This window comes from Mycobacterium scrofulaceum (genome assembly GCF_001667885.1).
Lineage (GTDB): Bacteria > Actinomycetota > Actinomycetes > Mycobacteriales > Mycobacteriaceae > Mycobacterium > Mycobacterium scrofulaceum_C.
This window is the reverse complement of record NZ_LZJW01000005.1, coordinates 1-53,400: the sequence shown is the minus strand read 5'-3', so window position 1 is coordinate 53,400 and position 53,400 is coordinate 1. Positions and strand designations below refer to the sequence as shown.

Here is a 53,400-nt window from a genome sequence, read left to right as displayed (position 1 = left end):
TCACAACGAGCCTGAGCTGGTTCGACGAACACATCCGCTACGAGCGGCTGTTCATGGCCAGCCCCGACGGCTCGGTCGCCCGCCGCTTCGCCGTGCTGGCCCTGGTCCTGGCGCTCGCGATCACGGTCGCAATGTCGTTGCGCAAGGGCCGAATTCCGGGCACGGCCGCCGGACCGAGCCGTCGGGGCTGGCCATGAACAGCCGCTCGTAGCGGATGTGTTCGTCGAACCAGCTCAGGCTCGGGCCGACGGCCCGCTTGAGCATGCTGGCCTGGATCTCGCCCGCCAGCGTTTGGTCGCGGAAGATCAGGATCGCGGTGACGGTGACGGCCGCGAACAGGGGAGCCACCAGCGGCAGCGCGCCGAAGCGTTTGGACCTGCGGTGCAGGATGGTCCGCAACGGCCCGATGGCGACCAGCAGGGCACCGATCGACGCGATGCCGGTCGGCCCGGAGAACAGCGTCAGCGCGCCGATGATGCAGGCGACCGCCACCGGCAGCAGCCGGCTGGTGGCCACCGCGCGTTCCACCGAGCACCAGGTGAGCAGGATGCCCAGCGCGATGATCGGCTCGGGGCGCAGCCCGTTGTTGAGCGGCAGCCACACGGCCAGGAACATGCCGGCCGCGGTCCACGCCGCCGCGCGGTTCTGTTTGACGGCGTGCCCCAGGCGGGGCATCACCTCACGGCTGATCACCCACCAGCACGTGAGCGCCATGGCCAGGGTGGGCAACCGCATCCAAATGCTGGCGGTGCTGACGTGGGCCCACACCGCCAGCAGGTCGTAGTACCAGCCGAAGGGCGCCTCCGGCGTGCCGAACCAGCGGTAATAGTTGGCCATGTAGCCCGCATGCTCGGATACCCGGGCCATGGTCAAGATGTAGCCGTCGTCGGAGGTGTTGGCGCCGACGAACTGCCACGACACCAGCACGGCGATGACCAGGGCGTCGAGCCCGCCGATCGACCACCAGCGCGACGGCAGGAATCGGCGGTGCCGGGTGCCGTCCGCGGTGTCGAGCCGGTGCAACGCGGCCAGGGCGGCGGCCGTCAACACGACCCCGAGGATCATCGCCGCCATCTTCAGCTCGGTGGGGCTGCTGCTGTAGCGGGTATCGACGGTCGCCGAGAAGCTCAGCCCCGGCGGCGTCGGCCCGCTCAGGTCGGTGAAGACGCCGACGATCTGGGGCCGGAAGTCATAGCCGCTCTTCTCCCCGCGCAGCGGCGAGCCGGGGTGCTCGGCGTTGGGTCCCTGAGTCAGCCCGACGAATTCGGCGGTGACCTTCTCGGCGTGCGCGGTGAAGGTCAGCCGCTGGCAGGCCGGGCTGAGCACCTGGCTCAGCGGCGCGGTCACCACCGCGACGTTGCGCACCACCACCACCAGGTAGTCGTTGGCGCGCTGGATGAGCAGTCCGCGGTCGACAGCCTTGGGGGCCTGCTTGGGCACGGTGGACAACAGCACCGTCTTGCCGGCGTTCTGCGGTCCGGTCAGCCCGGCCGCGGCCTGGCACGGCACGGTGATGTTCAAGTCGGTGGCCACATAACCGATCAGGGGGGCGTCGACGCTTTCGAAGGTGCCGTTCTGCGGCCAGTTGAGCTGGGCGGTGGTCTGTTTGACCGGCAGCAGGGGGGTGGCGATGGCCAGCAAAGCCCCGAGCAGCCCGGCGACGATAGCAACCCACCGAGCGATCCGGTGGTTCGCTCCCGTGTCGGTCACGGTGGTAGATGCTAGTTCTTCGATGCTCGGCGGCCCGGTGTCGGTGCTCATCGGCGGCCCGGCTCCGGCTTGCGGATGGCCAGCACGAACGGGCCGGCGCTGTGGACGACGAACTGCGGGCTGTCGAAAAGCGCGGCCCGCAGGTCGACGGTGTAGCGACGGACGTTGGGCTGGTTGGGATACACGTCCTCGGCGAGCCGCAGCGTGTAATTGCCGTTGGCGCCGCGGCGCATCAAGAACACCGTGGGCGGCGGCCAGGGACAGCTGTCCAGCGCGTGCAGCAGCTCGTCGGCGGACTTGAGTTTGGACCACTTGTTGATCTGGGCGGCCCGCAGCTCGAACTGTGCCAGCGGGTTGGCGTAGTGCGACGTCAATCCCTGGAATCCCCAGTAGGGATAGAAGGACAGGAAGCTGTAGTCGGCGGTCATGACGACGGTCTGGTCGCGGGGTCGGCCGGTCACGGTCACGATGGCGTGGTCGATGTCGGGGTAGAACTTCTCCGAGCTGGGCGGTCGCCGGTCGCCGCGCTGGCCGTTGCCGTCGGTGTCGGTGTAGGCGACGGTGAGGTCCGGACGCAGCACGTCGGGGATGTCTTGGCTGAACGCGATCGCGGCGGCCAGGCCGACGGCGCCGGCGAGGGGCGGCGTCGCCCTTTCCCAGGCCCGGCCCCGCGCGGACAGCGCGCGCACCGCCTCGACGAAGCCGAACGCCCCGGCGGCGACCAGCAGCACGGTCAGGGTGGGTTGCAGCCGGAACGACAGCAGCGTGGTGCGCGCCAGCGTGGTCAGCATCGACAGCAGCGACCACAGGTAGATGGCCAGCACGCCGATGGCCAGGGCGCCGGCCCGCACCGACGACCGGGCCCGCACCACCAGCCACAGCGCGCCCAGCAGACAGACCGCGCCCAGCAGGGAGAACTGCAGCATCGGGAAGGTCAGCACGGCGCCGTCGGCCGGCAGGTAGTGCGCGGCGCTGCCGGAGTTGCTGATCGGGCTGCGGACCGCCCGCAACAGGAACGGCAGCCAGGTGGTGCAGCCGATGGCGGCGGCGATGACGGCGATGATTGCCAGCCGCCGCAGCGGGTCGAGCGCCGCCCGGAACCCTCCGTGCCGCCAGCGTGACCCGGCCAGGGCGAGGCCCATCACCGCGAACGTGAAGGCGCTGAAACCGAACAGCAGCGTGTACCAGGTGGCGGTGAACCCGAGGAAGAGCCCGGCGGCGATGACGGCGGCCCAGCCGCTTGCGTGCGGTCGCGGCTCCTCTTCGCCTGCGAGTGTGAAGCTAGTTTCACGCTCGGCCTCGAGTGTGCTGTTAACTTCACGCTCGTCGTCGGCTGTTCGGCCAGCCGGCGCCTCCTCGCCGCGGGCGCCGCCGCGCAGGCCCGACCACGTCAACACCAACACCGGCGGCAGCAGCACGGTGATCATCGCCGCGTACGGCTCGGGCGAGCCGTAGGCGAGCGTCGCCGCCGCCGTCGCGGTCGTGACGATCAGCGCGTACTCGAACCGGACCATCCGCCACCACAGCACCAGCGCGACGGCGACCGCGATGGTGATCGAGGTGACCGCCCACGGCTTGTAGATCTCCCACGCCGGCGTCCCGCTCAGCGCCGCGGCCCGCCCGCCGATCCAGAACCAACCGGGCGGGTAGAACGGCGGCAGCCCGAGGTACGTCATGTCGCGCAGGGCGGGACTGTCGGCGAGCCGGGTCAGGTACTCCGTGCGGAACTGCTGGTCGACGGAGATGCCGAACAGGTACAGCTTGGTCGCCCCCAGCGGCATGCCCAGCGTCACGACGGTGAACGCGGACACGAACACCAGCCCGCCCAGCCGAGCCGGCCACCGCCAACGTCGCGACGCCCAGCCGACGGTGACCAGGCCGGCCAGGCAGCCGACCTGGCCCACGGTGGTCAGGGCGTGCAGCTGATTCGACGACGGAAAGGCCGGCCACTGAACGCGAGAAATGGCGACCAGCGAGACCACCGCGACGACGACGGCTACCGCGGCCGCCACAGCCATCTGGCCGAGGGTGGCCAGCGCGTTACGCATGATCAGATTGGCAGCTTGCGGAAGACGCTCCGCGGGATGTGTCGCAACACCATCATCACGTAACGGAATGCTGCTGGCGCCCAAACCAATTCCTTACCTTTTGCGGCCGCGGTCACCGCGAGGTTGGCGACATACTCCTTGTCCACCGTCAGTGGGGCTTCCTTGACGTGCGCGCTCATCCGCGTGCGGACCTGACCCGGACGGATCACCAGCACGCGAACCCCGTACTCGCGCAGGGCTTCTCCGAGTCCAAGGTAAAACCCGTCCAGTCCCGCCTTGGTGGAGCCGTAGACGAAGTTGGATCGCCGCACCCGTTCCCCGGCGGCCGAGCTCATCGCGATGATCTGGCCGAAGCCCTGGGCGCGCATCTTCTCGCCCAGCAACACGCCCACCGAAACCGCTGCGGTGTAATTGATTTCGGCGGCCAGGACCGCTTTGCGCTGGTCCTGCCACAGCTCCTCGGCGTCCCCGAGGATGCCGAACGCGACGATGGCGACGTCGACGTCACCGTGGGCGAAGGCCGCCTCGATCGTCTTGGGATGGCTGTCGGCGTCGGTGGCCTCGAAGTCGATCAGCTCCACCGACCGCGCACCAGCCGCCTGCATCTGGGCGGCGGCGGCGTCGCGGCCCGGGTCGTCGGGCATGGCGGCCAACACGATACGGGCGTGTGCGTTCTGCAGATAGCGCTCGCAGATGGCCAGCCCGATCTCGGAGGTACCGCCGAGCAACAGGATGGTTTGCGGATTTCCCACGGCGTCCAGCACCATTTACAACAGCTCCAAACGTCGGGCCATGTCGGAGGCGAACACCCCGGCGGGATCCACCTTGCGGCGCACCGCGATCCACTCGTCGATGCGCGGGTACATGGCGTGGAAGGTCTCGGCGCTCGCGCGGGAATCCTTGGCGGTGTACACCCGGCCGCCGAATTCCAGCACGCGCCGGTCGAGCTCGTTGAGGAACTCGTTGATTCCCGGCTTGTTGGGGAAGTCCATCGCGACGTTCCACCCGGCCATCGGGAAACTCAGCGGCGCGCGGTTGCCCGGGCCGAAGAGTTTGAACACGTTCAGCGCCGAGTAATGTCCGCGGGTCTGGATCCAGCGGATGATGGCCTTGAACTCGTCCATCGCGTCCGGCGGGACCAGGAACTGGTGCTGCGCGAAACCCATTGGGCCGTAAGCATTGTTCCAGCCGCTGACCAGGTCGAGCATGTGGTAGAACTGCGACAGGTTCATGATCTTGCCGGTATAGGTTCCGCCCAACCGGTAGTACACCTCGCCGATGGCCATGAACGACAGCTTGTTCATCGCGCTGACCGGAAATATGTTCGGCACCGTCAACAGCTGGGGCGCATCAAATTTCAGCGGATTCTTGGCCAGCTTCTTCGGCAGCTGGTCCAGCTTGGCCAGGCTGCCGCGGCTGACCGCGGCCCGGCCGAGTTTGGGCGGCGGGCTGATCAAGTCGAACCAGGCGCTGGAATAGGTGTAGTTGGCCTCGCTGCCGTCGAGGTGAACGGCGACCGTCTCGTCGAGGTCCCTGGTGGCGACGCCGTCGGCGATGAAGTACGCCGTTTCCGTCGGCGTCATCTCGATGGTCGCGCGCAGCACGATCCCGGTCAGGCCGTTGCCGCCGACGGTGACCCAGAACAGTTCGGCGTCTGAAGCGTCCGGCGCGTCGGGGGTGAGGGTGCGGATGGTGCCGTCGGCCATCAGCAGGTCCATCGAGCGCACGTGGTTGCCGAAGCTGCCCGCGCTGTGATGGTTCTTGCCGTGGATGTCGCAGGCGATCGCGCCGCCGACGGTGACCTGGCGCGTGCCCGGCAGCACCGGCACCCACAGCCCGAACGGCAGTGCCGCCTTCATCAGCTGGTCCAGGCTGACGCCGGCGTCGACGTCGACCAGCCGGGTGTCGGCGCTGATCGAGTGGATGCGGTTGAGCGCGGTCATGTCGATCACCAGGCCGCCGCCGTTTTGGGCGTTGTCGCCGTAGGACCGGCCCAGGCCGCGCGCGATCACGCCACGCCCGTTCGGGCCGCCGGACTCCGCCACCCGGGCGACCGCTTTGGCGATCACCTCGGGATCGCGGGTCGAAAGCACCTCGGCCACCGACGGCGCGGTGCGGCCAAAGCCCGTGAGCCGGGTGGTGGTGGTCGGAACGTCGGTGCTCAACATCGTCAAAGAGGGTACCGCTTGCGCAAGTGGCTCAGCGGATGCGGAAGATAACGGCTCGCTGCACGATGAAGTTGATGACCGTCGCGGTGCCCTGCGCGATCACGAACGCGACGGGGATCGCCCACCCGCGGTAGTGCAAAAGCGCCAGGCACAGGTGGTTGAGCCCGACCTGCACGGCGAAGGTGACGCCGTAGAGGACCATGACCGCGACGAATCGGGCGGTGCTGGGCGCCGCCTGGAACGTCCACCGGCGGTTGATCAGGTAGGCGGTGATGGTGCCGACGACGAAGCTGGTGGCCTTGGCGAGGTCGACCTGCACGCCGACCGCCTTGTACAGGGCCAGGTACAGGCCGAAGTCCACGATCCCCGCCAGGCCGCCGGTGACGACGAAACGCATCACCTGTGTCGTCAGGCTCAACTGCGGGCTGGGCGGCGCGGCATCGGGCAGCGGGGCAACCATTGGGGGGAGTCTAACGGGGCCGGCGGGCCGCGCCCGCGACGCTACGGGACGCTTTAGCGGGGCAGCTTGACCGCTATCAGCTCGACCTGATCCTCGCCCTGCGGCGTGGAGTAGGTCACCGTGTCGCCCGCCTTGTGTCCGGCCAACGCCTGGGCCAGGGGGCTGCGCGCGGTCAGAGTCTCGCCTTCCCGGCCCACCGGCGTCTCCTCCACGATGGAGATCACGTGCATGGTGACCACTTCACCGTCGGAGAACCGCAGCGTCACCTCGGTGCCGCCGGGCAGCGTCTCGGACGCGTCGTCCTCCGACGGCCCGGTGCGCAGCCTGCGGTCCAGCTCGTTGATCCGGTCGCTGAGCCCCACCAGCTCCTCGGCGCGCTGGATCGCCTCGGCGGCGTCGCCGTGATCGCCCACCATGCCGCGGTCGTTGCGCACCTCGACCTCGAGGCGGTCCCGCCGCTGCCGCAGCCGCTCCAGCTCCGCGGCCAAGTTCTCCCGCGCCGCGTCCGCAGCTGATTGCGCCTTCTTGCTCAAGTCGGACCTTTCGCCCAGTTTGCTCACGTGGCGTTCCAGTGTCGCACCACGACGGGGCGCCCGCCACTATATTGAACAAGCGGCAAGTTTTACTTAGTGGCTGGTCGAGCCGGATTCCGAGTTGGTGGTGAGCGGCGGCGCGGCGGTCTCGTCGTCGTAGTAGTCGACGGTCCCCCGCAGCGCGTCGAAGATCGCCCTGCCCTGGGCGACCAGTCCGCTGGCCACCTCGGTGAGTCCCTCGGCGCCGTTCAGCACGGTCACGTTGGCGTTGGCCAGTCCCCGGGCCGCCTTCTCCACGATCTCGGGCAGCTGATCGATCAGCGCCTTGTCCAGGGCGACCCGGTTGTGCGAGGCCGCCGCCTCCGCCTGAATCTTCATCTTCTCCGCGTCGGCCACCGCCAGGATCCGCACGCGTTCGGCCTCCGCCTCGGCGGGCTTGACCACCTCGGCGACGAGCTCCTGCTGGCGCAGCTCGGCGGCGCGCTGGGCCAGCTCGGTGCGCATCTGCAGCACCTCGCGCTGGGCCTCGGCCTCGGCCAACGGGCCCGCCTGGGCCGCCTCCGCCTGCGCCTTGTCGACCTCGGCCTTGTATTGCGCCTTGACGATCGCGGTCTCGCGGGCGAACTCCGCCTGCTTGCGCTGCGACTCCTGCTCGGCTTCGGCGGCCGCCTGATTGGCCTGTGCCTGGGCGATCTGGGCTTGCTGCTGGATGGCCGCGTTGTGCGGCGCCGACATCGCGTTGATGTAGCCGAGCCCGTCGTCGTCGATGGACTGGATCTGCAGCGCGTCGACCGTCAGACCGATCCGGGCCATCTCCTCCTTGGAGCCGTCGAGGACCTCGGTCGCCAGCTTCTGGCGCTCCCGGATGATCTGCTCGACGGTCATCGACCCGATGATCGACCGCAGGTGGCCGGCGAAGATGCGCCCGGTCAGCACGGACATCTGATCCTGTTCGGACAGGAACCGCTGCGCCGCGCTGATGATGCTTTCGGTGTCGTTGCCGACCTTGAAGGCGATCACCGCACGGACGTTGAGCGTGATGCCCTGCTGCGTCACGCATTTCTCGGCGACCTCGGCCTCACACATCGCCAGCGTGAGAAAGCGCGCCTTGCGGAAGAACGGCATGATGAACGCGCCGTGGCCGGTCACGACGCGGAACGGGGCGTTGCTCTTGCTTCGGCCGCCCGAGACCAGCATCGCCTCGTCGGGGGCGGGCACCTTGTAACCGAGCATGGGAACTCCTTTCGGGTTTCGCTGTTGTATCCCGGGCGATCCGGGTCGTCACTTCAGATCAGGCGAGGCCGTGCCAGGGTTCGACGACCACCGTCCGGGCCCCCCTGACATCCACCACCAGCACCTGAGCGCCCTTGGGCAGCGGATCGTCGGACCACGCCAGGAAGGCCTCCTTGGCGCCCCGCACGGTCACCAGCACCTCGCCGGCGCCGCGGTCGCCGCGGGTCGCCACGGTCAACGTCCCAACGCAGCCGATTGCCGAGGCGTCGCTCACGAACGCATCGTCTCGCATCGGCATTGCGAACGTCGTGTTTCGTCTAAACGGGTCCCGCCGTGAGGGTGACGACGTTGTTGCGGCTCTCCCGCGCCTTGATCCGGGACACCCAGACGCGCCCACCGGTCGCCCGCGCCACGATGCTTTCCACCGTCTCGAACGTCCAGGCGGCCGTGCCGGCCATCCCGGTGTCGTCCATGATCCGCAGGTCGATGACGCCACGCTCGGCGAGCAACTCGAACAGGTCGCGTTGCGGATCATCGACGGCGATCAGCGTGGTGTGGTCGAACTGACCCCGCAGCGCGGCCTTGACCTCGTCCAGAGTGCCCTCGTCGATCACCGCGTCGGTGCCGGCTTCGGTTTCGGCGCAGGCGAACTCGATGTCGAAGGCCCGCTCGTAGCCGTGCAGGAAGAAGCGCTTGCCTTGGTTGGCCCACGAGCGGTGGCAGCAGGGCAGGTTGTCGAACAGCCTGCGCAGGTGGAACCTGGCGGTGCGGCCCAGCGGCGCGTCCGCGCGGTGGATCGTCGCCACCCGCGATCCATCGGCGAAAACGGTGTTATGCATGGCGTTCAGCGTCCGGCGCCGCCCTTGCGGGATTCTCAACGAATTCTTGGAGGGTGACCGCGGCCTATCGTGGTGGATATGAACGTCGGTGCCGGAACGAGGTCGACGATCGCCGCGGCCACGCTGGCCGTCGTCGCGCTGGTGGCCGCGGCCCCGGCGGCCGCCGACCCGTCCGACGACGCCTTCCTGGGCGCCCTGGCGGACAACGGAATCGTCATGAACGACCCCGACACTGCGATCTCGATGGCCCGCTCGGTCTGCGCCGGGCTGGACAACAACCAGGCGCCGGGCCTGCTCGCGATGAAGGCGATGAAGGGCACCACTTTGACGCCCAAACAGGCCGGATTCTTCGTCGGCCTTTCCGTGTCCGCCTACTGCCCGCAATACAAGGGGCAGATCGGCGATTCGCTGGACTGGCTGAACATGCCACCCCCGCTCATGTGAGCGCTAGACCCAGTACGGGACCCGGGCGCGGTATTGCCGCATCGCGAACGCCGCGAGCAACCAGCCGACGGCGGTCAGCGCCGCCACCACGGCCCAGTGCCGCAGCTCCTGGTGGGCGCCCAGCAGCGGGGCGCGGACGATGTCGAGATAGTGCAGCAGCGGGTTGAGTTCGACGATGCGCGACCAACGTCCGGCGCCCTGCTGCCGCAACGTGTCGTCGTTCCAGATGATCGGCGTCATGAAGAACAGCAACTGCACGACCGAGAACAGCAGCGGACCGATGTCCCGGTAGCGGGTGGCCAGGATGCCGAAACACAGTGACACCCAAATGCAATTGAGCACGATCAGCCCCAGCGCCGGGATGACGGACAGATCCGCCCACGACCACGGCTTGGGATAGATGATCGCGATCACGGCGTAGATGACGATGTTGTGCGCGAACAAGATCATCTGCCGCCACACCAGCCGGTAGACGTGGACGGACAGCGGGGTGGGGAGTTGCTTGATCAGTCCCTCGTTGGCGACGAAGACGTCGGCGCCCTCCAGGATGGCCGCGTTGATCAGGTTCCAGACGATCAGGCCCAGCGTGACGTAGGGCAGGTGCACGGCGAGCTCGAGGTGAAACAGCTTGGAGTACAGGCCGCCCATCGCGACGGCGGTGGTGCCGGTCGCGATGGTGATCCAGAACGGGCCAAGCACCGAGCGGCGGTAGCGCTGTTTGATGTCCTGCCAGCCCAGGTGCAGCCACAGCTCGTGCCTGCGGAAGCCGGCGATCAGGTCGCCGCGGGCGCGGGTGAAGGTCCGCGACTGTGCGGCCGCGTCCAGAAACGTCATCGCGATCCTCCAGGTTTACCGAACTGTTCGCGACGGCCCAAGCGCCGCAAGCGAATCCACTCGGCCAGGCCCTTCGGATCGCGGCGGGTCACCACGAAGTACCAACCGAACCGAACCCACTCCTGAAGCTGCAGCTTGCGCAGGCCGGGCTGCGACAGCAGGTAGCCGCGGTTGCGGTAGGTGTAGAACCGCTTGGTGGGGTCGTCGGGGTATTGGGTGTGCATGCGGCCGCCCAGGATCGGCCGGAATTCCGCCGAGCCGCAGGGGTGCAGGTAGACCGCGTCCAGGCACGTGCCGAACGGCAGGCCCGACCGCACCAGCCGCCGATGCATCTCGACTTCGTCGCCGCGGATGAACAGGCGCAGGTCGGGGACGCCGATCGCCTCGAGCGTGGAGGCCCGGAACAACGCGCCGTTGAACAGCGACGCGATCCCGGGCAGCAGGTCCTGCCCGGCCTCGGTGCGCAATTCGCTTGCCCGCCTGCGCCATACCAATCCGCGGCGCAGCGGAAAGGCCAGCCGCTCCGGCTCGTCGGAGTTGCACACCATGGGCGACACCTCGGCCAGGGCGTGCTTTTCGGCGCACGCCAGCAGGGTGGCCAGCACGTGCGAGTCCTGTGGTCGCCCGTCGTCGTCGGCCAGCCACACCCAGTCGGCTCCCTGCGCCAGCGCGTGCAGCATGCCCAACGCGAAACCGCCTGCGCCGCCGAGGTTTCGGCGAGAGGGCAGGTAGGTGGTCGGGATCGGCTGGCCGGCCACCAGGCCGCGGACCCGGCCGTCGCCGCACCCGTCGTTGTCGACGACGATGAGATGGTCGGGTAGCCGGGTCTGGCTGCTCAGGGTGCCCAGCGATTTGGCCAGCTCGTCGGGGCGCCGGTGGGTGACGACGACGGCGACGATGGAGTCACTCATCCCCGGATGCTCTTTGTGCCAGCGGATTGTCTGCGGCCGTCTCGGCGAGCACCTCGCGCACGTGCCGGGCCGCGTCCTCGCCCTCGTACGCGCGCACCACGTCTTCGATGCCGCCGGACATCCGGATCACGCCGTGGTCGATCCACATCGCCGTCTTGCACAGCCGGGCGAGGAATTCGTTGGAGTGGCTGGCGAACACCAGGATTCCGGACCGCTCCACCAGGCTCTGCAGCCTGGACTGGGCCTTCTTCATGAAGTCGGCGTCGACCGCGCCCAAACCCTCGTCGAGCAACAGGATTTCGGGGTCGATGCTGGTGACCACCCCCATGGCCAGCCGCACGCGCATCCCGGTGGAATACGTGCGCAGCGGCATCGACAGGTAGTCACCCAGTTCGGTGAACTCGGCGATCTCGTCCACCTTGGCCATCATCTGCTTGCGGGTCTGCCCCAGGAACAGGCCGCGGATGATGATGTTCTCGTAGCCGGAGATCTCGGGATCCATGCCGACGCCCAGATCGAAGATGGGCGCGACCCGGCCGGTGACCTTCGCCCAGCCGCGGGTGGGCTCGTAGATGCCCGAAAGTAGCCGCAGCAGAGTCGATTTGCCCGCGCCGTTGTGGCCGACCAGGCCGACGCGGTCGCCCAGCTCCAGCGACATGGTGATGTCGCGCAGCGCCTCGACGACGACGACGTTGGAACTGTTGCGGCCGATGGTGCCGCCCGCCTTGCCCAGGAAGGCTTTCTTCAGGGAGCGCGACTTCGCGTCGAAAATGGGGAATTCCACCCACGCGTTGTGCGTCTCGATGTGAGGACCCGCCACCGTGCTTCGCTTAGAGGTACTGACCGTGTCCGGACGCGCCCGGCTTGCCGACGCCCGGGGGCAGCGCGCCCTGGCGCATGTTCTCCAGCTGCGCGCGGGCGGCCATCTGCTGGGCGAACAGCGCGGTCTGGATGCCGTGGAACAGCCCCTCCAGCCAGCCGACCAACTGGGCCTGGGCGATTCGCAATTCGGCGTCGGACGGCGCCGTGTCCTCGTTGAACGGCAGGGTGAGGCGGTCGAGCTCCTCGCGCAGTTCCGGCGCCAGGCCCTCTTCCAGTTCGCGAATGCTTGTCGCGTGGATTTCGCGCAGCCGGTTGCGGCTGGCCTCGTCGAGCGGTGCGGCGCGCACCTCCTCGAGCAGTTGCTTGATCATCGTCCCGATGCGCATCACCTTGGCGGGCTGCTCAACCAGATCGGTCAGGGAGCGCTCGTCGGAGTCGTCCTCCGCCACCGCCGTGATCCGCGGGTCGACGCCGCCGATGATCTCGATGCCATCGTCGTCGTTGCGGGTACTCAATCCTTCACCATCCTTTGCGGACTAAGAGTGCGGCGCCGCGCCGATTCCGCGCCATTCGTAGATTCGGGCTCCACCGTTGTCGTAGATCAGCGCCCACGACTTCGATTTATCCAGTGAGACTAGTCCGTCGGGTACGGCGAAGCCCCGGACCGTCGGCGTGCTGGTGTAGATGTACCTGATATTGAGCGCTTTAATCGCCTCGACCACCCGCGGATCGGCGTCGCCCTTGCGGGCGCCGGCCCAGAAGATGTATCGGTTGGGCCCCGGGCCCATCTGCTGCGGGTAGTCGTAGTGGGTCCACAGCGGGTGCAGGTCGGCGACGGCGTACATCCACGCCGTGCCGTCGGTGTTGGCGTTGCCGATCACGGTGGTGTGCGCCCCGGGCAGCGTGGCGAGGTACGCCATGGCCATCAGGTCGCGTTGGTCGATTATCACCGAGTCGTACTTGTCGCCGAACAGGACCAAGTGCCGGTAGAAGTAGTGGCGCGCGGTGAACACCGTCGTGGCCAGCAGCAGGACCGCGGTGGCCGCGGTCCAGGCGGGCGCCGGGGCTGGTTTGAATCGGCGGTCGGCGACCCGCTTGGCCGCCGCAACCGCCGCCGTCACTACCAGGAATAGGGCGACCCCCGCCATCGGCATCAGCAGCAGGGTGATCGCGGCCGAAATCCGGCGCGGGTCCTTATAGAAGAACTCGCCGAAGGCGCCGGCCAGGGCGCCGAGTGGGCCGCCGAGCGGGGTGCCCGCGTCGAGATCGACGAGCACGAGCAACAGCCAGATCGCAAGCGGCCACCAGATCTTCTTGTAGGCGAAGAAACCGCCGCCGAAGATCGCCAGCGCCATGAGCCCGTACTGGTAGGGGAAGTCGTTGAGATGACGCGAGTGCTGGAAGACGGCGTCCCACAGTCCGCGCTTCTTGCTGAGGTGAGTCAGGAAGGAGTGCCCGGCGATGATGTCTTCCTGTTGGCGGACGCTGATGAACTGCGGCAGCAGGATCAGTCCGGTCGCCACCGTCACTCCCGCGAGGGTCACCACGTCGGGAATCCGGCCGCGCACCGGATGCCACAACACGTCGAGCAACCACCAGGCGACCAGGAACAGGACGACGATGAACCCGCCGGTCAGGTGGACCGACATCACCCCGACGAACGCCAGCACCGCCAGCGGGATGCGATCGCGGTGGCGCAGCGTCGAGGCGATCAGCACGAACGTCGGGACCGCGACCCCGTAGGCCGCGAGGTTGGGCATCGCGGCGACACCGAACTCGACGTAGGGCAGGGCGGTGAACGACACCGACAGCGCGGCGGCGGTGGCGGCCGCGCCGGCGGTGCGCCATTCCCCCCACAGGGGGCGCAGCAGCCGCCAGGTCAGCATCGCCGCGCTGGTCGGAAAGAGCCAGACCGAGGCGGCCACCGAACTCAGCGTGTAGCCGGTGGTCGGGGCGGCGCCGGTCAGTTGGCAGAACACCGCGGCCAGGGCGTGGAACACCGACGGGTAGTACAGCGTCTGATGTGTTTCGACGTTGCGCAGCTCACCCATGTGGGTGGATGACGCCTGCCCGGTGTCGAGGATGAACCGGATCTCGTTGGCGTGCCAGACGGCGTCCCAGGTGCTGGGGATGGTCTGCCAGTGCGCGGCCAGGCCGCGATAGGCCGCCCACATGATCAGCAGCGCCCCCAGCAGCACCCCGGCCGCCACCATGAGCGCCGGCCAGCGGCCGATCCCGCGGGCCTCGGCCTCGGTGTCGCGGTAGCGGCCGAGGAGCAGCTGCAGGACGACCATCACCAGGCACACGGCGACCAGCGTGGCCAGCGCGGTCCAACCGTTCCAAGGGATTCCGACGGCGCCGAACGGGATGATCGCCAACGCGACCGCGCCGTAGGTCAGCGCCGGGCCCACCGCGATCGCGATGGGCCAACTCAGCTGACTGATTCGGGCGATGATCGATCCGGGGGCTATCAGCAAGAACAATGCGATCAGCGTTCCGAACCAGAGGCCCACTCGACTAGTATGGCTGGCCGGGTGTCCTGCCTCGGGAAGCCACCGGTTGGCCGGAACGTCTGCAGCACCCGCTACGGTCACAGTTTCGCGGAAATGCGCAAGCTCTAAGGTGGCTGGCATGGCTTACGACGTCGCCCGGGTGCGCGGACTGCATCCGTCGCTGGGTGACGGGTGGGTGCACTTCGACGCGCCGACCGGCATGCTCATTCCCGATTCCGTCGCGACCACCGTTTCGACGGCCTTCCGGCGATCCAGCGCCACCACCGTGGGCGCGCACCCGTCCGCGCAGCGCAGCGCCGCCATCTTGGAGGCGGCGCGGGCGGCGGTGGCCGACCTGTTCAACGTGGACCCGGCGGGGGTGGTTCTCGGGGCCGACCGCGCGATCCTGCTCTCGGCGCTGGCCGAGGCGTCGTCGTCGCGGGCCGGGCTGGGCTACGAGGTGATCGTCAGCCGCCTGGACGACGAAGCGAACATCGCCCCGTGGCTGCGCGCGGCGCACCGCTATGGCGCCAAGGTGAAGTGGGCCGAGATCGACATCGAGACCGGCGAGCTGCCGACCTGGCAGTGGGAGGGCCTGATCGGGAAGTCGACCCGGCTGGTGGCGGTCGCCTCCGCGTCCGCCGCGCTGGGCACGGTCACCGACCTGCGGGCGATGACCAAGCTGGTGCACGACGTCGGCGGGCTGGTGGTGGTCGACCATTCCGCCGCGGCGCCGTACCGGTTGCTCGACGTGAAGGAGACCGACGCCGACGTGGTCGCGGTGAATGCCCTGGCGTGGGGCGGCCCGCCGATCGGCGCGGTGGTGTTCCGCGACCCGGCGCTGCTCAGTTCGTTCGGCTCCATCTCCACCGACCCCAAGGCCACCGGCGCGGCGCGGCTCGAGATCGGCGCGCACCAGTTCGGGCTGTTGGCCGGGGTGGTCGCCAGCATCGAGTATCTGGCGGCGCTCGACGAGTCCGCCCGCGGCAGCCGGCGCGAGCGCCTGTCGGTGTCGATGCAGTCGGCCGGCCTGTACATGAACCGGATCTTCGATTACCTGATGGTGGCGTTGCGTTCGCTGCCGCTGGTCATGGTGATCGGCCGCCCGGAGGTGCGGATACCCGTGGTCAGCTTCGCGCTGAACGGCGTGCCCGCTGAGCGGGTGGTGCAGCGGTTGGCGGACAACGGGATTCTGGCCGTCACGTGTGAGAACTCCCGCGCGCTCGACGTGTTGGGCGTCAACGACGTCGGCGGCGCCGTCACCATCGGGCTGGCGCATTACTCGACGACGGCCGAGGTCGACCAGTTGGTGCGCGCCCTGGCTTCCCTGGGCTGACCTACTGGCCCAGGATCTGCGAGCGTAATCCCACGGCGAAAATCTCGGGCGAAAATCGCAGCCCGCTTACGCTCGCGGAGTTTTCGTCAGACCGTCAGCACGATTTTCCCGGTCACCTTGCCAGCGGTCAGCAATCGATGGGCCTCACCGGCCTGCTGGATGGGCAGGCGGGCGCCGATGATGGGACGCACGCGGCCCTCGGCGATCATCGGCCACACCGACCCGATCACCGCCTGCACGATCTCGGTCTTGCTGTTGGGTCCGGTGACGGGCCGGGCGCGCAGCGTGGTGCCGATGACCCGGGCGCGTTTCATCAAGAGCTTGCCGATATTGAGCTCGCCCTTGATGCCGCCCTGCATGCCGATGATGACCAGCTGGCCGTCGGTGGCCAGGGCGTCGATATTGCGGTCCAGATAGGCGGCGCCCATGATGTCGAGGATCACGTCGGCGCCGCCCGCTTCTTGGCGCAGCCGCTCGACGAAGTCCTCGTCGCGATAGTTGATCGTGATTTCGGCGCCCAGCTCGCGGCAGAATTCCAGTTTCTCGGCCGAGCCGGCCGTGACGGCCACTCGTGCGCCCAGCGCCCGCGCGACCTGAATCGCGTGGCTCCCGATGCCGCTCGCCCCGCCGTGCACCAGCAGCAGCTGCCCCTTGCCCAAGTGGGCGGTCAGCACCAGGTTGGACCACACCGTGCAAGCGACTTCCGGCAGTCCCGCGGCATCCACCAGGTCGACCCCATCCGGAATCGGCATCACCTGACCGGCGGGAACGGCGACGTATTCGGCGTACCCGCCGCCGGCCAGCAGCGCGCAAACCTGTTGCCCCGCCGACCAATCCGCCACCCCGTCGCCGGTGTCGGCGACGACGGCGGACACCTCCATGCCGATGATCTCGCTCGCGCCCGGTGGCGGCGGGTACTTGCCCGCGGCCTGCAGAACGTCGGCCCGGTTCACGCCCGCGGCGGCGACCTTGATCAGCACCTCACCGGGGCCGGCCGACACGTCGGGTACCTCTTGCCAGGACAGTTGATCGGGGGATTCGGCGACGATCGCGCGCATGACCGCGACGTTACTAGCCACCGTTACCCTTATCAGCGGTGGCGTGGCAGAGCGGCCTAATGCACTCGCCTTGAAAGCGAGAGACGGCTAACACCGTCCGGGGGTTCAAATCCCTCCGCCACCGCAGATGTCAGCCGGCGGCCTAATGCAGCGTCGGCGCGTAGCGCAGCAGCGCACCGACACCATCCGCCGGGGCGATCCGCTCGTCGGTGCGCACCAGCGCCGCGCCGACGGAAATCGCGAACATCGGCAACGCCTCGTCGGCTCGCAGCGTCTTGTCCGGGGCCGCGCCCTGTTCCGACAGCACGTTCTCGTTGGGGGCCACCGTCGTCAGATCGGCATCGGCGACCACGGTGGCCTCGCCGATGTCACCGATGATCAACGTGTCCACCGCGCCCTGACGCAGGGCCGAGCACACCGCGTCCAGCCCCTCGGCGGCCAGCCCGGATTGCCGGCCCACCTCGGCGGTGAAACGCTCGGCGGCGGCGTCGATGACGCTCAGATGCCGGCGCAGGCAGCCGGCCACGATCGCGCGCTGCAACTCGTCGGCGTCGTATCCGCTGTGGCGCGCCCCGATGTTCAGCTGGTCCACCAGTTGGCTTATCCGCTCCGGCAGTTCGGCGAGGAGGTCCGAGCGGGAGCGGACCTCACCGACGACGAAGACGACGTCAATGTCGGCCGCGTCGACGAGCTCTGCGATCCGGTCGGCGACGGCGCGTATGTTCTTGCGCGCGGCTTCGTCGCTGCGCTGTTGCGGGTCGCCATAGCCGGCCGTTTCGGCGCCCGCGGCGTGGTGGACGGGGTACCCGCCACCGTCGACCGTCTCGGAGCGCCGGCCGCCACCGACCCGGCTGGTGATGTCCGCGCCCGTATGGTCGACCTCCACCACCAGGTAGTTGGGCCGGTGAAAGCCGTGCTCGACAATTGGGACGATGTAAGGCAATTCGGATACCCGCACGACCGGCTGCGCCGGCGGCCGCAACAGGTGTTCGTTCAGCAGCACGCCGTCGGCGCCGGCCACGACGGCGCGGCCGCTGCGCCCGATCGGCGGATGGGGGTCCATCACCGCGCGGCCGATATCCTCGATGATCTCGTCGGCGGCCCCCTGCGTTTCGAGGTCTTCCTTCAACGCCCGCCACTTGAGCTCGAGCTGAGCCTCGGCGTCGTGGGTGTCATGCGAGTCATCGAAGTAGATCGACGCGAACGGCCCTGAGGCGTCGAGCAACTTGCGGAAGCGGTCAGAGTCCATGCCTTTTTGGGTGCCCCGCCGATCGGGGCGCAAACACTAGTAGCTGCGGTCGCCTTCGCTGTCGTCGAAGAAGCGCCACTCGCCGTCGGCCTCGACTTCCATCCGCCAGCCCAGCTCGTTGCCCTCGACCGCCTCGTCGGCGAACCACGCGTGCGCTTTGTCGGCGCTCTCGATGTCCTTGGTCGCGACGACGTCGCCCTTCGGGTTGAGCACTCGGTAGGTAGCCATGCGGGCAGTGTTCCCACCCGGGGGCGGGCTCAATCGGTGGGGATCTCGGCGGTGATCGTGTCCATCAGGGCGGTGTAGCGCTTGGCTTCCGGGTCGCGGCCGGGTTTGCCGCTGCTGACGACGCCGGCCGCCAGGCCACGCGCGGGGTCGGCCCAGATCGCGATGTTGACCAGCCCGAGATTGCCGAAAGCGTTGGGGGCATTGCGCCCGAACGGCCCCCAGCGGTCGGTTCCGAGGATGAAGCCGGTGCCCCACCGGGCGGGTTGCAGCCCCACCGCGAAATCCGGTCGCAGTCGGCGGCATTGCTTGATCGCGCCGTACATGGTCTCCGGGCTCACCACCCGGACCCCGTCGAGATTGCCTCCGCGGCGCCAGATTTCGGCGAACCGGGACATCTCGTGCGCGGTCGAGACCGTGTTGGACGACGGGACGATGGTGGTGAGAAACAACGGCGTGTTGGTGATCGGGATCATCTCGTGCACGGTTCCGCCGATCGCCTTGCGGAAGATTTGAGCGACGACCGGCGGCAACGGACGCCCGGTCGCGTGGCTCGGCGCGACCAACGGCAGGTCTTCCTTGGCGACACCGAAGTTGGTCCAGCGAAAGCCGAGCGGGTCGAGAATCTCCGTGGCGAGGATCTCGCGAATCTCCTTGCCGGTGGCCGCATAAACGAGCTCGCGCACCAGCGGGCCCCAGGTCAGCGCGTGATAGATGTGCACCAGCCCCGGCCGGTAAAGCGGGCGCAGCTCGCTCAGCTTCTGCTGCGCGTACTCGTGGTCATCCGCGCGTTTGACGTCCGGCTTGGCGCCGGTCGGGAAGGGCAGTCCCGCGCTGTGCGTCATGACGTGCCGGATGGTGATGCGGTGCTTGCCGTGACTGGTGAACGTGGGGATGTAGTCGCACACCCGGTCGTCGAGTGAGAAGACACCGCGCTCGACGAGCATGTGAATCACGGTCGCCGCCATGCCCTTGGCCGCCGAGTACACGCAGAACGGCGTGCCGGTTGTGACGGGGATCTTCTCGGCGTCGGGCGGGTCGCTCGGCGCGTTGCCCCAGCCGTGGCCGATCGCGCGGTTGAGCACGACGCGCCCGTGCCGGCGGATGCAGAGCTGGATGGCGGGGTGGAAGCCGCCCTGGTACCAATGCCGTGCAGCCGCCCAGATGCGCTCGACGGCGGCGCTGTCGATTTCGGAGTGGTCTTCGTCGCCAATCGCCGTCACGGCGTCCAAGTCAGCCGGGAGGCGGATCCTGCCGTCTGGTGTCACTGGCGCCGCTCCTCTCCCTCGCAAGCGGGAGGTGCCCCCACTGCATCGTCGCCGCGTGTCGTCGTCACGTCAGCGAGGGTACGTGCCTCACTCGCCCGTGAACTGCGGCGGCCGTTTCTCGAACGTCGCCGCGATGCCCTCGGTCAGGTCCTTCGACGGCAGGAAGGCGGCGTTCCAGGCCGCGACGTAGCGCAGGCTCTCCGAGACGGCGGCGGTGCGCTGCTGGTCGAGAACGTCCTTGACGCCGTGGACGGTCAGCGGCGGGTTGGCGGCGATCTCGGCCGCGGTGGCGTGCGCGGCGGCCAGGGTGGCCTCGGCGTCGTCGTACACGTCGTTGACCAGGCCGATCTTCTCGGCCCGGGCCGCGTCGATGTCCTTGCCGGTCAGTGCGAGTTCGCGCAGGTGCCCGTCGCTGAGGATGTATGGGAGGCGGGCCAGGCTGCCGACGTCGGCGACGATCGCCAGCTTGACCTCGCGCACCGAGAACTTGGCGTCGGCGCTCGCGTAGCGGATGTCGACCGCCGAGATCAGGTCGACCCCGCCGCCGATGCACCAGCCGTGCACCGAGGCGATGGTCGGGGTGCGGCAATCCGCGACTGCGGTGATCGCGCCCTGCATGCGCTTGACCTCGCGATGGAATACCGCTCGCGGGCCGGCCAGGGCGTCCCCGGACAGCAGCGGGGTGAACGAGCCGCCCATCGCGGGCACGTCCAGGCCGTAGCTGAAGTTCTTGCCCGAACCGGTCAGCACGATGGCCCGCACGTCGGGGTCGGCGTCCAGCTCGGCGAACAGCTCGGGCATCTCGGACCAGAACGCCGGGCCCATCGCGTTGCCCTTGCCCGGTCCGATCAGCGTCACCTGCGCGACGTTGTCTTTCGTCTCCACCGTGACGGATTCGTATGCTTGCGCCATATCGAGACCGTAGCGTGGCAAATATGGCTCCTGATTTGCGGCCCGGCCCCGATTCCCCGCCCACCGACGAACTGCACAGCGCCGAGGACACGCTCGCCGTGCTGCAGCGGGTGCTGCACACGATCGCGGCCGACGACTTGACCCGGCAGACGCCGTGCACGGAGTACGACGTCGCGCGGTTGACCGGTCATCTGCTCGGCTCGATCACGGCGCTGGGCGGCATGGTCGGCGCGCAGATTCCCGAGCGCGACGAAGGCGATTCGGTGGAGGGCCAGGTTATTACCGCGGCCCGGCCCGCGCTCGATGCGTGGCATCGGCACGGCCTGGACGGGTCGGTGCCGTTCGGCAAGGGCGAGATGCCCGCCAAGAGCGCGTGCGCCGTCCTGTCGATCGAATTCCTGGTCCACGCGTGGGATTACGCCGTCGCGGTGGGACACCGGATCAACGCGCCCGAACCGCTGTCCGAGTACGTGTTGGGGTTGGCCCGTGAGGTGATCAGCCCGGAGTTTCGCGGTGGCGCCGGGTTCGACGACCCGGTCGAGGTGCCCGAGGATGCGGGCGCGCTCGAGCAGTTGGTCGCGTTCACCGGCCGCAACCCGGCCCGCTAGCTCCTCGCTGCTCGACGCCGTCTGCGCACACGGGTTGCGCGTGTGCGGCCAGCCGCACGCTCGCGAAGGCCCAGCCGCTAGACCCGTTCGAGGTAGAAGTAGTAATACCGCCCGTTGTCGCGGACGCCCTTGCCGTTCATGATGCCCATCACGGCGTCGTCGTCGATCTTCTTGAAGTGGTCGTGCACGGGCTGGCCGTCGTAGACCATCGTCGCGGTGACCTCGCCGCGGAACTCTTCGAGCCACAGGCTGGCCTCGCCCTTGCCCATCTGGACGTTCGAGAACTTGTTGCCGTCTGCGTCGAGGCAGACCAGCGGCTGCACGTCGCGGGGCGACTTGAACGTCTTGCCGAACCAGCCGGCCTTCTCGAGCTGGCCGTTCATCCGGTGGCCGGTGCGGAACTCGCCGCCCTTCCACTCGCCGAGCATTCCCTCGATCGTCGCCGGCTCAAGGCTGGCCCAGAAGTCGTCGAGCTCGGTGTCGGGAATCTCGCCGCTGCGCTCCTTGAACTCGGTGAACAGCTTGCGCGCCAAGTCCAATGGACCACTCCTTACGGTTCGGTGCGAGAAATCCAGTCGCAGGCGAAGTGCAACAGGGCGTCATTCTCCTCCACCGCACCGATCGTGACGCGCACCCCCTCGCCCGCGAACGGTCGCACCACCAGGCGTGCGTTGGCGGCCTGGTCGGTGAAGTCCTCGGTACGGGAGCCCAGCGGCAGCCAGACGAAGTTGGCCTGCGACGGCGGCAGGGTGAACCCGGCCTCGCGCAGCGCGGCGCTGACGCGGGTGCGCTCGACAACCAGCGCATCGGTGCGGGCCGCCAGTTCGTCGGACGCCTCCAGCGACGCGATCGCGGCCGCCTGCCCGACGTTCGTCACGGCGAACGGCATGACGACCTTGTCCAGCGCGGTGATCAGGTCGGGGTGGCCGACCGCGTAACCGACGCGCAGGCCCGCCAACCCGTAGGCCTTCGAAAATGTCCGCAGCACAACGACATTGCTGCGGGACAGGGCCAGCTCCAGGCTGTTGGGCAGCATGCCGTCGCGGATGTATTCGACGTAGGCCTCGTCGATGGCGATCAGGATCTGCGGCGGCACAGCCTCGACGAAGCGGGCCAGGTCGTCGGGGTCGACGACCGTGGAGGTCGGGTTGTTCGGGTTGCACACGAAGATCAACCGGGTGCGGTCGGAGATCGCCGCGAGCATCGCGTCGAGGTCGTGCGTGTGATCGGTCAACGGCACCTTGACCGCGGTCGCGCCGGACACCTGAACGATCGGCAGGTAGCACTCGAAGCTGCGCCAGCCCATCATCACCTCGTCGCCGGCCGCGGCGGTGATCTGCACGAGCTGCTGGCACAGGGTTACCGAACCGCTGCCGACCGCGATGTGCTCGGGGGCGACGTCGGATCCCAGGTGCATGGCCAACGCCGCCTTGAGGTCGACGCTGGCGTTGTCCGGGTAGCGGTTGACGACGGCGACCGCGCGTTCGATCGCCGCGTGCACGCTGGGCAGCGGGCCGTGCACGGTCTCATTGCTGGCCAGTTTGATGGAGCCGGGCACGTTCTTGCCGGGCACATAGACTGGCAGGCCGGCCAGTTCGGGACGCAGGCGAGCGGTCACTTCGACAGTTTATGTCGCGGATGTGTACGCTATGGCCGGTTCCGCGAGACCGGGAAGGGGTCGGGTACCCTCAAACAGTCCAAGGGAGGCGTGCCAGAGCGGCCGAATGGGGCTCACTGCTAATGAGTTGTCCCCCTCAAAGGGGACCGGAGGTTCAAATCCTCTCGCCTCCGCCAAGGAACACGACGCAAGACAATTGAAGACTGGCGCCCGTAGCTCAACGGATAGAGCATCTGACTACGGATCAGAAGGTTAGGGGTTCGAATCCCTTCGGGCGCGCTCACCAAACATCGGTTCGGCTGCCTCATCTGCTTAAGTCGACGCTGTGACGTCTTATGTGCGCCTTTTCCGCGACACCGTCGCGGTGCGGCTTTTTGTCGCGCTGCTGGCCGGAACGGCGGTGGCCGTCGCGGTCGGTGACGTCGTCGGCTGGAGATTCGCGCTCGTCGGCTGGGTCGTCGCCGCAGCGGTGTACGTCGCATGGAGTTGGCTGATCATCGCCCCGATGGATGCGGAACGCACCGCCCGGCATGCCACCCGTGAGGACGCGACCCGGTTGCTCGCCGACGTGGTCGTCGTCTCGGCGAGCCTGGGCAGTCTCGGCGGCGTCGGGTACGTCGTCGCCGCGGGCGCACATTCGGGCCGGGAATCCCTCGCGGCAGCCGGCGTCGGCGTGCTGGCCGTGGCGGCGTCGTGGTTCGCCGTGCATACGCTTTTCACCGCGCACTACGCGCGCCAGTACTACTCGGACGAGGTCGGGGGCATCGATTTCCACGACCCCCACCCGCCGCGCTACGTCGACTTCGCCTACTTAGCGTTCACCGTCGGGATGACCTTTCAGGTTTCCGACACCGAGATCAACGCCTCTCGGCTGCGGGCGACCGTCTTGCGTCATGCCCTGCTGTCGTACCTTTTCGGGGCCGTAATCCTGGCGGTCACGATCAACCTGGTCGCCGGGTTGAGCGCGAAACTGTGACGCGGGGCGGTCGCTAGCGTCCGCCGAACGGACCCCCGAACGGCCCGCGCCGCGGCGGCACGGTCACGGTTTGGGTGACGGTGCTGGTCTCGGTGCTCGGTGAAACCGTGACGGTGCTCGGTGGCTCCGTCGTGGTGGGGGTCGGCGTGTCGGTGCTCGGCGGCGGTGCGGTCTCCGTGACCGTCTCGGTCGGCACGCCGCCACCGCCGCCGCCACCGCCGTGGTGCCGGGGCGGCTCCGTCGTGGTGGTCGTGACGGTGGTGGACGGAATCGTCGTGGTGGTCGTCGTGGGCGTCGTCGCGGGGCTGTGCGCGGGTGAACCGGCGACCAGTTTGACGACGGCGAACGCCACCAGCGCCAGCAGGATCACTCCGATCGCGCCGGCCGCCACCAGCGCCGCCGGCCGGCGGTACCAGGGGGTCGGCGGCTCGGGCTCGGGCGGCGGCTCGTCGTAATACCCGCCGTACCCTGCGGCCTGCGTGGGCTCGGAGTAGTAGTCGGGTTCCTCGGGATAAGGCGGCACGAAGGGAGATGTTAGTGGATCAGCGCTCGCCCTCGATGAGGCCCAGCGCGCGCTCGAACAGGTGGACCGTGGCCGCGTGCAACTGGTCGCCGACCTCCTTTTCGGCCTTGCCCGCGCAGGCCCGGGCGAGCGTTCCCTCGATGACGATGCCCAGCTTGAAGCAGGCCAGCACGGTGTACCAGGTGATATGCGACAGGTCGCGGGAGGTGTTGGCCGCGTAGCGGTCGAACAGTTCGCCGGTGCTGGCCAGCCCGTCCTGGCCGCCGAGGGCGTGGCTGAAGACGCTGGATCCGTCGGGCTGGCGCCAGGTGGCCAGTAGCCAGCCCAGGTCCAGCAGCGGGTCGCCGATCGTGCACATCTCCCAGTCGACGATCGCAACCACATCCGGACCGGTCCGGGAGAACATCACGTTGGCGGCGTGGTAGTCGCCGTGCATGATGCCGGGGGTCCAGGCGGTCGGCCGGTGGCATTCCAGCCAGCCCGCCACTTCGTCGATGCCGGGGATGTCCGGCCCGGGGTAGCCGTCGTACTCGCTGTAGGAGTCCAGCTCGGAAAGCCAGCGCGGCACTTGGCGTTCCAGGAAGCCCTCCGGCTTGCCGAAATCGGCCAGACCCACCGCGACGTGATCGACGGCGCCCAGCTTGGCCAGCGCGTCGGCCATCGAGAGGCCCATGCCGTGCCGCACGCCGGAATCGCCCGCGTGCAAGGGCGGCAGTCCCTCGCCGGCGTTGAACCCGTCGACCGGGTCCATCAGGTAGAAGACGGCATCACCCAGCACGCCGGTGTCCTCGCAGGCGGCGATCAGATGCGGATGCGGCACATCGGAACCGGCCAGGGCGGCAAGCACTTTCGTCTCCCGCAGGATCACGCTGTTGCTCCGCGGACGCAAGTGGCGCGGCCCGCGCCGCAGCACGTAAGGGCGGCCGGCGCGGCTGAACCGCAGCATGACGTTCTGGGTGCCGCCGGTGACGGGGGAGATGTCCTCCAACGGGCCCTCGCCGAGCCCCTGTTCGGACATCCACGCCGCGACGGCATCCAGGTTCACGGCGTCCACGCGCGGCCCTTACCGATGCGGGCGACCACTTCCGTCATGCCAGCGCTCCTCTGCAACCCTGTGGGGCGTCTGGGAAAAAGCCTAGGCGACCGTTTGGAAGCAGCTTGGGGCGGCGGAGGCTGGAACAATAGTGTGCGCAACTAACTGACTTGCCCTCGGAAGGGACTGGCGATGCCGCGTACCGACAACGATTCCTGGGACATCACCCAAAGCGTGGGAGCCACCGCGCTGGGCGTGGCCGCGGCGCGGGCCGCCGAGACCGAGAGCGCCGACCCGCTCATCAACGACCCGTTCGCCCGCGTTTTCGTGGACGCGGCGGGTGAAGGCATGTGGAGCATCTACGCCGACCCCAAGCTGTTGGCCAAAGCCGTTGAACTGGAGCCGGACGTCCGCTCGCGGATCCAGCTGATGATCGACTTCATGGCCACCCGGACAGCGTTTTTCGACGAGTTCTTCCTGGGCGCGGCCGACTCCGGCGTGCGGCAGGTGGTGATTCTGGCCGCCGGCCTGGACGCCCGCACCTGGCGGCTGCCCTGGCCTGACGGAACGGTCGTCTACGAGCTGGATCAGCCCAAGGTTCTGGAATTCAAATCGAACACGCTGCACGAGCACGGGGCGGAGCCTAAGGCGCGACTGGTCAACGTGCCGATAGATCTGCGGCAGGACTGGCCGAAGGCGCTGCAGGACGCGGGCTTTGACCCGTCGAAACCGGCCGCATGGTCGGCCGAGGGCCTGGTGCGGTACCTGCCGGCGCAGGCCCAGGACCTGTTGTTCGAGCGCATCGACGCGCAGAGCGCGGACGGGAGCTGGCTGGCGTCGAACGTGCCGGCGGCCGGATTCACCGATCCCGAGATCGTCCGGCGTCAGCGGGAGGATATGCAGCGCATGCGGGCCGCGGCCGCCAAGCTGGTCGACTCCGAGATCACCGACTTCGATGACCTCTGGTACCCGGAAGAGCGCACCGCGGTCGACGGGTGGCTGCGTGAGCACGGCTGGGAGGTCACCACCGCGACGTTCGCCGAGTTGATGGCCCGCTACGGCCGCAGCATTCCCCAGGACGCCGAGGCCACGATGCCGCCCACCCTCTACGTCTCCGCGCAGCGGCGCGGCTGACCGCGGAAGCGGCTCAACGACCGGTTGATCAGCGCTCTCGACCGCTGAATCGCCCACGCCCGCAAGGCCGCTACGCTCGCCGGTGTGGTTGATCGACCCGCACGAGTCAGTGACGTGCACGAGATCGCCGGATCGATGCCGCACGTCCAACGCCTGGAGGGGCCGAAGGGCAATGCCATCTATCAGGTAGGTGGCAAGTCGTTCGTGTTCTTCCGGACGCCGCAGCCCGACGCCACCGATCCGGACACCGGCGAGCGGTATTCCGACGTGATCATGCTCTGGGTGGAGTCGGAGAGCGACAAGCTGGCGCTGACCCAGGATCCCGATTCGCCGTTCTTCACCACAAACCACTTCGACGGGCATCCATCGGTGCTGGTGCGGGCCGCCCGATTGCCGGAAATCGGCAGAACGGAACTGACCGAACTGATCCAGGACGCGTGGCTTTCCCGGGCGTCGAAGAGGCGGGCATCGGCGTGGCTCGCCGGCCGCCGTTAGTGCGCTGGGCTCCGCTGGCGCACCGCCGAATTCACCCGTGGCGCAATGTTTAGACACAAGTCGAATGGGTAACTATCGTCCACGAGAAATTTTTCTCGACCACATTGGAGGTCACCATGCGTGGCAGCGGAATCATCGGCACGATTGCCCTGGTATGGCTGCTCATCGGGGTATTTGCGGCATGGCAACGCGATTACTTCAAGGGTGACTCGACCAGTTGTGTCACGGCGGGAAACATCGCGTTGACCGTCATCGCGGGGCCTTTGAATTACGGGGGCGTCAACCCGAAAGTCAAGGACTGCCATGTTCCGCAGCCCAGTTCAATGCCTAGTGTCCTAGTGCCCCTTACCTAAAGGAGTCGTCATGATTGTCCTCGGCGTAATCCTGCTTATTCTCGGCTTTGTATTCAGCATCCCGTTGCTGTGGGAGATCGGCGTCGTCGTGCTCGTCATCGGCGCCGTGTTGTGGGTCATGGGCTCGATTGGCCGCCCGGTCGCCGGCCGGCGCTACTGGTATTAACCACTTCGCCGGGAAAACGGGATCGCGCGACTGCTGAGCAGTCGCGCGATCCCGTTCACAGGGCACACAAAGCTAGGCCATAGCGGCGGCTCAGCGCGGTGCGCATACTGGAACGTGTGACCCAGCCCCGATCCTCCGTCGAGCGGGTCGTCATGTGTCGAGCCGATGGCAATCCGATCAATGTGTTGGTCGTGGACGACGAGTCCGTTCTGGCCGAGATGGTGTCGATGGCGCTGCGGTACGAGGGCTGGAACATCGCGACCGCCAGCGACGGGGCTTCGGCCATTGCCGCCGCCCGCGCCCAGCGTCCGGACGTGGTCGTCCTCGATGTGATGCTTCCCGACATGAGCGGGCTGGACGTCCTGCACAAACTGCGCGAGGAAAACCCCCAGCTGCCGGTGCTGCTGTTGACGGCCAAGGATGCCGTCGAGGATCGCATCGCCGGGTTGACCGCCGGCGGCGACGACTATGTGACCAAACCGTTCAGCATCGAAGAGGTGGTGCTGCGCCTGCGGGCGCTGCTGCGCCGCACCGGGGTGACGACGCTGGACAGCGGCGCGCAACTGGTGGTCGGCGATCTGGTCCTGGACGAGGACAGTCACGAGGTCACCCGCGGCGGCGAGCCGATCTCGTTGACCTCCACCGAGTTCGAGTTGCTGCGCTTCATGATGCGCAACTCCAAGCGGGTGTTGAGCAAGGCCCAGATCCTCGACCGGGTGTGGAGCTATGACTTCGGCGGCCGGTCCAACATCGTGGAGCTCTACATCTCTTATCTGCGCAAGAAGATCGACAGCGGTCGCGACCCCATGATCCACACGCTGCGTGGCGCGGGTTATGTCCTCAAGCCGGCGCGCTAGCAGCGGGTCGCGACCGTCGGCCAGCACGCAGAGGGCCTGGTCGCTGCGGCTGCGGCTGCTGGTCGGGCAGATCGTCGTGTTGGCCATCGTGTGCGTCGGCATCACCGCAGTGACCGAGCTGGCGCTCAATCATCACCTGGTGAAGCAACTCGACGGCCAACTCGCGGGCACGTCGTTCCGCTCGGCGCTGATGTACCCCGAGCCCAACCACCCGCGGCGCGAGCACTCGTATTATCCCCGGCCCGGGCCGGGCCCGCGGTTCCTCGACGCCCCCGGCCAGCCGGCGGGCATGGTGGCCGCGGTGATCAATCACGGAAAGACGGTGGACGCCGGCTACCTCACCAGCAGTGGCACCCGGGCCGCGCTGACCCCGGCCGCGCAAGCGCAGCTCGAGCGAATCGCCGACAGCCGCGCGCCGGTCACCCTCGACCTGGACGGGCTCGGCCGGTATCGGGTGGTGGCCGCCCCGAGCCGCAATGGGGGCGACACCATCGTCACCGGCCTGTCGATGGCCAACGTCGACGCCACCCTGATCCGGATGCTGGTCATTTTCGCGATCGTCACCGCGGTCGCGCTGGCCGCAGCGACGATCGCCGGGGTCATCATCATCCGGCGGGCACTGGCTCCGCTGCGCCGCGTCGCGCAGACGGCCAGCAGGGTGGCCGACCTACCGCTGGATCGCGGTGAGGTCGAACTGCCGCTCCGGGTGCGCGAATCCGACGCGAACCCCTCCACCGAGGTGGGCCAGCTCGGATCGGCTCTCAACAGGATGCTCGATCACATCGCGGCCGCGCTGTCGGCCCGGCAGGCCAGCGAGACCCGTGTCCGCCAGTTCGTCGCCGACGCGAGCCACGAACTGCGCACGCCGCTTGCCGCGATCCGCGGCTACACCGAACTCACCCAGCGCATGGGGGACGACCGGGAAGCGGTGGCGCACGCGATGAGCCGGGTGGCCTCCGAGACCGAACGGATGACGCGCCTGGTGGAGGACCTGCTGCTGCTGGCCCGGCTGGACTCCGGCCGGCCGCTGGAACGCGAACCGGTAGATCTGTCGCGGGTCGCGGTCGACGCCGTCAACGACGCGCACGTCGCCGGGCCGGACCATCAGTGGGAACTCGACTTGCCGGAAGAACCCGTGATCATCACCGGCGATGCGGCCCGCCTGCACCAGGTGCTGGCCAACCTGCTCGCCAACGCCCGCCTGCACACCGCCGCGGGCACGGTCGTGACCACGCGGTTGAGCACCGAGAAGGCACACACCGTCCTGCAGGTCATCGACAACGGCCCCGGGATCCCGGCGCCGCTTCAATCCGAGGTCTTCGAGCGCTTCGCCCGCGGCGACACCTCGCGGTCCCGCAAGGGCGGTAGCACCGGGCTGGGGCTGGCGATCGCGTCCGCCGTGGTCAAGGCGCACAACGGGACGATCACCGTGGACAGCTCACCCGGCCATACCGAGTTCACGGTGCGGTTGCCACTAAACGGGTGGCAACCGCCCGCATCCTCGGCTAGCTAGAGCAGTTGACGTCGATTTCGAATGGCTTGTTCACCGGCTGCATCGGGTTGGCCATGTCGACGCCGGTGGCCGTGCCGGTGATCTTGTAGCTGTTGCCGTTCTTCTCGGCCGAGGCGTTACCCTGGCCGGTCCCGGAGGTATAGCCGAGCGTCACGCCGTTGACGTTGCCCAGTCCAACGGACTTCACCTGGGGCGGGCTGGCGTCGGTGAGCACGGCGGCGATCCCGGTCGCGGCACCACCGATGGCGATGTTGACGTTGCCGCCGGCGGTCGTGCACACCACCGAGCCGCTCACGTTCTGGTCCTTGCCGTCGATGATGACCTTGGTTCCGGTGGCAGCACCCGCCGAGGTGTTCACCGCGGAGCTCGTGCCCGAACCGCCTGAACTCGACTTATTGCTGGAACAGCCGGAAATGCCGGCGGCCAGAATTGCTGCTCCAGCCACCGCGACCATCAGTCCACGCTTCACGTGTTCTCCTTTGCCCGAAAGTTGCGACCCTCGGCATTGAGGGCCGTGTGGGCAGTATGAGGGTTAACTGGACCGAAGATCTAGAGTTCAAGGTAATTGTTTCTGTGTTCGTTAGTCAGTTGACAAGAACCCTGGAACGGAATGGCATGTCAATGGCAATGTATTGGCGTGCAGCGCAAACCCCCCACCGAAGTCATCGAGGCGGCGCACCGCGCACACGCGCTGCCATTCGATGACGACACGGACTTTCACGACGCCGATCGCGGATTCATCGCCGCCTTGTCCCCATGCGTCATCAAGGCGGCCGACGGGCGCGTGGTCTGGGACAACGACGCCTACTCCTTCCTCGGCGGCCCCGCGCCGGCCTCGGTGCATCCCAGCCTGTGGCGGCAGTCGACGCTGGCCGCCAAACAGGGCCTCTACGAGGTGGTTTCGGGGATTTACCAGGTCCGCGGCCTCGACCTGTCCAACGTCACGTTCGTCGAGACCGACACCGGGATCATCGTCATCGATCCGCTGGTGTCCACCGAGGTCGCGGGGGCCGCGTTGGGGCTGTATCGCACCCACCGCGGGGGTGACCGGCCCGTCGTCGCGGTGATCTACACCCATAGCCATGTCGATCACTTCGGCGGCGTGCTCGGCGTCACCTCGCAGGCGGACGTCGACGCCGGCGCCGTGGCCGTCTTGGCGCCGGACGGCTTCGTCGAGCATGCGGTCCAGGAGAACGTGTACGCCGGCCCGGCCATGACGCGGCGCGCGACGTACATGTACGGCAGCATGCTGCCCCGCGGCCCGCGTGACCAGGTGGGCTGCGGCCTGGGCCAGGCCACGTCGACCGGCGAGGTGGCGATCATCGTGCCGACCATCGACATCCGCGTGACCGGCGAGAAGCACACCATCGACGGGGTCGAGATCGAGTTCCAGATGGCGCCCGGCACCGAGGCGCCCGCCGAAATGCATTTCTACTTCCCGCGGTTTCGCGCGTTGTGCATGGCTGAGAACGCCACCCATAATCTGCACAACCTGCTGACGCTGCGTGGGGCGCTGGTGCGGGACCCGCGCGCGTGGTCCGGCTACCTCACGGAGGCGATCGACACCTTCGCCGACCGCGCCGACGTGGTGTTCGCCTCCCACCACTGGCCGACCTGGGGGCGGGAGAGCATCGTCGAGTTCCTGTCGCTGCAGCGCGACCTGTACGCCTATCTGCACGACCAGACGCTGCGGCTGCTCAACCAGGGCTACACCGGAATTGAGATCGCGGAGATGTTCCGGATGCCACCGGCGCTCGAGCGTGCGTGGCACACTCACGGGTACTACGGGTCGGTCAGCCACAACGTGAAGGCCGTCTATCAGCGCTACATGGGCTGGTTCGACGGCAACCCGGCGCGGTTATGGCCGCATCCCCCGGAGGCCATCGCGCCGCGCTACGTCGAGGCGATGGGCGGGATCGACAGCGTTGTCGGCCTGGCCCAAAAGGCCTTTGATACGGGCGATTTCCGTTGGGCGGCAACGCTACTGGATCATGCGATCTTCACCGACAGTGCACACCAGGGCGCCCGCACGCTGTACGCGGAGACGCTCGAGCAGCTGGCCTATGGGGCCGAGAACGCGACGTGGCGCAACTTCTTCCTCAGCGGCGCAACGGAATTGCGGGCCGGCAACTTCGGCACCGCCGCGCAGGTCGGCTCGCCCACCATGCTCTCGCAGCTGACGCCCGAGCAAATCTTCGACAGCCTCGCCATCCGGGTCGACGGCCCGCGCAGCTGGGATCTCGATCTCGCCATCGACGTGGCCTTCGCCGATCTCGCCACCAATTACCGTCTCACCCTGCGCAACGGGGTACTCGTCCACCGCAAGGTGGCGGCCGAGCCGGCGACGGCATCGGTCACGGTCCAGCTGGACAGCAAGTTTCGCCTCCTATCCGCGGCGATGGGTGACTTCTCCTCGCCCGGGTTGCAGATATCCGGCAATCAGGCCGCGCTGCAGGCCCTCCTCGGTGTGCTGGATCAACCCGACCCGAGCTTCGACATCGTCACGCCGTGACCTGTCAGATGTCGATGACGACCTTGCCCAACACCTTTCGGTCGGCCACGTGCCGCAACGCCGCCGCCGTTTCGGCCAGCGGGAACCGTGCCCCGATGTAGGGCCGGATCGCGCCGGCGGCGAACATCTCCGACAGCTCACGTAAGTCCCGGGCACATTCGTCGGGGTGGTCGGTCGCGAAGGTCCGGATCTCCATGCCGCGCACGCAGATGTCCTTGAGCAGAACGAGGTTGAGCGGTATCGCCGGGATCGTTCCCGCCGCGTAGCCCAGCGTGACGAAGGTGCCGCCGCGCGCCAAGCCGCGCAGCGCGGGCTCCGCATACGATCCGCCGACGGGATCAAGTACCACCCTGGCGCTGTCACCGGTCAACTCGCGGATCCGCGATTTCAGGTCCTCCCGGTCGTAGTCGACGGTCGCCTCGGCGCCGCGTTGCCGGCACAACTCGAGCTTCTCGGGGCTGGACGCCGCGGCCAGCACTTGCGCCTTCATGGCGACGGCCAGGTCGACCGCGGCCAGCCCGACGCCGCCCGCCGCGCCCAGCACGACGACCCAATCTCCTTCTGTCACTGCGGCCGTCGAGCGCAGCGCGTGGTATGCGGTGCGGTAGGTGACTCCGAAGGCGGCGGCCGACGCGAAGTCGACGTCGTCGGGCACCGGCACCGCCTGGTCCGCGTCCAGCAGCGCCTGCTCGGCGAACGCCCCAAACGTGGTGCCGGACACCCGCTGCCCCGGATCGAACCGAACGCCCTCACCGGCACCGATCACCTCGCCGGCGACCTCGTTGCCCGGTATGAACGGCGGCGGAATCTTGACCTGGTACTTGCCGGCGATGAACAGCACGTCGGGAAAGTTGACCGCCGCGGCGTGCACCCGCACCAGCAGCTGCCCGGGGCCCGGCACGGGCTCGTCAACGTCCTCGAGAACCAGATCTTCGGGACTGCCGTAAGAACGACAGACGACGGCGCGCATCAAACCCCCAGACCGCGTAGACAGAACTCGACCAGGTGTGCGATGTCCGCCGGCTCAGGCCGGTCGGCGGACCCCACGTAGCGGCGCATCATCGCTGCGGTGCAGCTGAATACGGCCTCGACATCGCGCTCGACATCCGAGCTGCCCAGCGCCGCAACGGGTGCGACCAGAAGAGTCCGCAGCGGCCGCATCATCTCGTGGTCCGCCGCACGCCAATTCGCACCGGCCGACATCTGGCCGGCGGCCGCACGGGTCATGCTGATCAGGTGCGGGTCGGCCACCTGCGCGAGCGTGCCTTCGATCCAGCGGGCGACCTGGTCGCGGGGCGCACTCTCCTTCGCCATCTGGTGCTCGAGGTAGGACGCGACGATGGCGACCCCGCGCTCCATGACGGCCAGGATGAGGTCGTCCTTGCCGGCGAAATAGCGGTAGAACGCCTTGTTCGACGAGCCGGCCTCGGTGACGATGTCGCTCACCCGCGGCGGTTCGGGCGCGACCCGTTCCATCACGCGAACCGCGGCGGCCAGGATCCGCTCCACCTCTTCGGTCGCCTCCCGCTGGCGCTCGTCGAGCGCGCGTTCGACGGCCGCCGTCACCCTGCTGCTCATGGCGAATCGGGCAGCGCCGGCACCCGGTCGATCAGGTCGCCGTACTTGGTGCGCGCTGCCTCCCGGCGGATGTCGAGCAGCTCGCTCGGCCATTCGGCGTCCTCGGCCTCGTATCCCTTGAGCAGCAGCCGGGCCAGGTTGACCTTGTGGGCTTCGGTCGGTCCGTCGGCAAGGCCCAGTGCCACGCCGCCGAGCAACACGTTGACCAGCGGCAGTTGATCGGTGGTGCCGAGTGCGCCGTGCACCTGGATCGCGCGCAGCCCAATCGATTTGAGCACCTGCGAGGCCAGGATCTTGCAGGCGCCGATCTCGGCGCGGGCCGCGTGCTCCCCGGCGGTGTCGATGAGCCATGCCGCGTGCAACACCGCCAGCCGAAACGGCATCAGCTCGGTGTAGGAGTCGGCGATGAACGCCTGCACCAATTGCTTGTCGGCCAGTGAACTACCCTGGGTGAAACGGCTTTTCGCGCGCCGCGCCATCATCTCCACCGCGCGCTGGGCCACCCCGATCGAGCGCATCGCGTGATGCAGCCGCCCGCCGGCCAGCCGGGTCTGCAGGATCATGAAGCCCTGGCCGGGTTCGCCCAACATCGCATCCGCCGGCACCCGGACGCCCTCGTAGTGGACCAGCGAGTGCCCGGGCTCGTGCGGTAGCGCGCCGACCAGGTGATGGGTGGCTTCGATGGTCAGGCCGTCGGTATCGGCGGGCACCAGGAACGTCGAGGCGCCGCGATGGACGGGCACGTCCGGGTCGGTGATCGCGACGACGATGAAGAAGGAGGCGACGGAGGCGTTGGAGGAGAAGTACTTTCGCCCGGTGATCACCCAGTCGTCGCCGTCGCGGAAGGCGCGCGTCCGGAAGACGCGCGGATCGGCGCCGCCCTGCGGCTCCGTCATCGAAAAACACGAGAAGATCTCCCCGGACAGCAGCCCAGCCAGGTAGCGGTCTTTCTGCTCCTGGGTCCCGAAGCGGGCGATGATCTCGGCGTTGCCGGTGTCGGGCGCCTGCGTGCCGAACACGATCGGCGCCCACGGGCTGCGGCCCAGAATCTCGTTGATCAAGGTCAGCTTCACCGCGCCGAAGCCCTGACCGCCCAGCTCGGGCCCCAGATGTGGTGCCCACAAGCCGCGCTCGCGGACCTGCTGCTTGAGCGGATCGACGATGCGGCGACGCTCGTCGTTGAGCGGCAGGAATTCGCAACCCGGGAACAGCACCTCGAGGGGTTCCACCTCCTGGTGCACGAAGTCGCGGACCCAGTCGATTTTCTCCTGGAAGTCCGGTTCGGTGGAGAAGTCCCAAGACATTCAAATCTCCTATCTTCTTAACGGCGGCGACCCACCGCGCCCGGCTCCGCCGCGCTTGTGATCGCCGCGTTCATCGGCGGCGACCCGTCACCCGGCCGGCGACCCGCCCCGTCAGGGAATTCCACCGTCGGCACGCAGAATCGAACCGGTGGTGAAACTCGAGGCGTCCGACGCGAGAAATAATGCGCCGCCGACGATTTCGGCCGGGTCGCCGGCGCGCTGCAACGCCAGGTGCCCGAACGGCTTGCCGGGGGCCGCGTCGAGGTTCCACGCCTTGCTCACGTCGGTCAGAAACGGTCCGGCCATCAGGGTGTTGACCCGAACAGACGGCCCGAACGCCTTCGCGAGCGCCTCGGTCATGGCGTTGAGCCCGGCCTTGGCGGCGGCGTAGGGAATGATGTCGGGCGTCGGACGCAACGAGCCGGCCGTGCTCACGTTGATGATCGATCCGCGGCCGGCCGCCACCATCCGCTCCCCGACCAAGGCCGACAACCGGAACGGGCCCTTGAGGTTCAGGTTGACCACCGCGTCGAACAGTTTCTCCGTAACGTCGGTCAGCTTGTCGTACAGCGGTGACATGCCGGCGTTGTTGATCAGCGTGTCGACCTTGCCGAACCGGTCGTAGGTCGCCTCGACCAATCCGTCGAGCTGATCCCAACGACCGACGTGCACCTGATGTGGCAGGGCGGAGCGCCCGGTTTCGGCCTCGATCTCCTTGGCGGTGGCCACGCAGTTGTCCATGTTGCGGCTGGCAATCACCACATCGGCTCCGCAGCGGGCCGCCGCGAAGGCCATCTCGCGGCCCAGCCCGCGGCTGCCACCGGTGACCAGCACCACCCGATCGGTGAGGTCGAAAAGCCGGTCGGCATAACCCATTTCAGCGACCTCCGGAAGGCAGTGACCGTGCGAGTTCGGCAGCGGTGGCGATCAGCTGTGGGATCATCGCTCCGAAGGCGTCCTGGATCTTGGAATCGACCTTTCCGGTACGCACCCCCGCAGCGTAGGTCTTTTCCAGCACGATGCCGAGTTTCCAGTTGGCCAGTACCAGGTAGTAGTCGATGTTTTCGGTGGACAGCCCGCTGACCGCCTCGTAGTGCGCCAGCAGTTCGCTGCGCGTGGGCATGCCGGCCATGTCCAGGTAGAACCCATCGGACCGGGGTTCTTCGCCGTCGTAGCCCAGCAGGCACCAAGCCAGATCGAGCAGCGGATCACCGACCGTGGTCATCTCCCAGTCCACGATCGCGGCCAGTCGCGCCGGTTCCCCGTGCGCGAACATCACGTTGGCGAACTGGTAGTCGCCGTGCATGATTCCCGGCCGGTACCGCACCGGCCGGTTGTTCCGCAGCCAGTCAGCGGCCTCGTCGAGCCCGGGAAGGTCGCGCACCTTATAGGCGTCTAAGAAGGTCAGCCAGCGATCGACCTGCCGCTCGTGAAAACCGTCCGGTCGGCCGAAGCCGTCGAGACCCTGGGCCCGCCAGTCCACCCGACCCAGCTTGGCGGCGCCCTCGACGAGTTGGAAGGCAAGCCCGCGCCGGGCCGTCAGGTCGGTGTCGAACGGCGGTTGCCACCCGCCGTCCATCGGGCTCCATCCGTCGATGGCCTGCATGACGTAGAACGGCATGCCCAGCACGGAGCCGGTGTCATCGGCGGCGATCAGCGCCGCATGCGGCACGTCGGTCCCCGACAGCGCTCGCACCAAGCGGATCTCGCGCAGCAACCCGTCGATACGCGCGGCGTCGGCGCGGGCGCCGGGCATCCGCAACACCATCCGCTCGCCGCCGCGGTCGAGCAGGTACAGCGTGTTCTGGGAACCGCCCTTCAGTTCCTCGACGCCCGGCTTTTCGCCGTTTCCCGGCGCGCCGTTCGCATCGAGCCAGCGCGCGAGCACGCTTGCATCCAGTCCGGACTGATTCACCGTCGTCATCCGCACACCCCAATCTCTGTGCGGAGAATAGCATTCTCCGGGGTGGGCGCCGGCGTAATGCTCAGTCCGGCTTGTGCGCGCTCACCAGGAATCCGGGGGCCAGGAAGTGGCCTTCGTCGTCGTGATCCAGGTGCGCCAGCGGGAATTCGGAAGACGCGTTGCCGTAGACGTGCGCCGGGCGCATGTCGTCGACCCGCCAGAGCGTCGAGACGGCCTCGCGCAACTCCTCCTCGGCGAACCCGCGCGGCGGGCCCCCGTGATCGGCATCGCCCAGGGCCCCGGCGGCGAAGGCCAGGATGTACAGCGCGGCTCCCGGGGCGGCCGCCCGGAGGATCGACTGCAGGTAGTCCTGGCGCTTCTCCGGCGGCAGCGCGTGAAGCAGGCCGCTGTCCAGGATGGTGGAGAAGCGGCCGTCATAGCCGCGGAAATTCGTGACATCGGCCTGCGCGAAGGTCGCGGTGGTCAGACCGCGTTCCGCTGCCGCCACCGACGCGGCCTCGATCGCGGTTGCGCTGCTGTCCAGGCCGACGACGGTGTAGCCGCGCTCGGCCAGGGCCAGCGACAGGGCGGCGTGGCCGCACCCGGCGTCCAGCACGTCGCTGCGAATCACGCCTTCGTCGATCAGCGCCGCCAGCTCGGGCTGCGGCCGGCCGATGCTCCACGGCGGTGGTGCTTCCTGCCGGTACGCGGCGTCCCAATCCATGCTCGGCTCGGTCATTCGTCCTCCTCGAGATCGGCCTTTCCCGAGGTCCATTTTGCGGGGGCGAGTCCGCATGCTTTGAATGAACACGTCGCGCGCAACCACAGACAGGAACAAACACATGCAATTGCTTCTGGTCCGGCACGCGCTGCCGCTGCGCAGCGAACACGGCGAGGGCTCCGACCCGAACCTGTCGGACCAGGGATTGGCACAGACCGAGCGACTGCCGCAGGCGCTGGACAGGTTTCCCATTTCCCGGGTGGTGAGCAGCCCGCAGCGGCGTGCCATCCAAACCGCCGAGCCGGTCGCGGCGGCGCGCGAGCTGACCGTCGAAATCGACGACAGATTCGCCGAATACGACCGCGACCTACCGCTGTACATCCCGGTCGAGCAGATCCGCGAGGAGATGCCCGAAGAGTGGGCGCGCCTGGCGCAGGGGCATCTGCCCAGCGCGGTCGACGAGGACGCGTTCCTCGCCCGGGTGCGCGCGGCCGTCGACGACCTCGTCGCCTCCGTCGATCCGGAGGCCACCGTCGCGGTGTTCAGCCACGGCGGGGTGATCAACGTGCTGCTGCACCAGATCCTGGGCACATCCCGGCTGTTGTCGTTCCCCGTCGACTACGCCTCGGTCACCCGGTTGCTGTTCTCGCGCTCCGGTCAGGCGACGGTCGCGGGGGTCAACGGCGTCGAGCACGTGTGGGACCTGCTGCCGCGAAATCAGAGGTGGTAAACAAGTCCGGTGACTTCAGCTGACCAACTCGAGGGGCTCGACCTGGCCTCGCTGGACGCCTACCTGCGTTCGCTGGGCATCGGACGCGACGGCGAGTTGCGCGCGGATTTCATCTCCGGTGGCCGCTCCAATCTGACGTTCCGCGTCTACGACGACGCGACCAGCTGGCTGGTGCGGCGCCCGCCGCTGCACGGGCTGACCCCGTCGGCGCATGACATGGCCCGCGAGTACCGGGTCGTCGCCGCGCTGCGCGACACACCGGTTCCGGTGGCGCGCGCGATCGCGCTCTGCGAGGACGAGTCGGTGCTGGGGGCGCCGTTCCAGATCGTCGAATTCGTCGCCGGCCAGGTGGTCCGCCGCCGCGCCCAGCTCGAAGCGTTCAGCCACACCGTCATCGAGGGCTGCGTCGACTCGCTGATCCGGGTCCTCGTCGACCTCCACTCCGTCGACCCGGCAGCCGTGGGCCTGGCCGACTTCGGCAAGCCCGACGGTTACCTGGAGCGCCAGGTGCGACGCTGGGGTTCACAGTGGGCACTGGTGCGGCTGCCCGACGACCGCCGCGACGCCGACGTCGAGCGGCTGCACTCCGGCCTACGGGAAGCCATCCCGCAGCAGAGCCGGACGTCGATCGTGCACGGCGATTACCGGATCGACAACACGATCCTGGACGCCGACGATCCGACGAAGGTGCGCGCCGTCGTCGACTGGGAGCTGTCCACCCTCGGGGACCCGCTGTCGGACGCGGCCCTGATGTGCGTGTACCGCGACCCCGCGCTCGACCTGATCGTCAACGCGCAGGCCGCCTGGACGTCGCCGCTGCTGCCGACGGCCGACGAGCTGGCCGACCGCTATTCGCTGGTCGCCGGTCTGCCGCTGGCGCATTGGGAGTTCTACATGGCCCTGGCCTATTTCAAGCTCGCAATCATCGCCGCCGGGATCGACTTCCGCAGGCGGATGTCGGATCAGGCTCGCGGGGTGGACACCGACCACATGCCGGAGGTCGTCGCACCGCTGATTTCGCGCGGGCTGGCGGAGCTGGCCAAGCTGCCGGGCTGACTGTGCGGCCGCAGGCTCGAATGTGAGCGGACGCCGCGACACCGTCCGATTTCCCGCCCGGGGCGCACCGCGAAAGCGCAGGGCGCACACTCGAAGACCCCGCTAGCCGCCTTGGGCGGCGGCGTGGTGCTTCTTGGCGGCCCGGCGCAGCTGCAGGATGCGCGCGGTGCCGACGGCCACCGTGATCAGACCGCCGACCACCGCGGCGAGCAAAATGGCCACCCCCAGCGGCAGGCTCCAATGCCAGCCCAAGAACTGGAACGGCGTCGACGTCGTGTTCTGGGTGATGAAGATCAGCAACAGGATCAGGATCAGGAACCCGGCGATCAGGGACGACCACAGCGCACCGGCACGGGTGAACCCGATGGCCGGTTCCTTGGGCGCCGCCCCGGACCTGGGCGCCGCGGCGGGTTTGGCGGGCGGCTGGCTGGGCGAGGCAGGGTTGGGGCTGCTCATAGGGTCATCTTTGTCCGATCCGGCACAGAATGAAACCACGCAGCGCAATCGGCGCGCTTCGTCCCAGCGCAGGGCGGGTTCTGACGTTACTGTCGGCGGTATGAGGATGCCGTCGCGCGCGCACCGCGCGATCGTCCCAGCGGCGGTGTTGCTCACGGCGATCGGTGTTGTCGCGGCGTGCAGCAGCTCCGACCCGCTGGGTGCCGAGGTCCGCAGCCCGAAATCCATCGTGGTGGGCTCCGGCGACTTCCCGGAATCGCAGATCATCGCCGAGATATACGCACAAGCCTTGCAGGCCAACGGCTTTGAAGTCGGACGCCGGATGGGCATCGGCAGCCGGGAGACTTATATCCCCGCGCTCAAAGACCACTCCATCGACTTGGTGCCGGAGTACATCGGCAACCTGCTGCTCTATTTCGAGCCCGAGTCGACTGCGACCATGATCGATGCCGTCGAGTTGGAGCTCGACCGCAAACTTCCGGGCGACCTGGCCATCCTCACCCCATCGCCTGCCGCCGACACCGACACCGTGACCGTCACCGACGGGACCGCTAATTCATGGAAAGTGAAGACAATCGCCGACCTGGCGGCACATTCGGCGGACGTGAGGTTCGGGGCGCCCTCCGCGTTCGCGAACCGCCCGGCCGGCCTGCCGGGGCTGCGGCAGAAATACGGGCTCGACATCAGGCCCGGTAATTTCGTCGCCATCAACGACGGTGGCGGCGCGGTGACCGTGCGCGCCCTGGTCGAAGGAAGGGTCAACGCGGCCAACGTATTCACCACGTCCCCCGCCATCCCGCAGAACCATTTGGTGGTGCTCGAGGACCCGGAGCACAACTTCGTTGCCGGCAACATTGTGCCGCTGGTCAATTCCCAGAAGAAGTCGGACCGGCTCAAGCAGGTGCTGGATGCGGTTTCGGCGAGGCTGACCACGCCAGGGGTGGCCGGGCTCAATGCGGCGGTGGCGGGGAACTCCGGAATCGACCCCGACCAGGCGGCACGGAATTGGTTGCGGGACAACGGCTTCAATCATCCGGTAGGCCAATGATCGCGTTCGACAACGTCAGCAAGGCATTTGCCGACGGGACCACCGCGGTGGACCGGCTCAGTCTGGTGATCCCCACCGGGAAGCTGACCGTCTTCGTCGGTTCCTCCGGCAGCGGCAAGACCACCGCGCTGCGCATGGTCAACCGCATGATCGAGCCGACGTCGGGCACGATCACGGTGGACGGGGTGGACGTGTCCACCGTGGATCCGGTGCGGCTGCGCCTCGGAATCGGTTATGTCATGCAGCACGCCGGCTTGATGCCGCACCTGCGGGTGATCGACAACGTGGCAACGGTTCCGGTGCTCAAGGGGCAGTCCCGGCGGGCGGCCCGGGACGCCGCGTACGGGGTGCTCGAGCGCGTCGGGTTGGACACCAAGCTCGCCAGCCGCTACCCCGCGCAGCTATCCGGCGGTGAGCAACAACGCGTGGGCGTGGCGCGTGCGCTGGCCGCAGACCCGCCCATCTTATTGATGGACGAGCCCTTCTCGGCGGTCGATCCGGTGGTGCGCCTCGACTTGCAGAACGAAATCCTGCGTCTGCAAAGCGAATTGCGCAAGACCATCGTGTTCGTCACCCACGACATCGACGAAGCGCTCAAACTCGCCGACCAGGTCGCCGTCTTCCGGGCCGGCAGGCTGCAGCAGTACGACGAACCCGCGCGCCTGCTGTCGCGGCCGGGCAACGATTTCGTGGCGAGGTTCATCGGCCTCGGCCGCGGCTATCGCTGGTTGCAACTCATCGACGCGGCCGGCCTGCCGCTGCACGGCGTGCAGTGCATCCCCGCGGACGATCTTCCCGAGACCCTCGCCGATGGTTGGGCGGTGGTGGTGGACGGCGCGCACGCACCGATGGGCTGGATCGACACCGACGGTCTGCGCCGGCATCGCGCCGGCGCGTCGTTGTCGGACAGCATGAGCGGCGTCGGCTCGCTGTTTCGTCCCGGCGGGAATCTCAGCCACGCGCTGGACGCGGCGCTGTCGTCGCCGTCGGGGGTGGGCGTCGCCGTGGACGACGGCGGCAAGGTCATCGGCGGCGTGTTGGCCGGCGACGTGCTGGCCGCCGCGGAAGCCCAGCGGCGGGGGTGACGCATGCACTACCTGCTCACCCACCTCGACGACGCCTGGGCGCTGACCGTGGTGCATCTGCGGCTGTCGTTGGTGCCGGTGCTGATCGGGTTGGCGGTCGCCGTCCCGCTGGGCGCGGCGGTGCAGCGGGCGCCGGTTGCGCGCCGGCTGACCACGGCGACCGCGAGCGTCGTGTTCACCATCCCGTCGCTGGCTCTGTTCGTGGTCTTGCCGATGATCATCGGCACCCGCATCCTCGACGAGGCCAACGTCATGGTCGCGCTGACCGCCTACACCGCGGCGCTGCTGGTGCGGGCCGTCCTCGAGGCGCTCGACGCGGTGCCGGCCCAGGTGCGCGACGCCGCTACCGCGGTTGGCTATCCGCCGCTGAGCCGCATGTTGAAAGTTGAACTGCCGCTGTCCATTCCGGTTTTGGTGGCCGGATTGCGGGTGGTCGTGGTCACCAACATAGCGATGGTGTCGGTGGGCTCGGTGATCGGCATCGGCGGCCTGGGCACGTGGTTCACCGAGGGCTATCAGACCAACAAGAGCGACCAGATCCTGGCCGGCATCATCGCGCTCTTCGTGCTGGCGATCGTCATCGACGCGCTGATCATGGTGGGGGGGCGGCTGATCACGCCCTGGGAACGCGCCGGGCGGGCCCCGCGTCGGCGGTCGGTGGTCGCCCCGGTCGTGGGCGGCGCGCGATGAACTTCGTGGCGCGGGCCGTCTCCTTCCTGTGCACCGCCGATAACTGGACCGGCCCGGTCGGGCTCGCGGCGCGCATCCTGGAGCATTTGGAGTACACGGCCGTCGCGGTCGGTGCCTCGGCCCTGATCGCCGTCCCGGTTGGTCTCGTCATCGGGCACACCGGCCGCGGCACGCTGCTGGTGGTGGGCGCGGTCAACGGGTTGCGCGCGCTGCCGACGCTGGGCGTGCTCCTGCTCGGCACGCTGCTGTTCGGGCTGGGGATCGGGCCGCCGCTGGTGGCCCTGATGCTGTTGGGTGTGCCGGCGCTGCTGGCCGGCACCTATGCGGGAATCGCCAACGTCGAACCGACCGTCGTCGACGCCGCGCGGGCGATGGGCATGAAAGAGGCGCAGGTGCTGTGGGTGGAGGCGCGCAACGCGCTGCCGCTGATCCTGGGCGGGTTGCGCAATGCGACGCTGCAGGTGGTCGCCACCGCGACGGTCGCGGCCTATGCCAGCCTCGGCGGGCTGGGCCGCTACCTCATCGACGGAATCAAGGAGCGCGAGTTCCACCTCGCCCTGGTCGGTGCCTTGATGGTGGCCGCCTTGGCGCTCGTGCTCGACGGCCTGCTGGCGTTGGCGGTGTGGGTCTCGGTGCCGGGCACCGGTCGACTGCGCCACAGTTATCGGACACTTCCCTCGCGCTTCGCGGGCACGATTTACGGTAGGTGAGTGAACGCAGATTCCTCTGATTCGACTCGGCGCGTGTGGCAGGCGATGCTCACTTGGCGTGCACAGGACGTATCGCGGATGGAATCGGTACGAATCCAGGTGTCCGGCAAGAGGATCAAGGCCAACGGCCGCATCGTCGCGGCCGCAACCGAAACCAACCCGGCGTTCGGCGCGTATTACGACCTGCAGACCGACGAGACGGGCGCCACCAAGCGCCTCGGCATGACGGTCACGCTGGCCGAACGCGAGCGGGTGTTGTCCATCGCCCGTGACGAAGAGAACATGTGGCTGGTCACCGACCATCAGGGCGAGCACCGCGCGGGGTACAACGGCGCGCTCGACTGCGACGTGGTGTTCAGCCCGTTCTTCAACGCGCTGCCCATCCGGCGGCGCAGCCTGCACGAACAGGCGGACTCCATCACGTTGCCGGTGGTCTACGTCAATTTGCCTGACATGTCCATCACGCCGGACGTCGTGAGCTACACCAGCTCCGGCGGCCCCGGCATCAAGCTGCGCTCCCCGGTCGCCGACACCGTCGTCAGCGTCGACGAAGAGGGGTTCATCGTCGACTATCCAGGCTTGGCAGAGCGGATCTGATCACCCCGCCCGCACGACCGGCGGCGGCCAATTCCTCGCGCCAGTTTTCGGCGCCGATGACGACGTGGAAGATGTCCGAGCGCGGAAAGCTGTCGTAGCGCGTCCGGGCGGCGTGGCCGGCCTCGACGAGTTCGGCCACGCTACTGTGCGCGACCAGCGACTCGCGGGCCCGGCTCAGGAGCTCGATGACCCGGTCGGCCGCCGGGATCAGCTGATCGGAGTTGCCCTCGCACATCGCCCGCACCAGGTCGGGCGCGGTCGCCGCCACCCGCGTCCCGTCGCGGAACGACCCGGCGGCCAGCGCGAACGCGAGCGGCACCTCCCCGGCGATGACGGCCAACGCCTCGGCGAGCAGGTGAGGCAGGTGCGAGATGGCGGCCGCGGCGGCGTCGTGGTCGTCGGACTTGGCCGGCACCACCACGGCGCCGCAGTCCAGCGCCAACGTCATCACCATCGACCACACCGCGGGGTCGACGTGGTCGTCCACGCTGACCACCCACGGCGCCCGGGTGAACAGGCCGGGGTGGCCGGCGGCCCAACCAGAGTGGGCGGTGCCGGCCATCGGGTGACCGCCGACGAAACGTTCCTGCAGACCGGCCGCTTCGACCTCGTCGAGCACCGCCCGTTTGACGCTGGTGACGTCGGTCAACGGGCAGGCCGCGGCCACTTCACCGATGTGGGCGAGCATGCCGGCCATCGCCGGCATCGGCACCGCCAGGACGATCAGCGCGCCGGTGTCCGCGGCGCGGGTCAGCGTCGCGGTGAGATCGGTGGTGGCGTCGAAACCGTCGGCGGCGGCCGCCTTAGCGCCCTCCACCGACCGGTTGTAGCCGAACACCTGCCGGCCCGCCGCCGTGGCGGCCCTCATGATCGAGCCCCCGATCAGGCCCAGCCCGAGCACGCAGACCGGTGTTTGAGATACAGGGCTAGCCACAGACCAAGGTTGGCACAATCCGGCGGCGGCGGTGCGTCCAGATGTCGCCGCGACCGCGGGTTCGTCTCGCGCCGTCTGGTCAGGGGGGCTGGTCTGCGACTACCGTAAGCGGCCATGGGAGCACAACGGGCCCCAGCCCAAGGCCTGTCGGCCGACTCGCCGGACGGTTTCGGCGTGGCGGTCGTGCGCGAAGAGGGCCAGTGGCGGTGTTCTCCGATGGCGCGTAAATCCCTGATGAGCCTCAAGGCCGCCGAGACGGAGCTAAGAGAATTGCGCAGCGCCGGCGCCGTGTTCGGGCTCCTCGACGTGGATGACGAGTTCTTCGTGATCGTGCGGCCCGCGCCGTCGGGGACGCGGCTGCTGCTGTCGGACGCCACCGCCGCGCTGGACTACGACATCGCCGCCGAAGTGCTCGACAAGCTGGATGCCGACATCGACCCCGAAGACCTGGAGGATTCCGACCCGTTCGAGGAGGGCGACCTGGGGTTGCTGTCCGACATCGGGCTGCCGGAGGCGGTGCTGGGCGTCATCCTCGACGAGGCCGACTTGTACGCGGACGAGCAGCTCGGCCGCATCGCCCGGGAGATGGGCTTCGCCGATCAGCTGTCGGCCGTGATCGACCGCATCGGTCGGTGATTCCTGACGAAGCCCTGATCCGCGCCGCGTTGGCGGTCGCCGAGACTGCGGGACCCCGTGACGTGCCGATCGGCGCGGTGGTCGTCGCCGCCGACGGAACTGAATTGGCCCGCGCGGTCAATGCCCGCGAAGCCCTCGGCGATCCCACCGCACACGCCGAGATCCTGGCGTTGCGCGCGGCGGCCGGCGCCCTCGGCGACGGCTGGCGGCTAGAGGGCGCCACGCTGGCCGTCACCGTCGAACCCTGCACCATGTGCGCAGGCGCGCTGGTCCTGGCCCGTATCGGCCGACTGGTGTTCGGCGCGTGGGAACCCAAGACGGGCGCGGTCGGATCGCTGTGGGACGTGGTCCGCGATCGTCGGCTCAACCATCGGCCGGAAGTGCGCGGCGGCGTGCTGGCCCAAGAGTGCGCCGCGCCGCTGGAGGCCTTCTTCGCCCGTCAGCGATTGGGGTAAGCGGGCGACGGTTCGGTAAGCTGCTCCGCGGTGGCGTGTCCGAGCGGCCTAAGGAGCACGCCTCGAAAGCGTGTGACGGCTAACACCGTCCGAGGGTTCAAATCCCTCCGCCACCGCCAAAGACCTTCACCCCGCTACGGCGGGGGGAGGGCGGCTGCGTGCGTGTGCCGCACTTCCCTCCCGGAAGCGGCCGTGCCCGCGCCGGAGACCGTCTTGAGAGCCCTGGGGGTCTTTGCACGCGGTCATGCCAGAATCCGCAGAAGTGCGGTCAACCGCAAATCCGGCTAGACCCAACCGCCCCGGCTCAAGCCTGCGTCCCCGCCAGCTTCCGTGTCGTCAGCGCTTCGGTGTCCTGGAAGGGCCGGCCGTCGGGGCGGAGCAGGTCGTGGAACCAGACCTTCGGAATCGCGGTATACGGGTGATCCCATGATTCCCACGGGAAGTAGGTCTGGGTCTTTCCGGCGACCAACCCCCAGTTGATGGCGCCGACGTTGTGGCGCTTGGCAATTGGCAGAATCCCCTCCACGGTGCTGCCCCTGGGCCTGGCCATGTATTCGGTGCACAGCATCGGCCTGCCCAGCGGGGCAAGTTCGCCGATCCGGGACTCGAAGCCCGCGGGTTCGGCATAGGAATGGAACGTGACCACGTCGGAGTTGGCGAGCTGGATGTCGCTGATGGCGCTGCGGCCCTGGGGTTGTCCCCAATCGCCGCGCCACACACCACTGGTGAGTGGCTGGCTGGGATCGACGGCGCGTGCCCACCGAAACACCTGGGGGAGCAGGTTCCCGACGAGCTGTTCCTTGTCGCTGCGTTCGGTGCTTCGGTACTGCTTCGCCGGGTTGTCCGGCTCGTTCCACAGGTCCCATCCCAGGATCCGATCGTCGCTACGGAACTGCGTCAACACCCCGGTGACGTAGTCGCGCATGACGGCCGCATAGCGGGGATCGCCTAGGCGTTCGGCGCCCGGGCTTTGCACCCAGCCCGAGTTGTGCACGCCGGGCGTCGGCGCACGCTGCCGGCCCGCCCTCGGCGCGGGATCCCAACAGGAATCGAAGAAGACGAACAGCGGCTTGATGCGACGACGCGCGGCGATGTCGACGAACTGAGCCAGCCGCGTCTGAAAGCCCCGCTGATCCTGGGCCCAGAGCTGGTCGTGCAGGAACACCCGGGCGGTGTTGTGTCCGTAGAACCTGGCCCAGCCGAGTTCGGCGTCGATCCGCCGCGGATCGAAGGTGTCGGGCTGAAACATCTCCAGCTGGTTGATCGCGTTCGAGGTGATGTAGTTGGACCCGACCAGGAAGCCCTGCGCCTGATACCAACGGTTGGCGCGTTCGGCGGGCCATCGGCCCGCTTCCTCCGCCGAGGCGCGTGGCACCCGGGCGAGCGCGGTGCCTGCTGCCAGCAGAAGCGGCAGCTTGAGGGCCGTTCGTCGTTGCACGATGTGACGATAAATTTTCCCGGCGATTTCCCCGGGATTTGCTCAGCGCGTCGCGCCAGCTTGACGGGGGAATTGTTATCGCCCCGTCACCTGGCGGCCGCCGCGGCGGCGGGCAGCGTGCTCGGCGTGCGCCCACTCGCTACGTGCCGGATGGCCGGATAGCCACAGGGCCGGCCCGGGCAAAAATTCGCGCCGGCGGAGACGGCAAAGTTACTTCAAACTTCACCCCCGAGAGCGCGATACTGAAATCGTGCCCGATCGAAACGTGTTAGGCGGTCCGCTGGAGCCGTGCGGCACAGAACCCCTGACCGGTTACTACCGCGACGGCTGTTGCTCGACGGGACCCGAGGACATCGGGCGGCACACGATCTGTGCGGTCATGACCGCCGAATTCCTCGAGCACCAGCGCTCCATCGGCAATGACTTGTTGACACCGGTCCCCGAATACCGATTCCCCGGCCTGCTGCCCGGCGACCGTTGGTGCGTGACGGCGCTGAACTGGCTTCGCGCGCACCAGGATGGCTGTGCCGCGCCGGTGGTGTTGGCGTCCACGCACGAACGCACCCTGGAGGTCGTGCCTCTGGAGACGCTGCAGGAACACAAGGTCGACGTGCCCGACGACTTGGCGAACCTGTAGGGGCCGCGGCAGATCGCCGCCGGGCCCCTGTGTCATATTTCTCTTCGACGCCACGTCGAAAAGAGGATTTGGTGGGCTCTGCCGTTGATGACATCGACTTCGATGACCTCACCGCGCCCAAGCTGACCGACGTCCAACGGCAAATTCTCGACTTCACCGAGGCCAGAGTCGTCGACTTCGACATCGAGCGGATGCTTGCGGAGGCCGAGAAGCAGGCCGGGCTGAAGAACGGCGCCGACCTCGCCGATGTCGACGGCTTCGCTGATCGGCTCGGCGCGCATGTTGCCGCGATCGAAGGGGACGAGGGCCTGCGCCAACTGACGCGGTCCTCCCTACGGCAGCGAGTCGTGCGTCTGCTGCGCAACCGGCTGTCGCTGACCGAGCTCCTCAAGCGGTACCCCGAAATCGAAGCCATCCCTATCGAGAAGCCGATCATCGTCGTCGGAATGCCCCGCTCGGGCACTACGCATCTGGTGAATCTCATTGCCGCCGACCCGCGCCGGCGGGCGTTGCCGTACTGGGAGAGCCAAGAACCCATCCCCGCGCGCGGCGAGGGCCCCGACATCTCCGGTGTCGACCCGCGTTACGCGCGAGCCAAATCGGAGCACGACGCGCTGATGGCCAGCGCCCCGGTCGTCGCTGCCATGCACGACCGATTCCCGGAGGCGATCGAGGAGGAGGTCGAGCTCCTCGACCTCGATCTGGCCTCTTACGTCCTGGAATGGCATGCGCGCGTGCCGGACTGGCGTGACTACTACCTGGGCCTCGACCAAACCCGGCACTACGCATACTTACGTAAGGTGCTGCAGGCCCTGACCTTCCTGAGGGGCCCGCGGACCTGGATCCTGAAAAGCCCGCAGCACTGTGAACAACTCGGTCCGCTCATGGCGACCTTCCCCGATGCGACCGTGGCCTTTACCCACCGCGATCCCGTTGCGGTGATCCAGTCGGCGATCACGATGATGGCCTACTCCGATCGCCTGCGCCGAACCAGCATCGAGCCGGATTGGCTGGTGGACTATTGGAGCGACCGGGTGCATCGGCTGCTCAGCGCATGCGTGCGTGACCGCGATCTGGTGCCGGCCGAACGCAGTATCGACATCAGTTTCCATCAGCTGAACGGCAATGAAATGCCGGTCCTCGAGCGGCTTTACCGCTGCGGAGGCGTCGAACTGACGGCGAAGGTGCGGGCGCGCTTCCAGCAGTATCTGGACGGCAACCCGCGGGGCAAGCATGGCCGCATTCGCTACCACCTGCACCGGCACTTCGGCGTCACGCCTGACGAGTTGCGCGGGCGCTTCGGATTCTACTTCGACAAGTTCGACGTCCAGGCCGAGACCTAGCCGGAGGGCAACAAGAGCGATGAGTCCAGAACCGGTCTACCGCAGCCGGCCGGGAGCCGACGCCATGCGGCCCGCCGCCGCCGAACGGGCGGAGGAAATCGCGCCCGGCCTGTGGTGCTCGCCAGGGCTGTCGAACTCCTACCTACTGACCACGCGTGACGGCCGGGTGATCGTCAACACCGGCATGGGTTTCGAGGGCCCGGTGCACCGCGCGAACTTCGACGCCGTCGATCCCTCCCCGGTGCGCTACATCGTCTTCACACAAGGCCACGTCGACCACGTCGGTGGTTTGGACAGCGTCCGAGACCCGGGGACAACCGTTGTCGCCCAGGCGAATTGGACGCTGTGGCGAGACGACAACGAACGCCTTATCCCGTATCGCGCCAGCCGCAGCGCCTTCGCGTTCAAAGACACCCTCGCGACGGGCATCCAAGCCATCCAGCGGCGTCTGGGGAGCACCCGGTTGGCCGGCCAGAGCGTTCCGGTCGTCGACCTCGATTTCGATGACACCCTGACGCTCGAAGTCGGTGGCCGGCGGCTGGAACTGATCTCCGTGCCCGGCGGCGAAACCACCGACTCCTTGGTGGTGTGGCTGCCAGATGAGCGAATATGCCTGTGCGGCAACGTCTTCGGTCCGCTTTTCGGGCATATCCCCAACCTGGTCACCATGCGCGGCGACCGGTATCGCGACGCCCTGACCACCATCGCCTCGGTGGAGAGGGTACGCGACCTGCGGCCCGACCTCCTGGTGACCGGTCATTTCGAACCGATAGCGGGCGCCGAGCTGATTTACGCCGAGCTGACCCGGCTGCGTGACGCGATCCGGTACGTCCATGATCGCACCGTCGAAGGGATGAACGCCGGCAAGGACGTGCGAACGCTGATGCGTGAGATCACACTGCCCGCGGAATACGAAGTGGGACAGGGCTATGGAAAAGTGGCCTGGGACGTGCGGGCCGTCTGGGAAAACTACTCCGGCTGGTTTCACCACGAATCGACCACGGAGCTCTATCCGGTCGGGTTCGACGCCGTCGCCGCCGACGTGGTCGAGCTGGCCGGGGCCGACGCATTGGTGGACCGGGCGCGCGACCACCTCGCCGCCGGGCGCCCGCTACAAGCCATCCATCTTGCCGAGCTGCTGCCCTCGGACAATGCGGGGGCGCGGGCGGTGCTTCGCGAAGCGCACGAAGAACTCCTGGCCGGCAGCACGAACTTCTGGGAAACCGCCTGGCTCAGACACCAGATAGCGAGGAACTCATGACGGCTCGAGTCAGCTTCGACTTCACCGGCACCACCGCGCTAGTCACCGGCGGCACCAGTGGAATCGGGCACGCGACCGCCGTCTTGTTCCGCGACGCCGGGGCCCGCGTGGCGGTCACCGGAACCAGGCCGGCGGCGGCCGACTACCAGGCCGACCTGTCCGGCATGGATTATCACCAGCTGCAGATCAGCGACCCCGATTCCGTGGACGCGCTGGGGGAAAAGTTCACCAGCCTCGACGTGCTGGTCAACAACGCCGGCGCCAATTTTCCCGGTGGCCTCGACGAGTCGAAGCCGGACGGATTCGAGGCGTCGGTCGCGCTGAACCTCACCGGACCCTACCGATTGACGGTCGGGCTCTACCGCGCATTGAGGGCGTCGACCGCGGTCGGCGGCGCCAGCGTGGTCAACCTGGCGTCGATGTCGGCGCTGCGGGCCGTCCCATTGGTGCCGGGATACGGCGCGGCAAAGGCCGGGATCGTCTGCGTCACCAGGAATCTCGCGGTCAAGTGGGCCGACAAGGGGATCCGGGTCAACGCGGTGGCGCCCGGCACCATCGACACCCCGATGACTGCACCCATGCACGGCTCGGCCGAGTTGGTGGAGTCCGAGCTGGCGCACATCCCGTTGCGCCGCTTGGGTTCCGCCGGTGAGATCGCCCCGACGATCGCCTTCCTGTGCACCGAGCAGAGCAGCTATACCAGCGGCGCGGTGTTCGTCGTCGACGCCGCGTCGGACTGCGTCTGAAAGCCGAGGAGATCCATGACAATTGCGCTGCGCCCCGAGGATTTTTACCACACCGGCGTCATCGTTCCCGACCTCGATGCGGCCATGGCCCGACTGAGCGCGCTGGCCGGTTACCGCTGGATCACTCCGATGACCTACACCCTGCCGTTCCGCACGCCGTCCGGCGTGCGCGAGTTGACCTCCACGATCGTCTACTCCCTGCAGCACCCCCACCTGGAACTGGTGCAAGAGGTGCCCGGAAGCCCGTGGATGGCCGCGCCGGGCAACGCGGTTCACCACCTCGGTTACTTCAGTGACGATCTCGCCGCGAGCGCCCGGGCGCTGGAGGCCAACGGCTTCTCCCTCGAGATGACGGCGGACGTGCGCGGATCCGAGCTCGGGCTATTCGCCTACTACACAGACTCTTCGGGCACGCGCATCGAGATCGTCGATCGGTCGCTGTTTCCGGACTTCCCCGCCTTCCTGCGGTCGATGGCCGCCCCCCAGGAGGCGTGACGTGTTGCTCACGGTGCTGCGCTTCAACTTCGCCTCCCCGCACGGCGAACCCCGCACGCAAAGCCGGCTGTTGTCGGCCGCCCTCGAATTGGCGCAGTGGGGCGAGGCGCACGGCGTCACCTCCATCAGCGTCGACGAACACCACGCAACCGGACACGGCTGGAGCTGCAACCCCATCATGGCGGCCGCGATGTTTTTGGCCCGAACCTCGACGTTGATCGCCAGCGTGGACTGCGCGTTGGGCCCGCTCTGGAATCCGGTCCGGCTTGCCGAGGACATCGCGCTGGTCGACAACATGAGCCAGGGCCGCCTGCACACCACGGTGGGCCTCGGCTACCGCCCCGTCGAATATGACGCCATGAGAACCGATTTCGCTGGCAGGGGCAAGCTGATGGACAGCCTGCTCGAACGGATGCTGTCGGTCTGGTCGGGCACCGATGCCGACGGAATCTGCACCGGTACTTGGACCCGACCGCATCCGCCGCTGTATGTCGGTGGGGGCGCACGCGCCACGGCGCGGCGGGCGGCCCGTTTCCGGCTGCCGCTCAGCCTGGCGGATCACCTGCCCGACATCGCCGCCTACTACCGCGAGCTGTGTGCCGAGGCCGGCATGACGCCGCTCATTCTCATGCCGGGTCCGGTGAACCGCGGGATGATCTTTTTGCACGAGGACCCCGACCGGGCATGGGCGGAACTCGGTGACCACATCCTGTGGGAGGCGGTCACTTACGGCGGATGGTCGACCGATCAGCGGTCCCTCATGCATTTGCCGGGCGTGCAGACGCTGGACGAGGTCAGGGCGTCGGGGAGGTACCGCTTCCTGACGCCCGACGAGCTGATCGCGGAGGTGCGTGACGCCGACAACTACGGACCGCTGGTGCTTCACCCGCTGGTCGGCGGGATGCCGGTCGACGAAGCCTGGAAGTCGGTTCAGTTGCTCACCGACAAGGTGTTGCCCGCGCTCAGCTAACTCGCCAAACCTCTGATTACACATGGCAGTAAGGGGTATGCGGGCGGCATGACAAACGAAGCTCGGAAAGCACTGGCGCTCATCGGTGGCGCCGCGACACTCGGATTGGCGCTCACCTTCGCTGGCGGCGCGAGCGCAACCGCTCTGGCCGGCAATGCTCCCGCGGCGCCGCCGGCGCCGACGTCGTCCAGCCCGGCGCCACCGCCGTCCCCGCCGCCTGCTCCGGGAGGAATCTATGGTGGCGGCGGTAGCGGAAGTTCGGTGACCGGCGGTGGCG

Annotated in this window: 58 protein-coding genes, 4 tRNA genes and 2 pseudogenes; 31 read left to right on the top strand and 33 right to left on the bottom strand. The window is 68.1% G+C overall.

Annotation, left to right across the window (positions count from 1 at the left end):
- Positions 1-53: 53 nt before the first annotated feature.
- On the top strand, positions 54-197 hold the full coding sequence (locus A5681_RS26220) for an arabinosyltransferase domain-containing protein (RefSeq protein WP_419866284.1): 144 nt from the start codon (positions 54-56) through the stop codon (positions 195-197).
- Here A5681_RS26220 and A5681_RS00775 read toward each other — a convergent pair.
- The 9 genes and pseudogenes from A5681_RS00775 to A5681_RS00735 all read right to left on the bottom strand — a co-directional run.
- Positions 166-1,761: pseudogene (locus A5681_RS00775) on the bottom strand (arabinosyltransferase domain-containing protein); the annotation flags it as partial. The gene A5681_RS26220 and the pseudogene A5681_RS00775 overlap by 32 nt on opposite strands.
- Positions 1,758-3,758 (bottom strand): galactan 5-O-arabinofuranosyltransferase, encoded by a 2,001-nt coding sequence (locus tag A5681_RS00770; protein ID WP_067268687.1) that lies wholly within the window; start codon positions 3,756-3,758, stop codon positions 1,758-1,760. The gene A5681_RS00770 and the pseudogene A5681_RS00775, both read right to left, overlap by 4 nt.
- A 2-nt stretch (positions 3,759-3,760) precedes the next feature.
- Positions 3,761-4,525: a decaprenylphospho-beta-D-erythro-pentofuranosid-2-ulose 2-reductase gene (locus A5681_RS00765; protein WP_067268686.1), complete on the bottom strand. Its 765-nt coding sequence runs from the start codon at positions 4,523-4,525 to the stop codon at positions 3,761-3,763.
- The gene (locus A5681_RS00760) at positions 4,526-5,926 is read right to left on the bottom strand and encodes an FAD-binding oxidoreductase (RefSeq protein ID WP_067268685.1); all 1,401 of its coding nucleotides are present in this window, start codon (positions 5,924-5,926) and stop codon (positions 4,526-4,528) included.
- A 31-nt stretch (positions 5,927-5,957) separates the two neighbouring features.
- On the bottom strand, positions 5,958-6,323 hold the full coding sequence (locus tag A5681_RS00755) for a GtrA family protein (RefSeq protein WP_156737786.1): 366 nt from the start codon (positions 6,321-6,323) through the stop codon (positions 5,958-5,960).
- Between the two features lie 116 nt (positions 6,324-6,439).
- Complete coding sequence (locus A5681_RS00750) at positions 6,440-6,919, bottom strand: GreA/GreB family elongation factor (protein ID WP_067268691.1); 480 nt, start codon at positions 6,917-6,919, stop codon at positions 6,440-6,442.
- A gap of 93 nt (positions 6,920-7,012) precedes the next feature.
- The gene (locus tag A5681_RS00745) at positions 7,013-8,152 is read right to left on the bottom strand and encodes an SPFH domain-containing protein (RefSeq protein WP_067268683.1); all 1,140 of its coding nucleotides are present in this window, start codon (positions 8,150-8,152) and stop codon (positions 7,013-7,015) included.
- A 58-nt stretch (positions 8,153-8,210) separates the two neighbouring features.
- Positions 8,211-8,426, bottom strand: a complete 216-nt coding sequence (locus A5681_RS00740; RefSeq protein ID WP_082968147.1) for a hypothetical protein — start codon at positions 8,424-8,426, stop codon at positions 8,211-8,213.
- 43 nt (positions 8,427-8,469) lie between these two features.
- A complete protein-coding gene (locus tag A5681_RS00735) occupies positions 8,470-8,991 on the bottom strand; it encodes a 6-carboxytetrahydropterin synthase (RefSeq protein ID WP_067268681.1) in 522 nt (173 codons plus the stop codon).
- Positions 8,992-9,069: 78 nt separating this feature from the next.
- On the opposite strand from A5681_RS00735, the gene A5681_RS00730 reads away from it, so the two are divergent.
- Positions 9,070-9,435 (top strand): DUF732 domain-containing protein, encoded by a 366-nt coding sequence (locus A5681_RS00730; RefSeq protein ID WP_067268679.1) that lies wholly within the window; start codon positions 9,070-9,072, stop codon positions 9,433-9,435.
- A gap of 3 nt (positions 9,436-9,438) precedes the next feature.
- On the opposite strand, the gene A5681_RS00725 is transcribed toward A5681_RS00730, so the two are convergent.
- From A5681_RS00725 to A5681_RS00705, 5 genes are read right to left on the bottom strand one after another with little or no spacing between them, the layout of a single operon-like run.
- On the bottom strand, positions 9,439-10,269 hold the full coding sequence (locus A5681_RS00725; protein ID WP_067268676.1) for an ABC transporter permease: 831 nt from the start codon (positions 10,267-10,269) through the stop codon (positions 9,439-9,441).
- Entirely contained in the window at positions 10,266-11,180 is a 915-nt protein-coding gene (locus A5681_RS00720; protein ID WP_067268674.1) for a glycosyltransferase, read from the bottom strand. The genes A5681_RS00725 and A5681_RS00720 overlap by 4 nt, the downstream gene beginning before the upstream one ends.
- Positions 11,173-12,000, bottom strand: a complete 828-nt coding sequence (locus tag A5681_RS00715) for an ABC transporter ATP-binding protein (RefSeq protein ID WP_067268672.1) — start codon at positions 11,998-12,000, stop codon at positions 11,173-11,175. Before A5681_RS00715 ends, A5681_RS00720 begins: the two co-directional genes overlap by 8 nt.
- A 10-nt stretch (positions 12,001-12,010) precedes the next feature.
- Positions 12,011-12,517, bottom strand: coding sequence for a bacterial proteasome activator family protein (locus tag A5681_RS00710; protein WP_067268667.1), 507 nt, complete (start codon positions 12,515-12,517; stop codon positions 12,011-12,013).
- A gap of 21 nt (positions 12,518-12,538) precedes the next feature.
- Positions 12,539-14,515 (bottom strand): DUF6541 family protein, encoded by a 1,977-nt coding sequence (locus tag A5681_RS00705; protein ID WP_067268664.1) that lies wholly within the window; start codon positions 14,513-14,515, stop codon positions 12,539-12,541.
- 118 nt (positions 14,516-14,633) lie between these two features.
- Between A5681_RS00705 and A5681_RS00700 the strand changes: the two genes are divergently transcribed.
- Positions 14,634-15,830, top strand: a complete 1,197-nt coding sequence (locus tag A5681_RS00700) for a cysteine desulfurase-like protein (protein WP_067268662.1) — start codon at positions 14,634-14,636, stop codon at positions 15,828-15,830.
- 86 nt (positions 15,831-15,916) lie between these two features.
- Here the strand turns inward: A5681_RS00700 and A5681_RS00695 are convergent, their stop codons facing one another.
- Positions 15,917-16,888, bottom strand: coding sequence for an NAD(P)H-quinone oxidoreductase (locus A5681_RS00695; RefSeq protein WP_067268659.1), 972 nt, complete (start codon positions 16,886-16,888; stop codon positions 15,917-15,919).
- A 37-nt stretch (positions 16,889-16,925) separates the two neighbouring features.
- On the opposite strand from A5681_RS00695, the gene A5681_RS00690 reads away from it, so the two are divergent.
- Positions 16,926-17,012, top strand: a tRNA-Ser gene (locus tag A5681_RS00690).
- 18 nt (positions 17,013-17,030) lie between these two features.
- Here A5681_RS00690 and A5681_RS00685 read toward each other — a convergent pair.
- From A5681_RS00685 to A5681_RS00670, 4 genes are all read right to left on the bottom strand, one after another.
- The gene (locus A5681_RS00685) at positions 17,031-18,137 is read right to left on the bottom strand and encodes a hypothetical protein (RefSeq protein ID WP_067268657.1); all 1,107 of its coding nucleotides are present in this window, start codon (positions 18,135-18,137) and stop codon (positions 17,031-17,033) included.
- 36 nt (positions 18,138-18,173) lie between these two features.
- Positions 18,174-18,365 (bottom strand): hypothetical protein, encoded by a 192-nt coding sequence (locus A5681_RS00680; RefSeq protein WP_055405523.1) that lies wholly within the window; start codon positions 18,363-18,365, stop codon positions 18,174-18,176.
- 29 nt (positions 18,366-18,394) lie between these two features.
- Entirely contained in the window at positions 18,395-19,630 is a 1,236-nt protein-coding gene (lipE, locus tag A5681_RS00675; protein WP_067268654.1) for a lipase LipE, read from the bottom strand.
- 87 nt (positions 19,631-19,717) lie between these two features.
- Entirely contained in the window at positions 19,718-20,542 is an 825-nt protein-coding gene (locus A5681_RS00670) for a crotonase/enoyl-CoA hydratase family protein (protein WP_067268651.1), read from the bottom strand.
- 23 nt (positions 20,543-20,565) lie between these two features.
- Here A5681_RS00670 and A5681_RS00665 point away from each other — a divergent pair, with 23 nt between their 5' ends.
- A complete protein-coding gene (locus tag A5681_RS00665; protein ID WP_197498469.1) occupies positions 20,566-21,150 on the top strand; it encodes a TIGR03086 family metal-binding protein in 585 nt (194 codons plus the stop codon).
- Positions 21,151-21,227: 77 nt separating this feature from the next.
- On the opposite strand, the gene A5681_RS00660 is transcribed toward A5681_RS00665, so the two are convergent.
- Together A5681_RS00660 and A5681_RS00655 are read right to left on the bottom strand one after the other, a co-directional pair.
- Positions 21,228-21,689, bottom strand: coding sequence for a DUF4334 domain-containing protein (locus tag A5681_RS00660; RefSeq protein ID WP_067268647.1), 462 nt, complete (start codon positions 21,687-21,689; stop codon positions 21,228-21,230).
- Between the two features lie 11 nt (positions 21,690-21,700).
- Positions 21,701-22,768 (bottom strand): pyridoxal phosphate-dependent aminotransferase, encoded by a 1,068-nt coding sequence (locus A5681_RS00655; protein WP_067268644.1) that lies wholly within the window; start codon positions 22,766-22,768, stop codon positions 21,701-21,703.
- An 84-nt stretch (positions 22,769-22,852) separates the two neighbouring features.
- On the opposite strand from A5681_RS00655, the gene A5681_RS00650 reads away from it, so the two are divergent.
- From A5681_RS00650 to A5681_RS00640, 3 genes are all read left to right on the top strand, one after another.
- Positions 22,853-22,944: transfer RNA gene (locus tag A5681_RS00650), tRNA-Ser, on the top strand.
- Between the two features lie 30 nt (positions 22,945-22,974).
- Positions 22,975-23,047: transfer RNA gene (locus A5681_RS00645), tRNA-Arg, on the top strand.
- A 46-nt stretch (positions 23,048-23,093) separates the two neighbouring features.
- Positions 23,094-23,744 carry a DUF1345 domain-containing protein gene (locus tag A5681_RS00640; protein WP_067268641.1) on the top strand — a complete coding sequence of 217 codons (651 nt, stop codon included), beginning with the start codon at positions 23,094-23,096 and terminating at the stop codon, positions 23,742-23,744.
- Positions 23,745-23,757: 13 nt separating this feature from the next.
- Here A5681_RS00640 and A5681_RS00635 read toward each other — a convergent pair whose 3' ends face one another.
- Entirely contained in the window at positions 23,758-24,267 is a 510-nt protein-coding gene (locus A5681_RS00635; RefSeq protein WP_067268639.1) for a hypothetical protein, read from the bottom strand.
- Between the two features lie 19 nt (positions 24,268-24,286).
- A complete protein-coding gene (locus tag A5681_RS00630) occupies positions 24,287-25,285 on the bottom strand; it encodes a phosphotransferase family protein (RefSeq protein WP_231996184.1) in 999 nt (332 codons plus the stop codon).
- A 207-nt stretch (positions 25,286-25,492) separates the two neighbouring features.
- On the opposite strand from A5681_RS00630, the gene A5681_RS00625 reads away from it, so the two are divergent.
- From A5681_RS00625 to A5681_RS00605, 6 genes are all read left to right on the top strand, one after another.
- Complete coding sequence (locus A5681_RS00625) at positions 25,493-26,434, top strand: class I SAM-dependent methyltransferase (RefSeq protein WP_067268635.1); 942 nt, start codon at positions 25,493-25,495, stop codon at positions 26,432-26,434.
- 84 nt (positions 26,435-26,518) lie between these two features.
- Positions 26,519-26,929 carry an MmcQ/YjbR family DNA-binding protein gene (locus A5681_RS00620; protein WP_067268633.1) on the top strand — a complete coding sequence of 137 codons (411 nt, stop codon included), beginning with the start codon at positions 26,519-26,521 and terminating at the stop codon, positions 26,927-26,929.
- 104 nt (positions 26,930-27,033) lie between these two features.
- Positions 27,034-27,282 (top strand): hypothetical protein, encoded by a 249-nt coding sequence (locus A5681_RS00615; protein WP_067268631.1) that lies wholly within the window; start codon positions 27,034-27,036, stop codon positions 27,280-27,282.
- 10 nt (positions 27,283-27,292) lie between these two features.
- On the top strand, positions 27,293-27,448 hold the full coding sequence (locus A5681_RS27345; RefSeq protein WP_197498468.1) for a DUF6131 family protein: 156 nt from the start codon (positions 27,293-27,295) through the stop codon (positions 27,446-27,448).
- 152 nt (positions 27,449-27,600) lie between these two features.
- Positions 27,601-28,305, top strand: a complete 705-nt coding sequence (locus tag A5681_RS00610; protein WP_067268628.1) for a response regulator transcription factor — start codon at positions 27,601-27,603, stop codon at positions 28,303-28,305.
- Positions 28,283-29,818: a sensor histidine kinase gene (locus tag A5681_RS00605; RefSeq protein ID WP_067268689.1), complete on the top strand. Its 1,536-nt coding sequence runs from the start codon at positions 28,283-28,285 to the stop codon at positions 29,816-29,818. The genes A5681_RS00610 and A5681_RS00605 overlap by 23 nt, the downstream gene beginning before the upstream one ends.
- Here A5681_RS00605 and A5681_RS00600 read toward each other — a convergent pair.
- Positions 29,811-30,287: a lipoprotein LpqH gene (locus A5681_RS00600; protein WP_067268626.1), complete on the bottom strand. Its 477-nt coding sequence runs from the start codon at positions 30,285-30,287 to the stop codon at positions 29,811-29,813. The two genes, A5681_RS00605 and A5681_RS00600, sit on opposite strands and share 8 nt — an antisense overlap.
- Positions 30,288-30,428: 141 nt before the next feature.
- Here A5681_RS00600 and A5681_RS00595 point away from each other — a divergent pair, with 141 nt between their 5' ends.
- Positions 30,429-32,330, top strand: coding sequence for an alkyl/aryl-sulfatase (locus tag A5681_RS00595; protein ID WP_067268624.1), 1,902 nt, complete (start codon positions 30,429-30,431; stop codon positions 32,328-32,330).
- A gap of 4 nt (positions 32,331-32,334) precedes the next feature.
- Here the strand turns inward: A5681_RS00595 and A5681_RS00590 are convergent, their stop codons facing one another.
- The 6 genes from A5681_RS00590 to A5681_RS00565 form a co-directional block, all read right to left on the bottom strand.
- Complete coding sequence (locus A5681_RS00590; RefSeq protein WP_067268622.1) at positions 32,335-33,300, bottom strand: NADPH:quinone oxidoreductase family protein; 966 nt, start codon at positions 33,298-33,300, stop codon at positions 32,335-32,337.
- The gene (locus tag A5681_RS00585) at positions 33,300-33,908 is read right to left on the bottom strand and encodes a TetR/AcrR family transcriptional regulator (protein ID WP_067268620.1); all 609 of its coding nucleotides are present in this window, start codon (positions 33,906-33,908) and stop codon (positions 33,300-33,302) included. Before A5681_RS00585 ends, A5681_RS00590 begins: the two co-directional genes overlap by 1 nt.
- Positions 33,905-35,212, bottom strand: a complete 1,308-nt coding sequence (locus A5681_RS00580; RefSeq protein WP_067268617.1) for an acyl-CoA dehydrogenase family protein — start codon at positions 35,210-35,212, stop codon at positions 33,905-33,907. The genes A5681_RS00585 and A5681_RS00580 overlap by 4 nt, the downstream gene beginning before the upstream one ends.
- Positions 35,213-35,323: 111 nt before the next feature.
- The gene (locus A5681_RS00575; RefSeq protein ID WP_067268616.1) at positions 35,324-36,088 is read right to left on the bottom strand and encodes an SDR family NAD(P)-dependent oxidoreductase; all 765 of its coding nucleotides are present in this window, start codon (positions 36,086-36,088) and stop codon (positions 35,324-35,326) included.
- A gap of 1 nt (position 36,089) precedes the next feature.
- The gene (locus A5681_RS00570; RefSeq protein ID WP_067268614.1) at positions 36,090-37,136 is read right to left on the bottom strand and encodes a phosphotransferase family protein; all 1,047 of its coding nucleotides are present in this window, start codon (positions 37,134-37,136) and stop codon (positions 36,090-36,092) included.
- A 61-nt stretch (positions 37,137-37,197) separates the two neighbouring features.
- The gene (locus tag A5681_RS00565) at positions 37,198-37,854 is read right to left on the bottom strand and encodes a class I SAM-dependent methyltransferase (RefSeq protein WP_067268612.1); all 657 of its coding nucleotides are present in this window, start codon (positions 37,852-37,854) and stop codon (positions 37,198-37,200) included.
- A 103-nt stretch (positions 37,855-37,957) separates the two neighbouring features.
- Here A5681_RS00565 and A5681_RS00560 point away from each other — a divergent pair, with 103 nt between their 5' ends.
- Complete coding sequence (locus tag A5681_RS00560; protein ID WP_067268609.1) at positions 37,958-38,566, top strand: histidine phosphatase family protein; 609 nt, start codon at positions 37,958-37,960, stop codon at positions 38,564-38,566.
- A 9-nt stretch (positions 38,567-38,575) separates the two neighbouring features.
- Complete coding sequence (locus A5681_RS00555; RefSeq protein WP_067268608.1) at positions 38,576-39,622, top strand: phosphotransferase family protein; 1,047 nt, start codon at positions 38,576-38,578, stop codon at positions 39,620-39,622.
- Between the two features lie 102 nt (positions 39,623-39,724).
- On the opposite strand, the gene A5681_RS00550 is transcribed toward A5681_RS00555, so the two are convergent.
- A complete protein-coding gene (locus tag A5681_RS00550; protein ID WP_067268606.1) occupies positions 39,725-40,078 on the bottom strand; it encodes a LapA family protein in 354 nt (117 codons plus the stop codon).
- A 100-nt stretch (positions 40,079-40,178) separates the two neighbouring features.
- Between A5681_RS00550 and A5681_RS00545 the strand changes: the two genes are divergently transcribed.
- The 5 genes and pseudogenes from A5681_RS00545 to A5681_RS00525 all read left to right on the top strand — a co-directional run bounded on the left by A5681_RS00545 (position 40,179) and on the right by A5681_RS00525 (position 44,208).
- The gene (locus A5681_RS00545; RefSeq protein WP_067268604.1) at positions 40,179-41,126 is read left to right on the top strand and encodes an ABC transporter substrate-binding protein; all 948 of its coding nucleotides are present in this window, start codon (positions 40,179-40,181) and stop codon (positions 41,124-41,126) included.
- Positions 41,123-42,257 (top strand): annotated as a pseudogene (locus tag A5681_RS00540) (ABC transporter ATP-binding protein). Before A5681_RS00545 ends, A5681_RS00540 begins: the two are co-directional and overlap by 4 nt.
- A complete protein-coding gene (locus tag A5681_RS00535) occupies positions 42,215-42,901 on the top strand; it encodes an ABC transporter permease (protein WP_067268599.1) in 687 nt (228 codons plus the stop codon). The pseudogene A5681_RS00540 and the gene A5681_RS00535 overlap by 43 nt, the downstream one beginning before the upstream one ends.
- On the top strand, positions 42,898-43,611 hold the full coding sequence (locus tag A5681_RS00530) for an ABC transporter permease (protein WP_067268597.1): 714 nt from the start codon (positions 42,898-42,900) through the stop codon (positions 43,609-43,611). The genes A5681_RS00535 and A5681_RS00530 overlap by 4 nt, the downstream gene beginning before the upstream one ends.
- Positions 43,612-44,208, top strand: a complete 597-nt coding sequence (locus tag A5681_RS00525; protein ID WP_156737784.1) for a putative glycolipid-binding domain-containing protein — start codon at positions 43,612-43,614, stop codon at positions 44,206-44,208.
- Here A5681_RS00525 and A5681_RS00520 read toward each other — a convergent pair.
- Positions 44,171-45,109 carry a prephenate dehydrogenase gene (locus tag A5681_RS00520; RefSeq protein ID WP_067268595.1) on the bottom strand — a complete coding sequence of 313 codons (939 nt, stop codon included), beginning with the start codon at positions 45,107-45,109 and terminating at the stop codon, positions 44,171-44,173. The genes A5681_RS00525 and A5681_RS00520 overlap by 38 nt on opposite strands.
- A gap of 147 nt (positions 45,110-45,256) precedes the next feature.
- Between A5681_RS00520 and A5681_RS00515 the strand changes: the two genes are divergently transcribed.
- The 3 genes from A5681_RS00515 to A5681_RS00505 all read left to right on the top strand — a co-directional run bounded on the left by A5681_RS00515 (position 45,257) and on the right by A5681_RS00505 (position 46,352).
- Positions 45,257-45,778, top strand: coding sequence for a tRNA adenosine deaminase-associated protein (locus A5681_RS00515; protein WP_067268593.1), 522 nt, complete (start codon positions 45,257-45,259; stop codon positions 45,776-45,778).
- Positions 45,775-46,233 carry a nucleoside deaminase gene (locus tag A5681_RS00510; protein ID WP_067268592.1) on the top strand — a complete coding sequence of 153 codons (459 nt, stop codon included), beginning with the start codon at positions 45,775-45,777 and terminating at the stop codon, positions 46,231-46,233. Before A5681_RS00515 ends, A5681_RS00510 begins: the two co-directional genes overlap by 4 nt.
- Before the next feature lie 29 nt (positions 46,234-46,262).
- Positions 46,263-46,352: transfer RNA gene (locus tag A5681_RS00505), tRNA-Ser, on the top strand.
- Between the two features lie 185 nt (positions 46,353-46,537).
- Here A5681_RS00505 and A5681_RS00500 read toward each other — a convergent pair.
- Positions 46,538-47,671, bottom strand: coding sequence for a 1,4-beta-xylanase (locus A5681_RS00500; protein ID WP_067268591.1), 1,134 nt, complete (start codon positions 47,669-47,671; stop codon positions 46,538-46,540).
- A gap of 250 nt (positions 47,672-47,921) precedes the next feature.
- Here A5681_RS00500 and A5681_RS00495 point away from each other — a divergent pair, with 250 nt between their 5' ends.
- From A5681_RS00495 to A5681_RS00470, 6 genes are all read left to right on the top strand, one after another.
- Positions 47,922-48,308: a DUF2237 family protein gene (locus A5681_RS00495; protein ID WP_067268590.1), complete on the top strand. Its 387-nt coding sequence runs from the start codon at positions 47,922-47,924 to the stop codon at positions 48,306-48,308.
- A 71-nt stretch (positions 48,309-48,379) separates the two neighbouring features.
- The gene (locus A5681_RS00490; RefSeq protein WP_067268589.1) at positions 48,380-49,651 is read left to right on the top strand and encodes a sulfotransferase family protein; all 1,272 of its coding nucleotides are present in this window, start codon (positions 48,380-48,382) and stop codon (positions 49,649-49,651) included.
- 19 nt (positions 49,652-49,670) lie between these two features.
- On the top strand, positions 49,671-50,912 hold the full coding sequence (locus A5681_RS00485) for an MBL fold metallo-hydrolase (RefSeq protein ID WP_067268587.1): 1,242 nt from the start codon (positions 49,671-49,673) through the stop codon (positions 50,910-50,912).
- Positions 50,909-51,658, top strand: coding sequence for an SDR family NAD(P)-dependent oxidoreductase (locus tag A5681_RS00480; RefSeq protein WP_067268585.1), 750 nt, complete (start codon positions 50,909-50,911; stop codon positions 51,656-51,658). The genes A5681_RS00485 and A5681_RS00480 overlap by 4 nt, the downstream gene beginning before the upstream one ends.
- Positions 51,659-51,673: 15 nt before the next feature.
- Entirely contained in the window at positions 51,674-52,153 is a 480-nt protein-coding gene (locus tag A5681_RS00475) for a VOC family protein (protein WP_067268584.1), read from the top strand.
- A gap of 1 nt (position 52,154) precedes the next feature.
- Complete coding sequence (locus A5681_RS00470; RefSeq protein WP_067268583.1) at positions 52,155-53,123, top strand: LLM class flavin-dependent oxidoreductase; 969 nt, start codon at positions 52,155-52,157, stop codon at positions 53,121-53,123.
- Positions 53,124-53,400 lie beyond the last annotated feature (277 nt).

Excerpts from the sequence above, each read along its gene's own strand:
- A5681_RS26220 (WP_419866284.1), top strand. The coding sequence starts at position 54 with ATGGCCAGCCCCGACGGCTCGGTCGCCCGCCGCTTCGCCGTGCTGGCC.
- A5681_RS00770 (WP_067268687.1), bottom strand. The coding sequence starts at position 3,758 with ATGCGTAACGCGCTGGCCACCCTCGGCCAGATGGCTGTGGCGGCCGCG.
- A5681_RS00765 (WP_067268686.1), bottom strand. The coding sequence starts at position 4,525 with ATGGTGCTGGACGCCGTGGGAAATCCGCAAACCATCCTGTTGCTCGGC.
- A5681_RS00760 (WP_067268685.1), bottom strand. The coding sequence starts at position 5,926 with ATGTTGAGCACCGACGTTCCGACCACCACCACCCGGCTCACGGGCTTT.
- A5681_RS00755 (WP_156737786.1), bottom strand. The coding sequence starts at position 6,323 with ATGCGTTTCGTCGTCACCGGCGGCCTGGCGGGGATCGTGGACTTCGGC.
- A5681_RS00745 (WP_067268683.1), bottom strand. The coding sequence starts at position 8,152 with ATGCTCGGTTACAAGGTGCCCGCCCCCGACGAGGCGATGCTGGTCTCG.
- A5681_RS00735 (WP_067268681.1), bottom strand. The coding sequence starts at position 8,991 with ATGCATAACACCGTTTTCGCCGATGGATCGCGGGTGGCGACGATCCAC.
- A5681_RS00730 (WP_067268679.1), top strand. The coding sequence starts at position 9,070 with ATGAACGTCGGTGCCGGAACGAGGTCGACGATCGCCGCGGCCACGCTG.
- A5681_RS00725 (WP_067268676.1), bottom strand. The coding sequence starts at position 10,269 with ATGACGTTTCTGGACGCGGCCGCACAGTCGCGGACCTTCACCCGCGCC.
- A5681_RS00720 (WP_067268674.1), bottom strand. The coding sequence starts at position 11,180 with ATGAGTGACTCCATCGTCGCCGTCGTCGTCACCCACCGGCGCCCCGAC.
- A5681_RS00700 (WP_067268662.1), top strand. The coding sequence starts at position 14,634 with ATGGCTTACGACGTCGCCCGGGTGCGCGGACTGCATCCGTCGCTGGGT.
- A5681_RS00695 (WP_067268659.1), bottom strand. The coding sequence starts at position 16,888 with ATGCGCGCGATCGTCGCCGAATCCCCCGATCAACTGTCCTGGCAAGAG.
- A5681_RS00685 (WP_067268657.1), bottom strand. The coding sequence starts at position 18,137 with ATGGACTCTGACCGCTTCCGCAAGTTGCTCGACGCCTCAGGGCCGTTC.
- A5681_RS00680 (WP_055405523.1), bottom strand. The coding sequence starts at position 18,365 with ATGGCTACCTACCGAGTGCTCAACCCGAAGGGCGACGTCGTCGCGACC.
- A5681_RS00670 (WP_067268651.1), bottom strand. The coding sequence starts at position 20,542 with ATGGCGCAAGCATACGAATCCGTCACGGTGGAGACGAAAGACAACGTC.
- A5681_RS00665 (WP_197498469.1), top strand. The coding sequence starts at position 20,566 with ATGGCTCCTGATTTGCGGCCCGGCCCCGATTCCCCGCCCACCGACGAA.
- A5681_RS00630 (WP_231996184.1), bottom strand. The coding sequence starts at position 25,285 with ATGTCCGAACAGGGGCTCGGCGAGGGCCCGTTGGAGGACATCTCCCCC.
- A5681_RS00625 (WP_067268635.1), top strand. The coding sequence starts at position 25,493 with ATGCCGCGTACCGACAACGATTCCTGGGACATCACCCAAAGCGTGGGA.
- A5681_RS27345 (WP_197498468.1), top strand. The coding sequence starts at position 27,293 with ATGATTGTCCTCGGCGTAATCCTGCTTATTCTCGGCTTTGTATTCAGC.
- A5681_RS00610 (WP_067268628.1), top strand. The coding sequence starts at position 27,601 with ATGTGTCGAGCCGATGGCAATCCGATCAATGTGTTGGTCGTGGACGAC.
- A5681_RS00605 (WP_067268689.1), top strand. The coding sequence starts at position 28,283 with ATGTCCTCAAGCCGGCGCGCTAGCAGCGGGTCGCGACCGTCGGCCAGC.
- A5681_RS00595 (WP_067268624.1), top strand. The coding sequence starts at position 30,429 with ATGGCATGTCAATGGCAATGTATTGGCGTGCAGCGCAAACCCCCCACC.
- A5681_RS00590 (WP_067268622.1), bottom strand. The coding sequence starts at position 33,300 with ATGCGCGCCGTCGTCTGTCGTTCTTACGGCAGTCCCGAAGATCTGGTT.
- A5681_RS00585 (WP_067268620.1), bottom strand. The coding sequence starts at position 33,908 with ATGAGCAGCAGGGTGACGGCGGCCGTCGAACGCGCGCTCGACGAGCGC.
- A5681_RS00580 (WP_067268617.1), bottom strand. The coding sequence starts at position 35,212 with ATGTCTTGGGACTTCTCCACCGAACCGGACTTCCAGGAGAAAATCGAC.
- A5681_RS00575 (WP_067268616.1), bottom strand. The coding sequence starts at position 36,088 with ATGGGTTATGCCGACCGGCTTTTCGACCTCACCGATCGGGTGGTGCTG.
- A5681_RS00570 (WP_067268614.1), bottom strand. The coding sequence starts at position 37,136 with ATGACGACGGTGAATCAGTCCGGACTGGATGCAAGCGTGCTCGCGCGC.
- A5681_RS00565 (WP_067268612.1), bottom strand. The coding sequence starts at position 37,854 with ATGACCGAGCCGAGCATGGATTGGGACGCCGCGTACCGGCAGGAAGCA.
- A5681_RS00560 (WP_067268609.1), top strand. The coding sequence starts at position 37,958 with ATGCAATTGCTTCTGGTCCGGCACGCGCTGCCGCTGCGCAGCGAACAC.
- A5681_RS00550 (WP_067268606.1), bottom strand. The coding sequence starts at position 40,078 with ATGAGCAGCCCCAACCCTGCCTCGCCCAGCCAGCCGCCCGCCAAACCC.
- A5681_RS00545 (WP_067268604.1), top strand. The coding sequence starts at position 40,179 with ATGAGGATGCCGTCGCGCGCGCACCGCGCGATCGTCCCAGCGGCGGTG.
- A5681_RS00535 (WP_067268599.1), top strand. The coding sequence starts at position 42,215 with ATGCACTACCTGCTCACCCACCTCGACGACGCCTGGGCGCTGACCGTG.
- A5681_RS00530 (WP_067268597.1), top strand. The coding sequence starts at position 42,898 with ATGAACTTCGTGGCGCGGGCCGTCTCCTTCCTGTGCACCGCCGATAAC.
- A5681_RS00515 (WP_067268593.1), top strand. The coding sequence starts at position 45,257 with ATGGGAGCACAACGGGCCCCAGCCCAAGGCCTGTCGGCCGACTCGCCG.
- A5681_RS00485 (WP_067268587.1), top strand. The coding sequence starts at position 49,671 with ATGAGTCCAGAACCGGTCTACCGCAGCCGGCCGGGAGCCGACGCCATG.
- A5681_RS00480 (WP_067268585.1), top strand. The coding sequence starts at position 50,909 with ATGACGGCTCGAGTCAGCTTCGACTTCACCGGCACCACCGCGCTAGTC.
- A5681_RS00475 (WP_067268584.1), top strand. The coding sequence starts at position 51,674 with ATGACAATTGCGCTGCGCCCCGAGGATTTTTACCACACCGGCGTCATC.